The organism is Citrobacter sp. RHB35-C21 (assembly GCF_013816515.1).
In the GTDB taxonomy this organism is placed as follows: domain Bacteria; phylum Pseudomonadota; class Gammaproteobacteria; order Enterobacterales; family Enterobacteriaceae; genus Citrobacter; species Citrobacter braakii.
This window is the reverse complement of the sequence record NZ_CP057147.1, coordinates 1,438,362-1,496,032: the sequence shown is the minus strand read 5'-3', so window position 1 is coordinate 1,496,032 and position 57,671 is coordinate 1,438,362. Positions and strand designations below refer to the sequence as shown.

The window sequence follows — 57,671 nt, the reverse complement described above, 5'->3', positions numbered from 1 at the left end:
AACAGGCCCGGCGCGTACTGGAAACGACGATGCAAATGTACGACCAGTGGCATACGCAGCAGCCAAAGCTGGCCAATCCACAACTGGAAGCGTTGCTGCGCTGGGCGGCGATGCTGCATGAGGTTGGGCTGAACATCAACCACAGCGGTTTACATCGCCACTCGGCGTATATCCTCCAAAACAGCGATTTACCGGGTTTCAATCAGGAACAACAGCTGATGATGGCAACCCTGGTTCGATATCATCGCAAAGCGGTGAAACTGGATGATTTGCCCCGCTTTACGCTGTTCAAGAAAAAACAGTTTTTGCCGTTAATTCAGCTGTTGCGCCTGGGCGTGCTGCTGAATAATCAGCGACAGGCGACCACCACGCCACCGACGCTGACCCTAATTACCGACGACAACCACTGGACCTTACGCTTTCCGCATGACTGGTTTAGCCAGAATGCGCTGGTGCTGCTCGATCTGGAAAAAGAGCAGCAATACTGGGAAGCCGTTACCGGCTGGCGACTCAAAATTGAAGAAGAGAGTTCACCCGATATCGCCGCATAAGCTCTCAGCAGGTGCCAGTTCTTCTGGCACCTGTTCTTCCAGCATTTCATGCAACGGCTGCGGTTTACCAATCAGATACCCCTGCATGTAATCAATCCCCAGCGAAATTACCGCACTGCGTATTTCTTCGCTTTCGACGTACTCCGCGACCACCAGCATTCTTTTCATCCGCGCCAGATGGCAAATAGAGGCCACGATTTGATAGTCGAGGCTATTCGAAACGATGTTGCGAATAAAGCTGCCATCAATTTTCAGGATATCGGCATTCACATTCTTCAGCCGCGCATAGCTGGCATATCCGGTACCAAAATCATCAATCGCAATCTGACAGCCCAATGATTGCAGCTGCAGTAACGTTGCCTGCGCCTGTTCCGCATTGGTTAAGGCATTGCTTTCCGTTACTTCAAAAATCAGCTGCCACGGTTCAACTTTGTACTTAATCAGTAGCTGGTTGATGTCATGCGGAAGCCGGGCCCGGCATACCGATGTGGGAGATAAGTTAATAGCAAACCGACGGGCGGGCATTTTTTCCCGATTCTGCGCCATAAACTTCATCGTATTTTCAATCACCCACAGATCGATGCTGGATGACAATCCAAACTCATGCGCTACCGGTAAGAAGCTGTCAGGACCGATGGTTTCACCATCATCCCCCTCTAGCCGCAGCAGAATTTCATGATAAACATCGCCGCGCACGCCTGAAATCGGCTGCGCCATCAGGAAAAAGCGATGGTGCTCCAGCGCCAGTTGCAGACGATTCATCATCGCAACCTTATCTTTCAGGTCACGTTGCAGGTGCATCACGCCTCGGCGCTGCAAATTCTCTGGCGCATTGGTCGCAAGAGAAAGCTCGGCGATGGTGCTTAACTCCCCCAGTAACAAGTAGATGTGATTAACAGGAGAACGGACATAGCAAAAACTAATCCCCACCTGCGGCTGTAAAGGCATGCCATCCCAGATAAAACGAAACTGCTTGATATGCCTGTCCAGCGCTTCAATACGCTCCTGATGCGACTCGGTGTTAAAACGCAGAACTAAATCATTACCCGATAACTGATAGACATGCTCATCTTGTTTCAGCAATGGCTTTACCCACTGGGCAAGTTTTTGCTTGTACTGGATACGAAGCATAATGCCGTAATTTTTCACCAGCAGTTCCATACCCGGAACACTCAAAAAGCAAAGCACTGACCATGGCGCTTTTCTCAAATCCCGGTTCAAAGCGCGCAAATTCGGAATATGCACCATGGGGTCATAGAAGGCCAGACGATGAGAATGTCTGGCGACAATTCTCTGGCGCGTTGCCAGTACGGCAATAAAATTCACGATGAAGGAGAAAACCAGGTAACTCGATGAGGTAATGGCAAGCTGCACATCGTAACCCGAATACCAGGGCATATAGCGTTGATAATAATGAATTGCTGTAATGAGTACGAGCATCCATATTAACGAAATAAATTTATAACCGTAACGCATAGCTCCCCATAGCATGACGGGCAGCATCAGTGACAAGGTATAATTCGTGCTAAATATCGAGCTTTTCTCATCTAGCGGCATACACAACAATGTCATTAGTATGGTCAATATAATCAACCAGACCGCAAACTCTGTTTTGGTAACTTTGGTATCAAACTGCTGCTTTAATTGAGATAAATAGCCTCTGATATACAAAGGATTACGAATCGTGCGAATGATAAAGTAGCACAGTGGAACCCCAACCAGATTCCCGGCCAGCATGGCCTGATAGTTGATCAACGTGCCGGTATTAAGGGGCATAACGCCCACCATACCGGATTTGCTCTCATAGACGCCCACAAACGCGGCGAAATGGAAGAATAGCAGAAACAGCGTTGCCGGGCAGAAAACCTGCCAAAACATGTGCTGAAACATCAGGTGGGAGTCACCGTAAGAAACGTTATTCCGCCGGGGAGCAAAAACTTTATACCCTCCCCAACTAAGCACTATCGTAACTATAAAGTGCGAAATTATTGAGAGCATTTCAAATAACCCAACCTGCGGATATTTGTACCAGATGATGGAAATGATAATTCCTGGTAATGCCGCCCAGCCAAAAAACAACATCAGGCTAATCATCAGCGCTAAAGGCAGGTAGAAAAGAATTACGTTCCCGGTACTAATATGGGCATAGGTGTTAGCAGTGCTCAATATAGGCAACAGCAAGGAAGGCAAGATTAGAGGTAACGCCCACCATCTATCTCTAATACCAATATAATTTTTATTGAGTTTCATAGATGCTCAGTAGAATCCCGCACATCCTGCAGGGGGTATTCGGACAGGCATCCCACCTGACGTTAAAACGATAAAGTTAAATACATTAAAATGACTCATCAATTTTAGTTGTCAGCAAAGGGTGATGCTTGATACACATCAATAAATAAGTCCCTCATTAATCAATTATTACTCTTTTCATGGTTTTTTATCGTTATCTCATTATTAATGCAAATAATAATATTAATTTCCATAACATAAATAGATAAAACAACTGAAGCAATTTTACATAACGAAAAATTGACCATTCCCTCACAGTATGCCTTAATGTGACTATCGCCCTCAGTTGGGTACACTACAAGGAACCTTTTGTGAGCCAGGTTACCAGCCTACGCAAACGACACCGATTTAACAGTCGCATGATCCGGATCGTACTGCTTATCAGCTTTCTTTTCTTCTTCGGACGCTTCGTCTACTCCGCCATAGGTGCGTGGCACCACCACCAGAACAAAAAAGAATCTCAGCAGATCACCCTGCCGCAACAGGCATCTCCTGCACAAACTGACGTACGCTGATCGCTCGCGCCGAGCCGATGATACTACAGCATTAAGATTCCTTACCGGATGGCTAATCGCCTGACATTTAACCATCCGGTAAGGGATTTGAGTGATGAAACTTCACGCAGTCTTGCCCGCCCACACGTGCTGATATATCGGATAATCAACCGTGTTTTTCGCACAAATACACCATCTTTTAATCCCACTTCACCGCGCCATTCGCGCTGATTTTTTTACGTTCCAGTGTACTGGATATAAAAAAGATACACTGTGCTCAAATAGACGCTAATTAATATCGCCAGAAAATATCACTGACTAAAACATTCATATTTAGCATGAAATTAAATGCTTATCTGAATTGTTACCATTATTAAATTCCACAGGGTAATACCATGAGTACTTTTCATTATTTCCGTAAATAAGAAGCGGTGTTGAATGGATCGCAGACGTTAAGTGCGTGATTAACCCTACTACCGAGCAGGACAGTCGCATCGATAAAATTCGCGCAATAAAAAGCCCTCTGTAAACAGAGGGCTTTTACATACTACCGGTTCAGAAACCGCTAAACGGGAGGAATATTATTCCCACTCAATCGTAGCTGGCGGCTTACCGCTGATGTCATACACCACGCGGGAAATACCGTTAACTTCGTTGATAATGCGGTTAGAGACGCGGCCTAAGAAGTCATACGGCAGGTGCGCCCAGTGCGCGGTCATAAAGTCGATGGTTTCAACAGCACGCAGGGAAACAACCCAGTCGTACTTACGGCCATCGCCCATAACGCCTACGGAACGTACCGGCAGGAACACGGTGAACGCCTGGCTCACTTTGTTGTACAGGTCAGCGTTGTGCAGTTCCTCAATGAAGATAGCATCCGCACGGCGCAGCAGGTCGCAGTACTCTTTCTTCACTTCGCCCAGCACGCGTACGCCCAGACCCGGCCCCGGGAATGGGTGACGGTACAGCATGTCGTACGGCAGACCCAGCTCCAGACCAATCTTACGCACTTCGTCTTTGAACAGCTCACGCAGCGGTTCAACCAGCCCCATCTTCATCTCTTTCGGCAAACCGCCCACGTTGTGGTGAGATTTGATGACGTGCGCTTTACCGGTGGCAGAAGCCGCGGATTCGATCACGTCCGGATAGATGGTTCCCTGCGCCAGCCACTTAACGTCTTCCAGCTTCAGCGCTTCTTCGTCGAAGACTTCCACGAACACGCGGCCAATGATTTTACGTTTAGCTTCCGGATCGTTCTCGCCTTTCAGCGCGTCCAGGAAACGCTTTTCACCTTCAACATGAATGATGTTCAGGCCGAAATGGTCGCCGAACATATCCATCACCTGCTGAGCTTCGTTGAGACGCAGCAGACCGTTGTCGACGAACACACAGGTCAGGTTTTTGCCAATCGCACGGTGCAGCAGCATCGCGGTGACGGAGGAGTCAACGCCGCCGGAGAGGCCGAGGATCACTTTATCAGTGCCAACCTGCTCACGAATGCGGGCAACGGCGTCATCGATAATTTTTGCCGGGGTCCACAGCGCTTCACACTGGCAGATGTCGCGCACAAAGCGCTCCAGCATGCGCATCCCCTGACGGGTGTGGGTAACTTCCGGGTGGAACTGCACGCCGTAGAAACGTTTTTCCTCGTGCGCCATGATGGCGAACGGGCAGTTGTCGGTGCTGGCAACGGTCACGAAACCTTCCGGAATAGCGGTCACTTTGTCGCCGTGGCTCATCCACACGTCCAGCAGTGGTTTGCCGTCTGCGGTCAGAGAGTCTTCAATACCGCGGATCAGCGCGCTGTCGGTCTGAACTTCAACCTGCGCATAGCCGAATTCACGTTCGTTAGAACCTTCAACATGACCACCGAGCTGCATTGCCATAGTCTGCATGCCGTAGCACACGCCGAAAACTGGCACGCCCGCAGTGAAAACGAATTCCGGCGCACGCGGGCTGTTTTCTTCAGTGGTGCTTTCCGGACCACCGGAAAGAATGATACCGCTTGGGTTGAATTCGCGAATTTGTGCTTCCGTAACATCCCACGCCCACAGTTCACAATAGACGCCCAGTTCACGTACGCGACGAGCAACCAGCTGAGTGTACTGAGATCCGAAATCAAGGATGAGAATGCGATGTTTATGAATATTGTCTGTCATTGACGCTAATTCCGAGGCAAGTGAAACAAATTCGCCCGGCATATAGCCGGGCGCGGAAACTTATCAGGAGCCCATGCGATAGTTAGGGGACTCTTTGGTAATGGTCACATCGTGAACGTGACTTTCCTGAATACCCGCACCGCTGATACGTACAAACTCTGCTTTTGTTCGCAGCGCGTCGATAGTACCACAGCCGGTCAGACCCATACAGGAGCGCAGGCCACCCATCTGCTGGTGAATGATCTCTTTCAGGCGACCTTTATACGCAACGCGACCTTCGATACCTTCCGGGACCAGTTTGTCAGCGGCGTTATCGCTTTGGAAATAACGGTCGGAAGAACCTTTGGACATCGCGCCCAAAGAGCCCATACCACGGTATGATTTGTAAGAACGCCCCTGATACAGTTCGATTTCGCCCGGAGATTCTTCAGTCCCCGCCAGCATAGAGCCAACCATCACTGCAGAAGCACCCGCAGCGATCGCTTTTGCGATGTCGCCGGAAAAACGAATACCACCATCGGCAATAACCGGAATACCAGTGCCTTCCAGCGCTTCAACGGCGTCAGAAACGGCGGTGATCTGCGGTACACCTACGCCGGTAACGATACGGGTAGTACAGATGGAGCCTGGGCCAATACCGACTTTAACAGCGCTGCAGCCGGCTTCCGCCAGCGCGCGAGCGCCTGCACCAGTCGCAACGTTCCCCCCGATGATCTGCAGATCCGGGTATTTAGCACGAGTTTCACGGATACGCTGCAGTACGCCTTCTGAGTGACCGTGAGAGGAGTCAATCAGCAGAACATCCACGCCAGCAGCAACCAGCGCGTCAACACGCTCTTCGTTACCCGCACCTGCGCCTACAGCAGCCCCAACGCGCAGACGACCATGCTCGTCTTTACAGGCGTTAGGTTTACGTTCCGCTTTCTGGAAATCTTTAACGGTGATCATGCCGATCAGATGGAAGCTGTCGTCAACGACCAGCGCTTTCTCGACGCGTTTTTCGTGCATTTTGGCAAAGACAACATCGCGTGCTTCGCCTTCACGAACGGTCACCAGACGCTCTTTCGGCGTCATGTAGACGCTAACCGGCTGATTCAGATCAGTCACAAACCGTACGTCACGACCGGTGATGATGCCGACCAGTTCATTATCTTCAGTCACTACCGGGTAGCCTGCGAAACCGTTACGCTCGGTCAGTTCTTTTACTTCGCGCAGAGTGGTGGTTGGCAGTACGGTTTGTGGGTCGGTCACGACGCCAGATTCGTGTTTCTTCACGCGACGAACTTCTTCCGCCTGGCGCTCAATAGACATGTTTTTGTGGATAAAACCGATGCCGCCTTCCTGAGCCAGGGCAATTGCCAGGCGCGCTTCCGTCACGGTGTCCATTGCTGCGGAGAGCATAGGAATGTTCAGGCGAATGGTTTTCGTCAACTGGGTGCTGAGATCAGCAGTATTCGGCAGAACGGTAGAATGAGCGGGAACGAGGAGGACGTCGTCAAACGTCAGGGCTTCTTTTGCGATACGTAGCATGGGCAATATCTCACCTGGGAGGTTATTAAATATTGCCGCGGCATTATACAGAGCGTAACCGATTGCATCCACACTTTTTTGCAAAAAAACCTTGCGCTCCTCTGTGAGCATGTTACTTTCGACTGAATAACTTGCTGATTTAGAATTTGATCCCGCTCACATGTTATCCTCTCAGACCACCTCAATTTTTACCGTAAGCCGCCTGAATCAGACGGTTCGTTTGCTGCTTGAGCAGGAAATGGGACAAGTGTGGATCAGCGGTGAAATTTCGAATTTCACGCAGCCGTCCTCCGGTCACTGGTATTTCACGCTCAAAGATGACACCGCTCAGGTACGCTGCGCGATGTTTCGCAACAGCAATCGCCGGGTAACGTTCCGACCACAGCACGGTCAGCAGGTACTGGTACGCGCCAACATTACATTGTACGAGCCGCGCGGCGACTATCAGATAATTGTTGAAAGCATGCAGCCAGCGGGCGAAGGTTTGCTGCAGCAAAAATATGAGCAACTCAAGGCCAAACTGCAGGCTGAAGGGCTATTCGATCAGCAGTTCAAAAAAACGCTGCCTTCACCGGCCCACTGCGTCGGGGTAATCACCTCTAAAACCGGCGCCGCGCTGCACGATATCCTCCACGTCCTGAAGCGTCGCGACCCTTCCCTGCCCGTTATTATCTACCCGACCGCAGTCCAGGGCGATGATGCGCCAGGGCAGATCGTTCGGGCCATTGAACTGGCGAACGCGCGGGGCGAGTGCGATGTGCTGATCGTCGGGCGCGGCGGCGGCTCGCTGGAAGATTTGTGGAGCTTTAACGACGAACGTGTTGCACGGGCGATCTTTGCCAGCCGCATTCCAGTCGTCAGCGCCGTCGGCCATGAAACCGATGTCACTATTGCCGATTTTATTGCAGATTTACGGGCACCTACGCCGTCGGCGGCGGCAGAAATTGTCAGCCGTAATCAGCTTGAACTGCTGCGTCAAATACAGCATGGTCAGCAGCGTCTGGAGATGGCGATGGACTACTACCTCGCCAATCGTACTCGTCGATTTACCCAGCTTCATCACCGCTTGCAACAGCAGCATCCGCAACTGCGTCTGGCCCGTCAACAGACCGTGCTGGAACGACTGCGTCAGAGAATGAACTTCGCACTTGAGAATAAGATTAAACAGGCAAATCAGCGTCAGCAGCGCATGCTGCAGCGTCTGAATCAGCAAAACCCGCAGCCGCGTATTTACCGTGCGCAAACACGCATTCAGCAACTGGAATACCGCCTGGCGGAAAATATCCGTGCGCGTTTAAGCGAACAGCGCGAGCGTTTTGGCAACGCGGTTACCCATCTTGAGGCAGTCAGCCCACTGGCCACGCTGGCCCGCGGTTATAGCGTGACGACCGCAAAAGAGGGTGAAGTGCTGAAACAGACTAAACAGGTTACAGCAGGTGATGTGCTCACCACCCGCCTGTCTGACGGATGGGTGGAAAGCGAAGTGAGAGCTGTCACGAAGACAAAGAAAACACGCAGGAAAAAACAGGATTAAAGCGGCACAAACGCCACGCGTTTCTTCGAGATAAGGCCATGACCGTTCTGGCAGAAATAATCCACCGCACCACAGGCTTTAAGCACCTGCAGTGGCTGATTGCACTCCGGGCAGTGCGCTTCTAACTGAATATCTTTATTACAGTTATCACAGTGCGCCATACCGTTTTGCGGCTCCAGCTCTGCATTACAATCCGGGCAAATAATAGACATAGCGACTCCAGTACAGGGATCCATTACTGCGCTGAGTTTAACACGATGCGTTTAATGCCGCCCGCGTAACTGCTGCTGTAACGTTAACAGGCACTCCACTTCCTCCAGCCTGCGCTGCGTCGTGCGGCTCACTTCCTGTGGACTGCTTTCAAACAGACTTTGCGCGCCCAGAATATGCTCCGCCAGACAATGGGCATATACACTACCAGGCAGACTCCAGCGTTGTACAACATCACCGTCAATCAATTCGAGCACATCCTCGACACCACGGCGATCATGGCTAATGACACGACCATCGCGCAGACAAAGGCGCAAGCCTTTTTGTCCGCCAGCCGGCCCCGCGTATTTATTCAGCCAGATGTCCAGCGGAATGCCGCTAATCTGTCCCTGCAGATGCGCCTCTCCTTCTGCTGTGGTCAGGTCACCCTCTACAATATTTCGTCCCAGACGGTCTTTAGCGCTTTTCACCTGCAAGGTCATACTGTCATTACCGCCCAGGTAACGCACTGTTTCACGCAGCATTGCCAGTACATGTGTGCCAATGTCCAGAATCACACCGTCCGGATGACGAAGCTCACGGGTATCCGGCTCACCGGTGGCAAAGTTTAGCGCAATGGGTTCTCCAACAGCGTTAAACCCGCTCGGTTCCAGCAAAAAACCGTCGATTTTAACAATGTGTGAAAAGTTAGAGACAAGTGCCTGTTGCGGATTATCGCCCTGCCACTGCGCTCCGAGTTTGCCCAACGCCAGCTGCATTGCACCATTGCGTGCCATCCAATGGTCGAGTGCCAGCACGCGGTTGGCAGCATCCGGTTGAGTCAGCAGCGTTTTCAGTTTTTCAATTTGGGAAAGCGTGGCGACAATAGGCTTTTCGACCACAATACGAGCGATGGGAGCCGCCAGCGCCTGTTCAAGCACATCGAGGTGATGCAGGGATGCGGTGGTAATAAACAGGGTATCAAGCGGCATTGCAAGAAGTTCAGCGAGCAACGCACAGCGTGTCACGTCTGCGGGCTGCTTTGCGGATTGAACATCAAATCCCACACAGCGTAGTGCATCACCGAACATATTACGTAATGCGGGCAAGTATGCCGTTTCAACGACTGCACCAAGCCCAACAAATCCTAACAGCATGCTCTTACCTCGTTAATTGAATAGCCGGGACATAACGTCTGCCCCGGCACAATCGAGGTGTTATCAGGCGCTAGTTGCCGGTTTAGTTTGCGTATTTTCCAGCATGCGACGAATCGGAACAATGAGGATGATCAGTACCGCAGCACAGATCAGCAGCGCAATCGAGCAGCGTGCGAAGAGATCCGGCAGCATATCCAGTTGGTCAGCCTTCACATGACCGCCAATCAAACCTGCGGCCAGGTTGCCCAGCGCACTGGCGCAGAACCACAGGCCCATCATCTGCCCGCGCATTCTTTCCGGCGCCAGCAGCGTCATTGTCGCCAGACCGATCGGACTCAGGCACAGCTCGCCAAGCGTCAGCATCAGGATACTGCCCACCAGCCAGAATGGAGAAACGCCTGCCCCGCCGTTACTGAGAACGTTTTGCGCCGCCAGCATCATCAGACCAAAGCCTGCCGCCGCAAAGAGGATACCGATAACAAACTTGGTGATGCTACTCGGGCGAATGTTCATGCTTGCCAGCTTCGGCCATGCCCAGCTGAATACCGGTGCCAGCAGGATAATAAACAGCGCGTTTATCGACTGGAACCAGACCGCCGGGATTTCAAAATCACCGATCATACGGTTAGTGTAGTCGTTGGCGAACAGGTTGAACGAGGTTGGCTTCTGCTCAAACGCGGACCAGAAGAACGCGGCGGAAACCAGCAGGATAAAGCAGACCAGCAGTCTGGCGCGCTCTTTACGGTTCAGACCGGCAAAGATGAACAGGTAGATAAAGTAGAGCGCAACGGAGGCTGCAATCACGTACACCAGCATGCTGGCAACCGCGACCGGATTAATTACAATCACGCCCTGCGCTATCAGCGTAACGATAACCGCCGCACCGACGGCCAGCGCCAGCAGCCACGCGCCCACGCCGTTACGTTTCACTACCGGGCTATTCCAGGTGGAGTCGAGCCCCACTTCGCTGTCGTAGCGTTTCATCGATGGAACAGCAAATACACGGAAAATGATCAACGCCACCAACATCCCGATACCACCGATGCCAAAGCCCCAGTGCCAGCCGTGGGTTTTAATCAGCCAGCCGGAAATTAGCGGCGCGATAAACGACCCCATGTTGATGCCCATGTAGAACAGCGAGAAACCGCCGTCGCGACGCGCATCGCCTTTTTTATACAGCGTGCCAACCATGACCGAAATACAGGTCTTAAACAGACCGGAGCCGAGCACGATAAACATCAGACCAATAAAGAACAGGTTGTTCCCCATAATGGCGGAGAGCGCAATTGACAGATGGCCGAGGGCAATCAGGATGGAACCGTACCACACCGCTTTCTGTTGGCCGAGCCAGTTATCCGCCAGCCAGCCACCCGGCAGCGCAGCGAGGTACATCGTACCGGCAAAGATACCCACAATCGCCGAGGCATTTTCACGTGCCAGCCCCATGCCGCCGTCATAAACGGTAGCAGCCATAAACAGGATCAGTAACGGGCGAATGCCATAAAACGAGAAGCGCTCCCACATCTCTGTGAAGAACAGCGAGCCGAGCGGATAAGGATGGCCGAAGAAAGTTCGGCTTTCTTTTTGATTAACAGAGGATTGCATAATTCTCCCGAAAGTTATGTCGTCGTGTGTGTAAACACCGCGATGTACGCCAGCCAGTTACGTATCTGACCGATTTTTTACATGCGGCGAAAATTTATTTAACCATTTGATAACCTAAGGCTAGTTTTGTCTAGTACCAGCCCCCGGACTTTAAGATGAAAACTCGACAAATGTCTACTTTCTTAGATTTAAACTTGGTAAAAAATGAATAGTGATTGACATCGCACGGGCTGAGGCTGGCGATGGAACGTCGAAAAAAAAACCCGCGACAAGCACGGGTTTTTATCAGAATCAGCAACAGTTACTTGCTTTTTTTGATGTGTTTTATCAAACGCTTACGTTTACGCATCTGCGTCGGCGTCAGCGTATTACGCTTGTTCGCAAACGGGTTTTCCCCTTCTTTGAACTGAATGCGGATCGGCGTCCCCATCACATCCAAAGACTTACGGAAATAGTTCATCAGATAGCGCTTGTAGGAATCCGGCAGGTCTTTGACCTGGTTGCCGTGAATCACCACGATTGGTGGGTTATAACCACCGGCGTGGGCATATTTCAGCTTCACACGACGACCACGCACCAGCGGCGGCTGATGATCTTCTGCCGCCATAGTCATAATGCGCGTCAGCATCGCGGTGCTGACGCGACGGGTGGAGCTGTCATACGCTTCGCGGACCGATTCAAACAGATTACCCACGCCGCTGCCGTGCAGCGCAGAGATGAAGTGTACACGCGCAAAATCAATAAAGCCCAGACGGAAGTCCAACGTCTCTTTGACCTGCTCTTTCACTTCCTGCGTCAGGCCATCCCACTTGTTGACCACAATAACAAGTGAACGCCCACTATTGAGGATAAAGCCCAGCAGCGACAGGTCCTGATCGGAAATACCTTCGCGCGCGTCAATCACCAGCATCACCACGTTGGCATCTTCAATCGCCTGCAGCGTTTTGATAACTGAGAATTTTTCTACTGCTTCGGTAATTTTGCCGCGCTTACGCACGCCCGCGGTATCAATGAGCACATATTCGCGCTCATCGCGTTGCATCGGGATATAAATACTGTCACGCGTGGTCCCCGGCATGTCGTAAACCACTACGCGGTCTTCGCCGAGAATACGGTTAGTAAGCGTGGACTTACCTACGTTCGGGCGACCAACAATCGCCAGTTTGATCGGCAGATCCTGCGGGTTGAAGTCATCTTCAGGCTCTTCTTCGCCGTTCTCTTCGGCTTCCAGTTGCGCCCAATATTCTGCATCTTCATCCACCTCTTCCTGAGGAGCAACGTCATCCATCCACGGCAGCAGAACATGCTCCAGCAGGCTGAGAACGCCACGACCATGGGATGCCGCGATCGGATAAATTTCACCCAGACCCAGCGAGTAGAAATCGACGACCGCCTGATCAGGATCGAGTCCGTCAGTTTTGTTGGCTACCAGGAACGTCGGTTTCTGGCGCGAACGCAGATGTTTCGCAATGGCTTCATCCGCAGGCATCAGGCCAGCACGCGCATCTACCATGAACAGCACAACGTCTGCTTCTTCGATTGCCAACAGCGACTGTTCCGCCATGCGGGTTTCTACACCGTCTTCGGTGCCATCAATACCGCCGGTATCAATACAGATAAACTCGCGGCCTTCAATTTCCGCACGACCGTACTTACGGTCACGAGTCAGACCCGGGAAATCCGCAACCAGCGCATCTCGGGTGCGAGTTAGACGGTTAAATAACGTGGATTTGCCAACGTTAGGGCGCCCGACAAGCGCGACCACAGGTACCATGTTTAAAGCCTCATTTAATAAATCATCAGACAACGGGCACATTTTTTGCGCCGTTGTTAAAAACAGTAAAACGGCCCCTGCACCAGGAGCCGTTTTTCAAAGCGAGCGGCCGGGACGATTAACGCGTAATAGAGTACAGCGTACCGTCTTTCGCCTGGATCAGCAGTTTACCATCAGCAGAGACCGGCTCGGTCAGGAAACCAGAGCTGTCAACTTTCTGCTGGGCGACAAAGCGGCCATCGTCAACGTTAATCCAGTGCAGGTAGCCTTCGCTATCACCTACGACCAGATTGCCGTTATACAATACCGGGGACGTCAACAGACGGTGCAGCAGATCGCTTTGCGTCCACAGCGTCACACCGCCGTCGGTGGTCAGCGCCAGTACACGGTCGTTCTGGTCAACAAGGTAGATACGGTTACCGTCGACGATGAAATCATTCACTGAGCCCAGTTCACGTTTCCACATGATCTGACCGCTGCGCAGATCCAGCGCCGTCAGGTTACCATTATAAGCCAGCGCGTAGACAACGCCATTGACGATAACAGGCGTGGTATCAACGTCGCTCAGACGATCGATTTCCGTTGGACCTGTCGCCTGAGAAATACGCTGCTGCCAAATCATCTGGCCCTGCTGCATCAGCACGGCGCTTACGCGGCCGTTATCACCGCCAACGATAGCTGCGCCAAAGGCGGTCGCTGGGGCAGATTCACCGCGCAGAGACAGAGAAGGCATGTCGAGGTTAACGGTCCATTTGATGGCGCCGTCTGCTTCGTTCAGGGCCTGCAACTGACCGTTACTGGTGTGGATTAATACCACGCCATCGCTCACAACAGGACGAGACAGCGCTTCACCGGCAACTTTCGTCTGCCATGCGGTGGTACCATCGCTGGTGTTCAGCGCATAAACCTGCGCTTTTTCGCTGCCAATGTAAACATGGCCACCGGACACGGTTACACCGCCAGAAAGCTGTGCAGATGCGCGGGAGAACCAGCCGTCTTTCTCACCCAGATTAACAGACCAGACTTCTTTGCCGTCGTCCGCATTCAACGCCTTAACGACGCCGGCGCGATCGGCTGCATAGACAACGTTATCCGCCAGCGCAGGATGAAGATTGGAATAGAAATCGCCAATACCGTTACCTACAGAGGTGCTCCAGTCCGTAGACGGAGTAAACTGGTTTTCAACCACCGGTAATGGGGACATCTTAACGACATCTTCTTCGCCACTAAACAGTGAACAGCCGCTCAATAGGGTAACGGAAAGCAGCCCTGGCAGAAGTAATTTACGCAATTGCATCGGGTCCCTCTCAGATGGACAAATTATTGATTTTCATCTGCATCATTTCGCTCAGAGCAGGAGAGGCATCGCTTTTCACGCCCGCTTCCCATGCGCTACGCGCACCTTGTTTGTCGCCTTTGCTCAGCAATGCTTCACCGCGCAGGTCGGCAACAATGGCCGTCCACCCTTCACCTTTAATGGTGTCGAGTGTTTTCAGCGCGGTATCAGCCTGTTTAAGCTGAACCTGAACACGAGCCAGACGCAGGTTAATCACCGCTTTGAGATTCTCATCGCTGGTCGCTGCTAAGCCTTGTTGCAGCTGGCTTGCGGCTTTCTCAAGTTCATTTTGGTCAACAAACTGCTGCGCCAGTTCCAGTGAAGCTAACGCGCCGTAGGTATTTTTGTTTTCTGCGGCAAATTTCTCTGCAGCAGGAAGGCTATCCGGTTTACCCGCGCTAACCGCAGTCACCGTATTTTGATATGCCAGAGAAGCAGAGCGTGCGGACTCCGTCTGATGGCTGGTCCAGTAACGCCAGCCAACCAGCGCGCCAACCCCTAAAATGACCCCAACAGCCAGCGCTTTGCCGTTTTCAGCAAAGAAGCGTTTTACTGCATCAATCTGGTCGTTTTCGTTCTCGTAAATTTCCACGCTGTCCTTCTCCTTAGCCCAGTAGAGTGCGCAAATGCGCGGCAACGCTATCCTGCGCTACTGCCGTTTGCTCACCAGAGCGCAAATCCTTCACTACAACAGTACCGTCAGCCACTTCGGACTCGCCCAGTACCAGTGCAACGCGGGCGCCCCACTTGTCGGCGCGGGCGAACTGTTTCTTAAAGTTGCCGCCACCGTGGTTTGTCATCAGTTTCACACCAGGAACTTCATCGCGCAGACGTTCTGCAAGCCGCATTGCCACCGACTGCGTGTCCGCCCCCGAAGCGACCAGGTATATATCGACAACAGGATCTGCGTTAAATTCCGGATTAACTGCCTGAACTAACAAAACAAGTCGTTCCAGACCCATGGCAAAGCCTACGGCCGGCGTTGCGCGACCGCCAAGTTGCTCTACCAGACCGTCGTAACGCCCACCGGCACACACGGTACCCTGAGAGCCCAGGCTGCTGGTAACCCACTCAAATACGGTGCGGTTGTAATAATCAAGACCACGAACCAGACGCTGATTGACGGTGTAGGCAATACCTGCGGATTCCAGCAGTTTGCACAGGCCCGCAAAGTGCTCGCGAGAGTCGTCATCAAGATAGTCGCCCAGCGCAGGTGCGTCGTTGAGCAGCGCCTGTACTTCCGGGTTTTTGGAGTCGAGAACGCGCAGCGGGTTAGTGTACATACGGCGCTTGCAGTCTTCGTCCAGTTTCTCTTTGTGCTGTTCCAGGTAGGCGACCAGCGCATCACGGTAGTTAGCGCGGGCTTCAAGCGAACCAATTGAGTTCAGCTCAAGGCTGACATGCTGAGAAATACCCAGCGCGCGCCACCAGCGAGCGGTCAGCATAATCAGTTCAGCATCGATGTCCGGGCCTTGCAGGCCAAACACTTCGACACCCAACTGATGGAATTGACGATAGCGCCCTTTTTGCGGACGTTCGTGGCGGAACATCGGCCCGATATACCACAGACGCTGTTCCTGATTGTACAGGAGACCATGTTCGATGCCGGCGCGTACGCAGCCCGCAGTCCCTTCAGGACGCAACGTCAGGCTGTCGCCATTACGGTCCTCAAAGGTATACATCTCTTTTTCAACCACGTCGGTGACTTCACCGATCGCGCGTTTGAATAACGGGGTCTGCTCTACAATCGGCAAGCGGATTTCACTGTAACCGTAGCTACCGAGCACGTTTTTGAGAGTGCCTTCAATGCGCTGCCAGATGGCGGTTTCGCCAGGCAGATAATCGTTCATGCCGCGAATGGCTTGAATGTTTTTTGCCACGTTTATTCTCTTTATGAATATAAAAATGAACCCTCAGCGCTAACCCGAACAATGCGGGCGCCATGCGGGTTCAATCATACACGGGAAGCACACCGCTTCCCATCACGTTGTTATTTTTCAAGCTGCTGCACGTCAATACGACGCGCTTCGTCCAGGATACTCGCTTTGGCGCGAATGCGGGCTTCAAGCTGCGTAATCATATCGTCGTTATCGAGTCGATCCTTACGCACGCCGTCTTCATACAGACCGCTTTTCTTGTTACCACCCGTGACGCCCAGCGTAGAAACCAGCGCTTCGCCAGGACCGTTCACCACGCAGCCGATGATCGAAACATCCATTGGCGTAATGATATCTTCCAGACGTTGTTCCAGCGCGTTCACCGTACCGATAACGTCGAACTCCTGACGCGAGCAGGTTGGGCAGGCGATAAAGTTGATCCCGCGGGCACGAATGCGCAGCGATTTCAGGATATCGAAGCCAACTTTGATCTCTTCCACCGGATCCGCTGCCAGAGAGACACGCAGCGTATCGCCGATCCCTTCGGACAACAGCAATCCTAAACCGATCGCTGATTTTACCGCCCCGCTGCGTGCGCCACCGGCTTCGGTGATCCCCAAATGCAGCGGTTGATCGATCTGTTTCGCCAGCAGGCGATAGGATTCTACGGCGAGGAAAACGTCAGACGCTTTAACGCTGACTTTGAATTGATCGAAGTTCAGACGATCGAGGTGATCCACATGGCGCATAGCGGATTCCAGCAGCGCCTGCGGCGTCGGTTCACCGTATTTTTCCTGCAGATCTTTTTCCAGCGATCCGGCGTTGACGCCGATACGGATAGGAATATTTTTATCACGAGCGCAGTCCACTACCATGCGGATACGCTCTTCATTACCGATATTGCCTGGGTTGATACGCAGGCAATCGACGCCGTATTCCGCCACTTTCAGCGCGATACGATAGTCGAAGTGAATATCGGCAACCAGCGGGACATTAACCTGCTGTTTGATAAGCTTGAACGCTTCTGCGGCATCCATTGTCGGTACGGAGACACGAACAATATCTGCGCCGACGCGTTCCAGCGCTTTGATCTGATTAACCGTCGCTTCCACATCGGTGGTACGCGTATTGGTCATAGACTGTACGGCGATGGGCGCGCCATCGCCGATCGGCACGTTCCCAACGTAAATGCGTGTCGATTTTCTACGTTGAATTGGAGCCTGGTTATGCATTAAAAAATCTCCCGCATTGCCGTCTGTTACTGAGCCGGTGATTGTTCGGCATTAACGGTCAGACGCGCAACCTGGTTAGTTCTGATAAAACGACTCAGATCGACAGGTTTACCCTGGAACTGAATCTGCACTGCCGCCGGAGCGCCAATTTTCAGTTTGTACGGCGCCTGACCCGTCAGATTCAGATTGCCGTCCTTACGCTGCATACCACTGAACAGTTTTTTTCCGGTCGCATCGGTCACTTCCAGCCAGCAATCGGCGGTAAAGTTCATTACCAGTGCGTTAGGATCGGCGGCTGGGGTAGTGACACCCGCCTGGTCAGTCGGCAGCGGCGCCGCGGTCGCTGGCGCAGCAGTTGCGGTATCGACGTTAGCCTGAGAAGGTGCCACAACGGCATTCTGCTGCGCATCAGCGGCAGGTGCCGGGGTTGCAGCAACATCTGGCGTAGGCGCTGCGTCCGCCACCGCGCCATCGTCTGGAGCCGGGGTAGTATCCTGGCCCGCTGCGGCGCTGGTATCTAACGGTACGTTCTGCGCACCATCTTTACCGGCATTCAGCTCAGCGGAGGATTGATCGGCCATGGTGGTGATCTCTTCCTGCTGCGCTTTATGGTTCTGCCACCACCAGGCTCCCGTCAGTCCGACAACGACAAACAGCACCAGCCAGGTAAAGGTCATTAACCAGCCGTCGCGTTTTTTACGACGCTTACCGAGCGAGAAGCTCTGCATCGGTGCGACTTTGGCTGGGCGAATCGGAGCCTGTTTTTCCAGCCCTGGCAACAGTTCTTCTTCAGGAATATGCACCAGACGCGCATAAGAACGGATATACCCGCGCAGGAATGTTGAAGCGAGATCGGCTGGTGCCTTATCTTCTTCAATATCACGTACCGTGGAGACCTTCAGGCAAAGTCGCTCCGCGACTGCCTGCTGGCTGAATCCGAGTTGTTCACGGGCATTGCGCAGACGAACGCCGGTGGATAGTGCTTCATTTTTGTCGTGCGTGGCTTCAGTATTCATTCGCTACAGCTGCGTAAATTTGGGTTCTGATGCCGGCGAGCCACAATGCTCACCCACACCGCGAAACATCTGGTCAGTTAACCTTCGTCAGACAGTATAAAACGGTCAGACTATCAAAGACAAAACAACGTAAACCTGAGGGCTAAAGGCTTGTTGCGCCGTTACATACTGCCTTAAAGTCGACAAAAACGCACCGTTATTATTGACCTGACGACAACAACAAAAAACCTCATTTGGCTTACGTTGCACTACGGTACATGAATTATACCGTAGTGCACTCAACATCAAACGGTCTTGATATCGATAGCGTCGCCCTGCATACGCTTACGCAGAGTACGCTTGGTACGGTCGATAACGTCACCCGCCAGCTGACCGCAGGCTGCATCGATGTCATCGCCACGTGTTTTACGCACGATGGTAGTGAAACCATAGCTCATCAACACTTTGGAGAAACGATCGATACGGCTGTTAGAGCTACGGCCATATGGCGCGCCTGGGAACGGGTTCCACGGGATCAGGTTAATCTTACACGGCGTATCTTTCAGCAGCTCTGCCAACTGATGCGCGTGTTCAGTACCATCATTGATGTGATCTAACATCACATACTCAATGGTCACACGACCCTGGTTAGCGTTGGACTTCTCCAGATAACGACGAACCGCGCCAAGGAATGTTTCGATATTGTACTTTTTGTTGATAGGTACAATTTCGTCACGAATTTCATCGTTCGGCGCATGCAGAGAAATCGCCAGCGCGACATCAATCATATCGCCCAGCTTATCCAGCGCAGGGACAACGCCTGAGGTGGAGAGCGTGACGCGACGCTTTGACAGCCCAAAACCGAAGTCATCCAGCATGATTTCCATCGCTGGCACCACGTTGGTCAGGTTGAGCAGCGGCTCGCCCATCCCCATCATCACCACGTTAGTGATAGGACGCACGCCCGTTGCTTTCACCGCACCGACGATTTTCGCCGCACGCCAGACCTGACCAATGATTTCCGACACCCGCAGGTTACGGTTAAAGCCCTGTTGCGCCGTAGAGCAGAATTTACACTCTAATGCACAACCGACCTGTGAAGAAACACACAGGGTCGCGCGATCGTCTTCCGGGATATACACGGTTTCTACGCGCTGATCGCCAACCGCGATGGCCCATTTGATCGTACCGTCAGAAGAACGCTGCTCTTCCACCACTTCCGGGGCGCGAATTTCAGCCACTTCTTTCAGCTTGTTACGCAGCACCTTATTGATGTCAGTCATGTCATCAAAGTTGTCGCTGCAATAGTGGTACATCCACTTCATGACCTGATCGGCACGAAACGGTTTTTCACCCATATCTTTGAAGAATTCGCGCATTTGCTGACGGTTCAGATCCAGCAGGTTGATTTTTCCATTTTTATTTGGAACCGCAGGAATGACGACTTCAGAGGTGTTAACTAATTCAGACATAATTTTTTCCGGCCTCGTTGTTACACGTTGTGGCCCGTGGAGGGTTAAAAAGAAACGCCCCGGCAAGCGTTCTGCTCTTCCGGGGCGTTGCATTGTACAAAGTCTGGCGCAGGGATGCCACGTTTGCACGAAGCATTAGCGAAAATAATATGTAAATCGCTAATTCCTCTCCAAAGGATTTCGCATCGCAGGAAAGCGGCACGTTCGAGCCTCCCCGAAAGCATAGAAAACTATGCGATGTGAAAGACGCAGGAGATTAGCGCGTGCGCGGGCAAACCTCGCCTTCACCGAAGAAATAGGCGATTTCACGCGCGGCAGATTCAACGGAGTCGGAACCGTGAGTACCGTTCTCAGTGAAGCTATCAGCGTAGTCTGCACGCAGAGTACCCGCCAGCGCATTCGCCGGGTTGGTTGCACCCAGCAGATCACGGTGACGCTGCACGGCATTTTCGCTTTCCAGAACAGAAACAACGATCGGACCGGAGGTCATGAATTCAACCAGACCGTCAAAGAACGGCTTACCATCATGCTCAGCATAGAAGCCACGCGCCTGCTCAACGGTCAGGTGCAGCATTTTAGTACCGACAATTTTGAACCCTGCTGCTTCAAAGCGCGCAAAGATGCTCCCAATAACGTTTTTTGCCACCGCGTTTGGTTTGATGATGGAAAAAGTACGTTCAATAGCCATGATTACCTCTGAAAAAGATGTTTTGTTGTTGTTTACCTGGCGCGGATTATAAAGAGCATACCGGCAATTGACTATTGACGAAGATAACATTTCTTTAAAATAAGATGAATTTTAGCAACAAAAGTCACCTGGTGGTCTACTGCAACGAAAATCTCACCGTCGCCACCTGTCCGGCGTCATCCATCACCAGCAGTTGATAATCCCCTTTGGTCGCCAGCCGTAGCGTAAGACGGCGTCCGCGTTCATCCAGCCGTTCACCGTTAAGAAACCACCAGCGATCGCCAGTCCCACCGCTGGTTTGTACTGGCAATGAGGCCAGCGCAGAACCGGGTAAACGCTTCACGATCGCGCCATCACGAACCCCTGTCAACTGCAACGGCAGCGAAGCATCCTGCCCCAGCGGCGGACACGTGGCAGAAACCGGCGGTAATCTCGCCCCACGGCGCTCTGACTCCGGCAGCCATGGCTCCAGCGGTAAAGGCCAGACGATTAACGTTTGTTCGCGCGCCTGCGGGCAATCCGCCGCCACACGTTTGCCTTCATCATCCAGCCAGACGGGGAAACGAATGCCACTCACGCCCTCCTGTTCGGGCAATAACAACGTGGGCGGCTGGCTGCCGTCCAGCAGCCAGGTTGCCAGACGGCGTCGACAGTTACTGTCTCCGGGCGCAAGTGACTGCCCGCCCGGCCAGCACACTACGCCGCGGCTAACGGATTCAGGGCGCGGATCCTCCGGTTGATTTGCACCGCGAGAGAGCAAAAGATTGTTGACCTGATTGAGCAGCGGCACGGCGCTGGCAAAACCAAACTGGCCCACCACCGGCGTACCGTCGGGTCTACCGGTCCAGATACCCATCACATAACGGGCGTTAACGCCAATCGCCCACGCATCGCGATAGCCATAACTGGTACCCGTTTTCCACGCCAGCGGAACCACTCTGCTCAGCGCGTTATCCGGCAGCGGTTGCGCTTCGTCAGCCATAATGCGGCGAATAATCCACGCCGCGCCCACCGACATCAACGGACGCTCCAGCAGTGGATCGTCTGGCTGCAGGCGCAGTTTTCCCGCTTTTCCCTGACGGGCAAAGGCACTGTACGCCGCCGCCATGTCTTCCAGTCTGGCCCCTGCCCCGCCCAAAATCAGCGACAGATTCGGTGCGGCACCAGCGGGCAGATACAGCGGTAAGCCAACGTTACGTAACGATGCGGCAAAACGCTTCGGGCCATAGGCTTCAAGTACCTGCACGGCGGGTAAATTCAGCGAGCGCACCAGCGCTTCGCTCATACTCACCGGGCCATGAAAACCACTGTCAAAATTCCCTGGTCGATAATCTCCGGTTCGACGCGGCACATCCTGCAACAATGAAGCAGGATGAATTAATCCGTCATCCAGCGCCAGACCATAGATAAACGGCTTCAGCACCGAGCCCGGCGAGCGGATCGCATTCACCATATCCACATGGCCAAAGCGGGAGTCGTCATTCATATCTACCGACCCCACCCAGCCACGCACGCTCATATCAGTGTGATCGACCACAATCATCGCCAGCGAACTGCGCGCAGGTAAGCGGCCCTTCCAGTTTTGCGCCAGCTCTTCCAGTTGGCGCTGCAATCCGGCGTCAAGGGTGGTCACGATTTTATCGCTCCGGCTTTTTCCCAGCATCATGCGCGAGAATAACGGCGCTAACTGCGGCATTTGTCTGGGCGCCAGCCAGACCGGTTCTTCGCGTGACTCCTGCACCTGTCTGGCAGGCCAAACGCCCTGCGTCGCCATGCGCTCAAGCACTTTATTGCGCGCCGCTTCAGCGCGGTCCGGCCAGCGGTCCGGGCGCAGACGGCTCGGTGCCTGCGGCAACACGGCCAGCAGCGCGGCATCGGAATAACTCAACTGTGCGGGTGATTTACCAAGGTAGGCCCAGCTCGCCGCCCCCACGCCCTGCAGCGTGCCGCCAAACGGCGCACGGTTAAGATATAGCGTCAGGATGTCGCGCTTAGAAAGATGCCATTCCAGTTGCAATGCGCGCCAGAGCTGGCGGAACTTGCCGCCGAAAGTTCGCGGGTGGGGATCGAGCAATCGTGCGACCTGCATGGTGAGCGTACTGCCGCCTGAAACGACGCGACCTGAGGAGAGGTCCTGCCATGCCGCGCGCAGCACTGAAAACGGATTGACGCCGGGATGTTTCCAGAACCAGCGGTCTTCGTAGTTGATTAACGCCTCAAGGTAACGGGGGGACACCTCATCAATAGTCACCGGATAACGCCAGATGCCGTCCGCGTCGGCGAAGCGCCATAGCGGCGTACCATCGTAAGCCACCACGACACGTGCCGGATCGACTTCGTGAAGCGGCAGCGGCCAGATTTTATCTGCCGCCCAAACCACCGCTAACAGCAATAGCGCAACGGCTGCCAGCCAGAGCCAGCAGCCGCGTTTCCCCAACCCGCGCATCATTTACGGTCTGACAATCAAAAGCCCCTCTGTCGCACCGGTCGCGCGCCACTGCGGAACATACATTGACTCCACTTGCGGCACAGGAACCTGATAGGTCCCCGGCGTTACCGCCCGCGCCAGATAGACCAGCGTCACCGGCTGCCCTTCGTTGACCGCTACCGCGGCGACAAAGCGATCGTCACGGAACTCAACGTGCTGGATATCCGCCTGCTGCATCTGATTGAGCAAATTCGCTACCTCGCTGCCGCTGTCCTGCAGGCTGGCGCTGCCGTTGGCCAGATTCTGGTTTTCCAGCTCCAGGCCGGCTGGCAGTAAGTCAACCACCAGCGCATCCGGTACGTTCTGGCTGGCTTTTACCTCCAGCCAGACCAGTACCAGCTCACCGCTGCGCAGAGAATCCAGCGCTTTGCTGTTCCCGTCGAGTCCCAGGATCTGACGCTCAATGTGCAGGACGTTGCTGGCAGGCGTCGGCGAGGTTTGCGGGTAACCACTCACATCCAGACGCAGCCACAGCGGCAGATTACCGGTATTGGTGACGTTCAGCGTAGACAGCGCGTCAGCATCCAGATTACGCGTTTGTGATTTCTCCCCGGCTAACGCCTGTTCAGAGAGTGACGTTTGCGCCTGCCACGAGCCAGGCAAGTCCTGTAACGTACGCGCGGCAAGGAACAGCGCATTGTTTTCCTGAGTAGAGAGCCAGCGCTGCCCAAAGGCCTGTTCTGACAAGGTGTTCAGCAGCGTATTCTGCACTTCAGGTTTAAGCTTGTTCTCTTCCAACAATGCCAGCATCAGCGCGTTGTCACGTAGCTGACTGCCGTAATCCGCCATCCACTGCTGCGCATCGCGGCGTGGCGTATTCAACGCCAGCGTCAACGCTTGTTCACTGCGGTTGGCGTCGCCCATGTTTTTCAGCGCTATCCCCAGTTGCAACAGCGGTAAACCGGAAGCCGCCTGTGCACGACGCTCCCAGATCTCACGCAGCGCGCCGAGCGGGGCTTTCTGCTGACGAGCCAGCACCAGCGCGGCGTAGGCCTGTACAGCAAACCGGCTTGCTGATGCGTCGTCGGTATAGCGAATCGACATCATGCCCGGATCCTGCAAATAGCGCAGCAGCCGCTCGTTACCCCGGTTAATCACCTCTGCCGGAACGCTATAGCCCTGTTCATTCGCACGAACGAGGAAATCCATCACATACGCGGTCAGCCAGTACTCTTCCGACCCGTTCTTATCCCACAGCGCAAAACCGCCGTTATCACGCTGCATTTGCAGTAAACGAGAGATGCCAATCTCTACTGCCGCACGGCGTTTTTCATCACTGTCGCCCGCGATACCTAACGCCTTCAACTGCGCGGCATTAGTGTATAAGGATGGGAACAACCCGCTCGCCGTTTGCTCGAGGCAACCGTAAGGGTAAGCTTTCAGTTCACGGATATAGCGCGCCAGATTCAGCGGTGGCTTACCGCTGAACAGCAGTTGTCCCTGCATCGTCACAGGAGAGAAATTCGTCAGTTCTTCGCCCGGAATCTGCCAGGTTGCGCCCGGCTGAAGTGCGACGCCGTAATTAACAGTTTGCGCCGGGAACGCCGGTCGCACGCCAATTTTCCACTGTTTATGCTGAACAGGCAGCGTTTCACCCGGTAGATTCAGACCGCTAATTTGCGCCTGAATTTCGCCATCGCCAAAGCCCTCCCGCGCACGCACCGGAATAAACAGCGTAGTCCGTACGCCTGGCGCCAGATTCACCGGGGCGGGATCTTGCCCCATCAGCTCCAGTAAACCGCTGGCCGCGAGATTAATAATCAGCGTTTGCGGTTTGTCAGTCAGATTGGTCACGTCCAGCGTCAGGCGCGAGGTATCGCCCCCCGCCAGAAAGCGCGGCATGTTCAGTTCAGCAATTACCGGCGCGGCGACAATCACTTTGCTTTCGCTACTGCCAAAGTCATCCGCCGTCCAGGCTTGCGCCATTACCCGCAGCTCGCCGTTGAAATCACCAATTGGTAACGTCACCGTACCTTCGCCCTGCTCGTTAAGCGTCACCGGCAGCGCCTGTTGCGCCACGATATTGACGTGATTAACCGGTGGCTTGCCGCCGCGTTTTAACTCATCGCCATCACCACCAAAGCGCAGCGCCGCCAGACGTCCTTGCCCTTCGATCACCTGGCCGTAAATATCATAAATATCCGCGCCATAGCGTTTTTGCCCGAAAAACGCCTGCCACGGATCCGGCGTGGCGTAATCGGTAATGTTCAACACCCCGCTGTCAACGGCTGAGACCAGCACGTTAACCTGTTTTGGCACGTCGCCATTTTTAACGCTGGCTTTAATCTTGACGGTCAACGGCTGATTTGGACGCATTTTCGCCGGGCTTTCCAGCTCCAGCGCCAGACGACGGTTTTCATCGCCTAACGGCAAATGCAGTAAGCCGACTGCCCGTTTTGGCGTTGCCGAACGAGACTTGTCGCCAGGACGAACCACCAGCGCGCTGAGATACAAATCATGGCGATTCCAGGTTTTATCGACCGGGATGGAGATATCAAGACCATCCGTCGGTACGTCTATCTCTTGCCACCACAGCGGGCCTTCGCTGGACTCCACCATCGCGTAACCTTTGCCTGCAGCGGGTGCGGCAATGTGTAGCTTCATGGTATCGCCGGGACGATAGCCGGGTTTATCCAGTTTCAGGGTCACGCGATCGGGACGTACTGTCCCGCTGCCGTCGCTGTTATCCTGCCAGCTATAACCAGCCCAGAAGCGCACGCTGCTCACCGCATCATTCGGAGCTTTCACTTCCAGGCGATAGGCACCCCACTCGACCGGGAAGCTGACTTTACCGGTCTCATCGGCCTTAAGATCCAGGGTCTGCTCACCCTCAACCAGATCTTTTTGATCGAACTGCGATTGCCAGCCCTCGCCTTCAGACCAGTTCCAGTAATAATCACGGCGTTCACGAATCAAACGCACCTGTAAACCGGACACCGCTTTTTTCTCGCCTTGCGCATCGGCATACACAATATCAAAAGCGGCATTGCTGTTTTCATCAACGCCAGGCTGATTGACGGTGGTATCGGTGCGGTAGTCATAAACGGCTTTCGCCGCAAACTGCGGACGAATACCTGGCAGCGTATCCGCAGGCCAGATGGCTTGTTCAACCCGACGCGTCACCGGACGGCCACCCGACTCCAGCAGGCTGGCTTGCAGAATCACCTGTAACGGAGAATGCGTCTCCTGCCATTGGCTGTTGGTAGCCACTTCGCCGCGACCGTGGTCATCCAGCGTCAACTGAACCTCATCGAGGCTGCGAGAAAGATTTTCTTCGGCAATATTACCAAACTGGAACCCCGGTAATGCCTGCACCGCTTCCCGCAGCGGGCGCAGGAAAAGCTGCCCTTGCAGAGCATTGCCGTTGGCGGGCGCGCCGTACAGGTAGTAGCCCACCACCGAGAACTTCACTTCATCAGTTGGAGCCACCGGCATCTTATTGGCAGTGAGATTGAGCGCCATCCGCTCAGGCATGAAATCTTCGACGTGGAAATCCCACATCCGCGACTGGTTGTCGCCAGTATTGGCACGAATATGCCACATGCCGGTGGGCGCGCTGCTGTCCAGCGGCCAGCTAAAGCGATACAGACCGTTTTCCGGTTGGCTCACTACCGAGCGTAACACCTGTCCGTCGGGCTTAACGACCTCCAGCTTCACCGGCTGGTCAGGCAGCGTTTTGCCGTCGCTATCTCGCAGTAATCCGTTGAGGATCACCGTTTCGCCAGGGCGATAGAGGTCTCGGGGGCCAAACATAAAGAACTGCTTGCTGTATCCCGGCGCACCGGCAATATCAAATTCAGCCAGATCCAACGCCGGGAGCTTCAGGTCCAGCAGCGTAGTTTGCCCATCTTTGCGGGCCAGCAATAAGGCCGCGTCTTTATCGGTTTCCAGCTTGACGTGCCCCTGCGCGTCACTGGTAGCCTGCGCCAGCGTCTGCCCTTTTTCGTTGAGTAACGTGACCTCAATACCCTGCTGCGCAGCGCCGTTTTCCAGACTCTGCGTAAAGACATCCAGTTGATTGTGGTAACGGTGCGCAGAGACACCAATGTCACTGAGCGTAAACAGCGTAGCAGCATTGCTGTAGTTATAGTGTCCGGCCTGATTCATCACCGCAATGTAAACGCCTGCTTGCTGCAACGGCTTGATATCGCTCAGTGGCAGTAGCAGCTTCTCTCGGGTGTTACGCTCAGGATTGAGGTCAAAGCGTCCGGTATAAACCAGCTCCGCCATTTTCAGCAGATTGTCTGACTCCCAGTTTGACAACGAATTACGGTATTCCCACTGGCTGACAAACGCACCGAGCGACTCAGGCTTCACGCGAAAGAAGTTCACATCCACGCTATTAACGTTAAGGGCCATCACCGGTAACCCTTCAATCACTTTTCCCGGCAGCAGCGAGCCGCGACTAGCGAACCCTACGCTTGGCTGGACGTCGCGGGTGGTAATGTTTTTTTCATAATCGATAGCGAACGTCGCTTTATTCAGCGCCAGTAAATCACGCTCAATGGTAACCCCCAGTTCCCGATTAGGTTCGAGATGGCGTAAGCGTAGCTCTTTTAGATTTGGCGCCAGCTCCCAGGCACCATCCACTTTGCCGCTTTTTTTATCAACAACGTGCACTACGCGAGAAAAATCTTGTTCCGGATCGAGGGGAATGGAAAAGGTCAAAACGAGCGTTGCCGCGCCGTCGAGTTGGACCTCGGAGGCATCAAGCAGCGTCAGCGACTTGCCCTGGCTTTGCTGAATCAGCTTTTGTAATTGGGCCTTATCTTTTGCTGGCGCAGTCTGCGGTGCAGGCGCATCAGGCTTCGCAGCCGTCGGTGATTTTTCGTTATTATTATCGCACCCAACCAGTGCCAGCATCAGCATACAGGCCGCTACGCGTAAATGTTTCATTTTTCATCCCTGGCCGTAGTGGCCCGTTAGCTACGTAGAACAACTATTATGCGTCAGATTTTCGGCTGTGGAAGCCAGTAACTGTCCTACGTTGTCCTATTTTTTCGTGATTAATGTGGATTCGCCTGACAAATCAGCCTCTTTTACTTGTCGCATTGCCCTAAACATCCGACAATTTGCCAAAACCTGGTAAAAATGGAGATGCCTATGACCACCGCCTTTTTTGTCGCTGCCGACTGGCTTGCCGAACACATTGACGACCCGGAAATACAAATTCTTGATGCCCGGATGGCACCTCCAGGACAGGAAGATCGCGATGTTGGCGAGGAGTATCGCGCGGGCCATATTCCTGGCGCAGTCTTTTTTGATATTGAAGCGCTTTCCGACCATACGTCACCGCTACCGCATATGATGCCGCGACCGGAAGCCTTTGCCGTAGCGATGCGCGAATTGGGCGTTCATCAGGATAAACACCTGGTTGTCTACGATGACGGCAATCTGTTTTCCGCGCCACGCGCATGGTGGATGCTGCGGACATTTGGTGTCGAGAATGTCTCCATTCTGGCGGGCGGTCTGGCTGGCTGGCAGCGCGATGAGCTAATGCTCCAAGAAGGAAATGAGGATTTACCGGAAGGTGAATTTAACGTGGCATTTACGCCTGAAGCGGTTGTGCGCGTTACCGACGTACTGCTGGCCAGTCATGAAAAAACGGCGCAGATCGTCGATGCCCGACCGGCTGCGCGTTTTAATGCCGAAGTTGACGAGCCGCGTCCGGGCCTCAAGCGTGGCCATGTGCCTGGTGCGCTTAACGTACCGTGGACAGAGCTGGTTCGTGACGGTGAACTGAAAACTACCGACGAACTGGATGCTATTTTCTTCAGCCACGGCGTAAGCTTTGACTGCCCCATTATCGCCAGCTGCGGCTCAGGCGTCACGGCAGCGGTGGTTGTGCTGGCGCTTGCCACGCTGGGCGTTTCTAACGTCGCATTGTATGACGGCGCATGGAGCGAATGGGGCGCGCGTAACGATTTACCGGTAGAACCGGCTGAGACTCAATAAAATCTGATTTACTCATCTTTTTCACCCACAAAAAAACCGCTCAATGAGCGGTTTTTTTGTGCCAGTCCGGTTCGCGGCCTTTCCAGCAGGCTGTGCTGCTTTAGCAACGCAGGCTCATCGTAGCGAACTAATACTCCCTTTTGAGGGAGAAAAAGCCAACTGAGTTAGCGGCAAAATTATTCAGTGCGCGAGGTATTATCCTTCGTGGCGGCTTTCCTTCACTCAGATAATCCGGTTCTGTTTGAAATCGCGCAGGAAACCGCCCCAGCGGCGTTCGTAGAACGGTGCGATGTGCTCAGTGATAAAGTGACTCACGCCCTTCTCACCTTTCTTCACCTGGCAGATATCAATGGGTTCATCACCCGGCAACGTATCGGTCGCGACGCTACCCGCAGCATGGATGATCTCTTCAATATCACCTTCAGCTTCAATACCAATCAGCAGATTCGGCTGGGCTTTCGCACTTTCTTTGATTGAGCAGAGAAATGCGCGTTTTACCGGCTTAATGGTTTTAAACAGCGTGGTCAGTGAGTCAATCATCTGCGCCGGAGGTTCGGCGACTTCAGAAAGGATCAGCGATTCACCACCTTCCAGTACTTCCTGGGTGCTTAGCGGATTACCCTCTTCCCCCATCAGCAGGCTGATTTCACGCGGCATAAACTCTTTGCCGGTCGGCAGTTTAGCGTTGAGAAAGAGCGTTTCGCCAAGCGTCATTTCAAATAGCGTACGCACCGGCATAACGACAAATGCTTGCTCATCTTCAACCGCCTGTTGCAGGGCTTCCAGGGAGGTGAAGAACGGGATCACGGTCGTGCCGTCTTCTTTTTCCCAGTGTTGAAGGTCGAGGGCACTGTCTTCTACTACCGCCTCGCCTTCTGCGGCAGTACCCGGCACCCAGACGGTGGATTCCAGTAAAGTACGGAAAAATGCCGGACGATGCGCAGGCTCTGTCGCTGCTTGCTCCAGCAACGTTTCTAATTCATTTTTTGTTTCGGACATAAGTATCACAAATTGGATGAATACATGTAAGCCGGATAAGCGTAGCGCCATCCGGCAATACAGTCATGAATTATGCGGTCAGCAGATTCGCGATGGTGCGCACACCCAGACCGGTTGCGCCCGCAGACCACTGCTCAACCGGCGCTTTGCGATAGGTTGCAGAGCAATCGATGTGCAGCCAGCCTTGCTGGTAATTTTCCACGAAATGGGACAGGAAGCCCGCCGCGGTGCTTGCACCCGCTGGGTAGGCCGCACTGCCGGTATTGTTCAGCTCGGCAAAATTTGACGGAAGTTGGCTACGGTGGAACTCTGCCAACGGCAAACGCCAGAACGGCTCGTTTTCTTGCGCCGCACTTGCCAACAAACGCGCGGCCAGTTGGTCATCAAAGCTAAACAGCGCGTGGTAATCGTTGCCCAGTGCGGTTTTCGCCGCGCCGGTCAGCGTGGCAGCATCAATGATCAATTCAGGTTTTTGCGCGCTGGCATCGATCAGGCCATCGGCCAGTACCAGACGCCCTTCAGCATCGGTATTCATCACTTCAACTTTTTTACCGTTGCGATAGTGAATGATATCGCCAAGCTTAAAGGCGTTGCCGCTGATCAGGTTATCCGCGCAGCACAGATACAGCTTCACACGCTTGTTCAGGCCACGGGTGATGGCAAACGCCAGCGCGCCGGTGACCGTTGCCGCACCGCCCATATCGGACTTCATTGAGTCCATAAATGCGCTTTGCTTGATGCTGTATCCGCCGGAGTCAAAGGTAATTCCCTTGCCAACCAGGCAGGCATAAACTGGAGCTTCTTTGTCGCCAGTCGGGTTGTAATCCAGCGCCAGCAGCACAGGCGGGCGTTCAGAGCCTCGACCTACGGTATGCAGCCCCATGTAGTTCTGCTCGCGCAGATCTTCACCTTTGGTGATACGGTACGAGACGTTGTCGCAGGCCACGCCACACAGCAGGTCTACCGCGCGTTGCGCCAGCTGTTCCGGGCCCAGCTCTTCTGCAGGTGCGTTAATGGTATCGCGCACCCAGTCAATAATTTTCAGACGGTTATCCAGCTCTTTGCGCTGCGCCTCGTCCAGAGCGGCCCACTCAACTTTGCGGGTGCCTTTTGGTCCTTTGTAACCCTGCCAGAACGCCCAGCTACGTTCGGTATCCCAGCCTTCACCATCCAGTTGGACATGTTTAATACCCAGGCCGTCAATTTTACGCGCGGCGCGCTGGATAAGGCTGAGATCATCTTTTCCGTTCAGGTGCAGGGTAATACCGTCATTATTAATGCTGTATGTCGCCTTTTCACCCCAGCGAGCGTCAGCGGGTTGCGTGGAAAGCGTAATTTTCATGGCTTCTGTCATTTTATTTATCCTTATTTCGCGCATACAGGAAAACGGGCCACCCGTGGGCAGCCCGTTGACTTATTCGGCTTCGTCCAGCCAGACCAGTAAAATGGCCTCAAGGATTTTTTCGTTCGATGCCTGTGGATCATCATCGAACTCTTCCAGGTCACAGATCCATTGGTGCAGATCGGTGAAACGAACGGTTTTGGGATCGAGATCGGGGAACGCGTCGTACAGCGCCTCGCCGATTTCGCGGCTATCGGTCCACTTCAGTCCCATACTACCCTCTGTTAATGCTCACGTGCATGATTGATTGTGTAACGTGGGATTTCGACCACTAAATCGTCCTCGGTTACCCGTGCCTGACAGCTTAAACGGCTCTCCGGCTCCAGTCCCCAGGCTTTATCCAGCATGTCGTCTTCTTCTTCTGTGCTTTCCGGCAAAGAATCAAAACCTTCACGTACGATGCAGTGGCAGGTCGTGCAGGCACAGGATTTTTCACAGGCGTGTTCAATCTCGATACCGTTACGCAGGGCAACGTCGAGAATGGTTTCGCCGGTCTCAGCTTCCAGAACTGCGCCATCGGGACAGAGATCCTGATGAGGCAAAATAACAATCTTTGGCATATTAAACCTCGTCCACGGAATGGCCTTTCAGCGCGCTACGGACGGATTTGTCCATACGGCGAGCGGCGAATTCCTGGGTTTGTTTGTCTACGTTTTTAATGGCTTGTTCTATCGCGTCAACATCGTCACCCTGTGCTACCTCGCTCAAATGCGTAGCAGCGGTGTCGATAGCCTGACGTTCTGCGGCGCTTAACAGCGCGGCATCAGCGTTCAGCGCACCGGATAAACTCTCCAGTACGCGTGCCGCTTCGACTTTCTGTTCTGCCAGCATACGAGCTTTAACGTCCTGCTCGGCAAAACTCATCGAATCCTGAATCATGGAGGCGATTTCACTGTCGGTCAGACCGTAGGACGGTTTGACCTGAATCGAGGACTCAACGCCGGTGGATTTCTCCATAGCGGTGACGCTCAGCAGCCCATCAGCATCGACCTGGAAGGTCACGCGGATATGCGCGCCGCCTGCCGGCAACGCCGGGATACCGCGCAGCGCAAAACGCGCCAGTGAACGACAGTCCTGCACCAGCTCACGCTCGCCTTGCATCACGTGAATGGACATCGCGGTTTGGCCATCTTTAAACGTGGTGAAGTCCTGCGCACGCGCCACCGGGATAGTAGTGTTACGCGGGATCACTTTCTCCACCAGACCGCCCATGGTTTCCAGTCCCAGAGACAGCGGGATAACGTCCAGCAGCAGCATTTCGCTGTCCGGTTTATTCCCGACCAGAATATCCGCCTGGATTGCCGCACCGATAGCGACCACTTTGTCCGGGTCGATAGAGGTCAGCGGCGTACGGCCAAAGAATTCACCGACGCGTTCACGTACCAGCGGCACGCGCGTTGAACCACCGACCATTACCACTTCCAGCACATCCTGCGGCTCAACGCCCGCATCTTTCAGCGCACGGCGGCAGGCCAGCAGCGTACGTTTAACCAGTGCGGAAATGAGTTCATTAAAGGTTTCACGGGTGATTTCACCCTGCCATCCCGCCACGTTAACCGTCACAGAATCGGCGTCGCTGAGTGCGATTTTCGCTGCAATCGCGGCATCCAGCAGTTCGCGCTGTACGCGGTTATCGCTGCGATCGGCAACGCCCGCCTGCTCGCGAATGTAATCGGCCAGCAGATGGTCAAAATCGTCGCCGCCGAGCGCGGAATCACCGCCGGTCGCCAGCACTTCAAACACGCCGCGACTCAGGCGCAGAATAGAAATATCAAAAGTACCGCCGCCAAGGTCATAGACCGCGATCACGCCTTCCTGACCGGAATCCAGGCCATAAGCGATCGCCGCAGCGGTCGGTTCGTTCAGCAGACGCAATACGTGCAGGCCCGCCAGACGCGCGGCGTCTTTCGTCCCCTGACGCTGTGCATCGTCAAAGTAAGCCGGAACGGTGATCACTACGCCATCCAGTTCGCCGGACAACGATTCGGTTGCCCGCGCGGCCAGCGCTTTCAGAATGTCAGCGGATACGCGCACCGGATTAAGCAAACCGGCAGCGGTTTCAATCATCGGCAGGCCGTTTTCGCTCGCCTGGAATGAATAAGGCAGATGCGGGTAACGCGCCTGGATATCCGCCAGAGAGCGGCCCATCATGCGTTTTACCGAGCTGACGGTGTTTGCCGTATCCAGCGCAGCATTAGCGCGGGCATCGTAACCGACCGAGTAGCCCTGCTGCTGATAGTGAACCACTGACGGCAACAGGTGGCGACCTTCATGATCTGCCAGCGTTTCGGCCTGGCCGCTGCGTACGGTCGCAACCAGGGAGTTGGTGGTGCCTAAATCGATACCGACCGCCAGACGACGCTGGTGCGGCGCGGCGCTCAGACCAGGCTCACTAATTTGTAATAAGGCCATTTTCGCTTCCGGAAATTAAAAATCGAGCAGTTTTTCTTCGAGTTGTTCTGCACTGCTTCGCAGTTTATCGAGAAAACGCAGCTTACGCACGGTATCTGCCGCTGCGTCCCACGTCTCGCTATCCAGCTGTTCCACCATCAGTTGATGGCGAACGTTGTACATTTCGCTGACGCGTTGCATAAACGCATCCAGCCGTTGATTGTCTTTTGCCTGTTCAATCTCGTCCAGCTCTTCGCGCAGCTCCAGCTGTTCCATCAGAAACGCGGTATCGCGCACCGTGTGCTGCTCGCTGCGGATATCAAAGCCGTGTAAAGACAACAAGTATTCGGCGCGCATCAAAGGATGACGCAGCGTTTGCCAGGCCTGGTTGATAGTGGCGGACTGCGAAACCGCAGCAAGTTGTTCCGCCTGAGAACCGCTGGCGAATTTATCAGGATGATACTGACGTTGCAGATCCTGAAAACGTAGGCTCAGCGCCTGAGTATCGAGCTGATAACGGGCCGGTAAGCCAAAGAGGGTGAAGTAGTCCATAACATTCTCAGGGCATCGATTCTCTGTTGTTCGATGAGGCAAAACCAGAGAGTCAGGTAAAACAAACCCCACGCGCAGGCGACCACGGTGGGGTTATCAGTAAGCGCGTTACACGTGGAAGCTTTCGCCGCATCCACATTCGTCTTTCACGTTCGGGTTAGTGAACTTAAACCCTTCGTTCAGACCTTCTTTGACGAAGTCTAACTGCGTACCGTCGAGGAATTGCAGGCTCTTACCGTCGATCACGACTTTTACGCCTTTGTCTTCAAACACGGTATCTTCAGCCGCCGGCTCGTCAACAAATTCCAGTACATAAGCCATACCTGAGCAGCCGGAGGTTCTCACGCCCAGACGCAGACCAAACCCTTTACCGCGGTTTGCCAGGAAGGTATTTACACGCGCTGCTGCACTGTCGCTTAAGGTAATCGACATAATAAAACCTCAACTCTTAATTATTTTGCTTCACGTTTGCTTTTGTAATCCGCAATCGCGGCTTTAATCGCGTCTTCAGCCAGAATAGAGCAGTGAATTTTCACCGGTGGCAGTTCAAGCTCGTCGGCGATATCGGTATTTTTGATCGCCTGTGCTTCGTCCAGAGATTTCCCTTTTACCCATTCGGTAACCAGAGAGCTGGAGGCAATAGCGGAACCGCAGCCGTAAGTCTTGAAACGCGCGTCTTCAATGATACCCTCATTGTTGACTTTGATCTGCAACTTCATCACGTCGCCACAGGCCGGTGCACCCACCATGCCGCTGCCCACGTTCTCGTCGCTGTTGTCAAAAGAGCCCACGTTACGTGGATTCTCGTAATGATCGATTACTTTTTCGCTATAAGCCATGATGAATTCTCCTTATCGGTACCGATTAGTGATGTGACCATTCAATACTGTTCAAATCCACGCCCTGTTTGAACATTTCCCACAGCGGGGAAAGGTCGCGCAGGCGGCCGATGGAGTTGCGAACCAGATTGATGGCGTAGTCAATCTCTTCTTCGGTAGTAAAACGACCTAAAGAGAAACGAATTGAGCTGTGTGCCAGCTCGTCGGTCATCCCCAGCGCGCGCAGCACGTAGGATGGCTCCAGGCTTGCAGAGGTACATGCAGAACCGGAGGACACAGCCAGGTCTTTCAGCGCCATAATCAGCGACTCGCCTTCAACAAAGTTGAAGCTAACGTTGAGAATGTTCGGTGCGCCCTGCTCGAGGTCACCATTGAGGTACACCTCTTCCATATCTTTCACGCCGTTCCACAGACGGTTACGCAGAGTGCGCAGGCGCGCCATCTCGGTTTCCATCTCTTCTTTGGCGATACGGTAAGCTTCACCCATCCCGACTATCTGGTGCACAGGCAGCGTACCGGAACGCATACCGCGCTCGTGACCGCCGCCGTGCATCTGCGCTTCAATACGAATACGCGGTTTACGACGAACGTACAGCGCGCCGATACCTTTCGGGCCATAAATTTTGTGGCCGGAGAAGGACATCAGGTCAACTTTCAGTTGGCTCAGATCGATAGGCAGTTTGCCCACGCTCTGGGTCGCATCAACGTGATAGATGATGCCGCGGGCACGGCACATTTCGCCGATGGTTGCGATATCCTGTACCACGCCGATTTCGTTGTTAACGTGCATGATGGAGACCAGAATGGTGTCGTCACGCATTGCCGCTTCAAGTTCTTTCAGGTCGATAATGCCATTACGCTGCGGGGCGAGGTAGGTCACTTCAAACCCTTCGCGCTCCAGCTGACGGCAGGTGTCCAGCACGGCTTTGTGTTCGGTTTTGCTGGTGATGATGTGCTTGCCTTTTTTCTGGTAAAAGTTGGCTGCACCTTTAATCGCCAGGTTATCGGATTCCGTCGCACCGGAAGTAAAGACGATTTCACGCGGATCGGCACCGACCAGATCAGCGATCTGATTGCGGGCGATATCTACCGCCTCTTCAGCTTGCCAGCCGAAACGGTGTGAACGGGAAGCTGGGTTACCAAAGTTTCCGTCCAGGGTCAGACACTGCATCATTTTCTCGGCAACACGCGGGTCCACCGGCGTGGTTGCGGAGTAGTCGAGATAGATCGGTAATTTCATTGCTCTATAAACTCCGTACATCGCTTCAATGCAAGGAACCAGGCAACCGGCTGGATGTACGACCGAGTTAACGGGGCGTCTGGCACCCCGGCCTGATTCTGAAATACTTTTTACGCTTCATCTTTCTGGCTGCCTTGATGCAACCAGAAGATATTGCGTAATTTTTATTAGGCACGCAGTTTGACGTCGATAGCGTCTTGCGTGCGGGTGCTGCGTGGAGCGTCATGTGTGTGCTGGCGACCAGACACATCCAGGACTTCCTGATTATTCACCAGTTCGCCCAACGTAATGTTGTTGAGGAAACCGGTCAGACGATCGCTCAGATCGCGCCACAGCGCGTGGGTCAGGCATTTATCGCCGCCCTGACAACCGCCTTTGCCCTGGCAACGGGTCGCGTCTACAGACTCGTCAACAGCGCTAATCACTTCACCTACTGCGATGCTGCCGGCATCTTTACCCAGCAGATACCCGCCGCCTGGTCCACGTACGCTGGAAACCAGACCGTTTTTACGCAAACGGGAAAACAGCTGCTCCAGATATGACAGGGAAATTCCCTGACGTTCAGAAATATCAGCCAACGGTACCGGGCCCGTTTCGGAGTTGAGCGCAACGTCCAACATTGCGGTCACGGCATAACGCCCTTTTGATGTCAGTCTCATGTCTTACTTAGCCTCAAACTCGCCCCTGCCCGGGGTTTTTTATTGTAAAATGGGGGTATTGCATAGCAGGGGCAAGTCTGACATTCCCGACTAAATCAGTCAACTATTTACTTGACTAATTTAGTCAGGTATTTAACCTTCAGTGCCATTTTCATTTACCGGATGGCGCTTCGCTAATCCGGCCTGGAAATCGTGCAGCCATCCGGCATCAAGACGCTTACTTGCCTTTATTCTGCTGCTCTATAGAAGCTAAAATTCCGCGCAAAATGTTCAGCTCCTGGCTCTCAGGACGCGCACGAGTGAACAGACGGCGCAGCTTGTTCATCACCTGCCCCGGATGTCCTTCGCGGATAAACCCGGTCGACAGCAGCGTTTGTTCCAGATGACCGTAAAAACGCTCTAAATCATCGACCAGCGGATACTCAGCTTCTTCGTATCCTGCGGTCTTGTCGCTTTCCTGCGTTGCCAGCCAGGCCATGCGAACTTCATAAGAGATGACCTGCACCGCCATCGCCAGGTTGAGCGAGCTGTATTCCGGGTTCGCGGCAATGGCGACGTGATAATGGCACTTCTGCAGCTCTTCGTTGGTCAGGCCAACGCGTTCACGTCCAAACACCAGCGCCACCGGCGAGTTCGTTGCTTCAGAGACGCTTTTTAAACCGCATTCACGCGGATCCAGCATCGGCCACGGCAGCGTACGGGAGCGCGCGCTGGTACCCACCACCAGGCTGCACCCCGCCAGCGCTTCATCGAGAGTATCGACGATCTGCGCGCTGCCGATCACATCGCTGGCACCAGCCGCCAGGGCGATGGCCTGGGAGTCCGGTTTAACCAGTGGATTTACCAGCCACAGATTTGTTAAACCCATGGTTTTCATTGCGCGGGCCACAGAGCCCATGTTGCCAGTGTGAGAAGTTTCCACCAGCACGATTCGAATATTTTGCAGCATTGTATTTCTTCGGCTAAAGATTATTCGGACATATTATCATAAAACGAAGACATATTCCGAACTCGCTGCTATACTCTGCGCCGTTTTCCCGTTCTTTAACATCCAGTGAGAGAGACCGATGCATCCGATGCTGACCATCGCCGTGCGCGCAGCGCGCAAGGCGGGTAATGTAATTGCCAAACACTACGAAACGCCAGACTCTGTAGAAACCAGCCAGAAAGGCAGCAATGATTTCGTGACTAACGTCGATAAAGCCGCCGAAGCGATTATTATCGAAACAATTCGCAAATCTTACCCACAGCACACCATCATCACCGAAGAAAGCGGTGAGCATGTTGGTGAAGATCAGGATGTTCAATGGGTTATCGATCCACTGGATGGCACTACCAACTTCGTAAAACGTCTGCCGCACTTCGCGGTTTCCATCGCAGTACGCATTAAAGGCCGTACTGAAGTCGCCGTTGTTTACGATCCAATGCGTAACGAACTGTTCACCGCAACCCGCGGCCAGGGCGCACAGCTGAACGGCTACCGTCTGCGTGGCAGCACCGCACGCGATCTGGACGGCACCATCATCGCCACCGGTTTCCCGTTCAAAGCGAAACAGCACGCCGCGTCTTACATGAAAATTCTTGGCAAGATGTTTACCGAGTGCGCTGACTTCCGCCGCACAGGTTCTGCTGCGCTGGATCTGGCTTACGTTGCCGCTGCACGTGTTGACGGTTACTTCGAAATCGGTCTGAAACCATGGGATTTCGCCGCAGGTGAGCTGATTGCTCGTGAAGCAGGCGCACTGGTTTGCGACTTCACCGGCGGTCATAACTACATGGCGACTGGCAACATCGTTGCAGGTAATCCGCGCGTAGTGAAAGCCATGCTGGCTAACATGCGTGACGAACTGAGCGACGCGCTGAAGCGTTAATTCAGTACAGCCCGGTGGTGTCATGCTTACCGGGCTTACGTGTTGATACAGGCCGGATAAGGCGAAGCCGCCATCCGGCTTTGATTAAAACGGTCTAATCCCTCGCCCCACCGGCACCGCGCTCACCCACATCACTACCGCAGCAGCAATCAGCACCGCACCACCGGCTAATGCCAGCGTCGTCCAGCCAATCTGTCGCCACAGCACCGGCGCTTTATGTCCGCTAAGTCTCACCGCCAGCGAGCGGAAACTGTGTACCAGCAAAGCCAGTGACGTAATCGTCAAAGAGGTTCCGGCCGCCATCGCCAGCGCCGACGCCATGCCCCAGCTAAAAACGCCAACCACTTTGCTAAACAGTAAAACCATAATTGCCCCGGAGCATGGCCGCATTCCCATAGACAAAACGATCATCAGCCGGGCGCGCCAGTCATCACCGCTTTGCAGCTGTTCAGGATCAGGCAAATGCTGATGCCCACAGCCACAGCCCTCGTGATGCACATGGTGCGGCGTGAAGGCGATAAATTTCGGGCGACGCAGCAACTGGCGCAATTTCTTCAGCGCACGGACGCACAATAAAACGCCCAACACGCCAACCAGCGCATAACTCCCTTTCTCCAACCAGAAACTACTCATATGTAGCCGTCGTGCAGGCAACTGCAAAATGGTGAGCACCACAACCACCAGCCCGATGGCGACCAGTCCCTGTAATAAAGATGAGGCCAGCGTCAGGCCAATACTCGATCTCAGCTTCGAGGGATGCGTTGCCAGCCAGGTGGTAATGACGACTTTTCCATGTCCTGGTCCCAACGCATGCAGCACGCCATAGAGAAAACTAAACAGCAGCAGCGATCCCCCGGCCTGGGCCGGATTGGCGGCAACGGCTTTCAGCAAACCGCTCATCTGCTGGTTAACGTCGCGCTGCCAGACGACACTTTTCATCATCACCTGCGGCCAGGCCTGCCATAGCCACAGTATGCCGACTGCAGCCAGCAGTAAAAACACCGCCAGCGGCCATAGCGTGAGCCAGCGGCGTCTGGCGGCGCGTTGTTGATAAACTACGGACATTGCAGCGTCACCGTCTGTGCAAACTGTTTACCCAATTCCATATCCTCCGGCGGTGCGTCTTCTTTATCCAGCGACTGCGCAAAGCTCAGCATTTGTTCATTCGGCGTCGGCGTATGTACTGAAATACGGCATTGCTGACTTATGGCCTGCGCCAGCCTGGCATCGCTGTCTTTGTCATAGCTCATATCAACGTAGTAGGTGGGGTCGAAGGTTGAAATAGTATATTTTTGACCGCTCAGCGGCTGAGCTTCCGCCAGCGGCAACACGAACGTCAGCACTGCCTGATGTTCTTCACGCTCCATGCCATATTCCGTCGGCCTGTTTTTAAACTTTACCTTTTTCCCGTCGTGCCACACTTCGGTGAAATAGTGCTGCCCGAGGACGTTGGCCATCACTTCTGCCGCCAGTTTTTTCCAGATCTCATCACCAGGTTTGGCATTTCCCGCATCGTAAAGCAGATCTGCCGAGGTGATTTCATCCATCGTCCAGCGCATTTTTAGCGCGACGAACTGGTCATTCTCGCTCACTATCTCGGTTTTCAAATGGATAAAGCTGTGGGGATGCGCACCTGCGCCAAAGGACAGGATCGCGAGAAACAACGTCATAATGATACGTTTAACGCCTTGCATGAGTTCTCCACGAGAAAAATCTACACCGCCACAAATAATGATGCCGTGTTTGGCGAAAGTGTGCTGAGGATACCATTGAACGAAAAAATGTTGAGCCCCCTTTTCCGGTATCGATTCAGTTCTCAATTTCAACAATTTCTTCTTCAGCAACATCCTCTCAAATACCTTTTCGTCGCCACAACTTAAGTAAAATGATAACAATTTGTTAATTTATGGTTTCATTTTAATGTTTTATTAACACTGAGTTTAAATTCCTGAGTGTATTTCCGTTCAAATTTAACCAATATTTAACCATTTATTTTCCATAAAATTACAATAATGGGCATAGATCACATTCACCAAACTTGTAATTCATTCCCTCTTCCATTCGTTGTTAACTTCACGCCGTGACATGTCCTGCCCCCTACGAAAGGTACAACTATGAAATTCAAACTCGCATTACTCAGTGCAACCCTGGTTTCTGCATGCATGTTGTCCGGCACGTCCTTTGCGGCGGAAAAATATGAAATTGCTGTGGTTGCCAAAGTCACCGGGATTCCGTGGTTTAACCGGATGGAAACCGGTGTTAATGAAGCAGCAAAAAAACTGGATGTGAATGCTTACCAGACCGGGCCTTCCACGCCGGATCCGGCACAGCAGGTCAAAGTGATTGAAGATCTGATCGCCAAAAACGTCAACGCCATCATCGTGGTACCGAATGACGCCAAGGTCCTTGAGCCAGTACTGAAAAAAGCGCGCGATAAAGGCATTGTCGTTCTGACGCACGAATCCCCGGATGAGCAAATTGGCCAATGGGATATCGAAACCATCGATAGTGAAAAATACGCGCAGGCCAACGTCGATGAGTTAGCAAAAAACATGGGCGGCAAAGGGGGTTACGCCATCTATGTCGGTTCACTGACGGTGCCGCTGCATAACGCGTGGGCGGATTATGCAATTAAGTACCAGAAAGAAAAATATCCGGAAATGTTTGAGGTCACTTCACGTCTGCCGGTCGCGGAAAGCATCGATAAATCCTACGCCACGACGCTGGACCTGATGAAAACCTATCCACAGATGAAGGGCATTATCGGTTTCGGCTCGCTGGGTCCAATCGGGGCGGGTCAGGCTGTGCAGAAAAAACGCGCCAAAGATAAAATCGCCGTTGTCGGGATTGCAATGCCAGCACAGGCTGCACCTTACCTGATGCGCGGTGATATCAAAAAAGCGCTGCTGTGGGATCCAAAAGACGCGGGCTACGCGCTGGTAACGGTTGCCGATCAGCTGTTGCAGGGCAAAGAAGTTAACGCCGACCTGAGTATCGATGGTTTAGGGAAAGCCGATATCGACACGGAGAAGAAAGTGATCCGCTTTAACAAGATCCTCGAAGTCACCAAAGACAACGCACAATCACTTGGTTTCTAAGGCTTTAGCCAACACCAGGGAACCTTAACGCCGGCCGTCTGGCCGGCGCTATCAACCAAACTAACACTCAGCGTCCATCCGGGCGCTCGCAGGGGTATTGTCCATGGCAGACACCACCGCATTTATCACTCTTGAGAATATCAGCAAACAATTCCCGGGCGTGCTGGCGCTGGATAACGTGAATCTGACGCTGAGAAAAGGCGAAGTTCACTGTCTGGCGGGTCAAAACGGCTGTGGTAAAAGTACCATTATTAAAGTGATCTCCGGAGTTTATCATCCGGAAAAAGGCGCGCAGATTTTACTCGATGGCAAATTGTTCCATCACCTGACGCCGCAGCTCTCTTCCCATTATGGCATTCAGGTTATTTATCAGGACCTGTCGTTGTTCCCTAACTTTAGCGTCGCGGAGAATATCGCGGTCAACCGCTATCTGCCCGGTGGCGATATCTGGGTACGTCGTGGCGCCATGAAGCAGCAGGCGCTGGCAGCCATGAAGCGCATCGGTGTGAACATCGATCCCGATAAAAAGGTTGAAAAACTCTCGATTGCCGACCGACAACTGGTCGCCATTTGCCGGGCGATTGCCGCCGATGCGCGTCTGGTGATTATGGACGAGCCCACCGCCTCACTAACCCGTCAGGAGGTTAATGGCCTGCTACGGGTCGTTAACGAACTAAAAGCTGCCGGAATTTGTGTAGTGTTTGTCAGCCACCGTCTGGATGAAGTGATGGAAGTGGCTGACCGCATCAGCGTGATGCGCGATGGCAAACTGGTGGGCACTTATCCTGCCAGCGAACTCGACAGCCACGAGCTGGCTTTCCTGATGACCGGACAACGCTTCCACTATAGCCCGCTGCCGGAAAGACCCGCTATTGAGCAAGAGCCCCTGCTGGAGCTGCGCAACCTCAGCCGCAGAGGCAAATACCAAAACATTAATCTGTCGCTGCACGGCGGCGAGATTGTCTCCATTGTGGGCCTGCTGGGCGCCGGACGCACCGAACTTTGTCTGAGCCTGTTTGGCATGACGCACCCAGAAAGCGGTGAGATTCGCATTAACGGCCAGCCGGTCACTCTTCGCAATAACCATGATGCCATCAAACATGGGATCGGCTACGTCTCAGAAGATCGCCTGACGCAGGGGCTGATCATGGAGCAGTCGATCTACGACAACACCATCGTCACGGTGTTTGATCAACTGCATACTGGCAGCGGCCTGCTCGATCATCGTAAAGCGCAAAAACTGGTCGCCGACTTGATCCGCGAGCTGAATATCAAAGTGTCCGATCCACACCTGCCGGTTAAAACCCTTTCCGGCGGTAATGCCCAGCGTATCGCCATTGCCAAATGGGTGGCGACTAATCCCCGCATCCTGATCCTCGACTCCCCTACCGTAGGCGTAGATATCGCCAACAAAGAGGGTATTTACCAGATAGCCCGCGATCTGGCGGAACAGGGTATGGCGGTGCTGATGATTTGCGATGAAATCCCGGAAGCGTATTACAACAGCCACCGCGTGCTGGTGATGCGTCGCGGCAGGCTGGTGGCGGAATTTAATCCTCATCAGTGCCGTGAAGAGGAGATTGCTGAAGTGGTCGAGGTAATCAATGAATAAGATGCATCTCTCCCGTTTAATCGGGCAACATGAATTTTGGCTGGGCCTGCTGGTTGTGGCCCTTGCCGTTGGGCTGAGCATCAGCACCGATGAGTTCTTGTCTTTGGGGAACCTGACGGATGTGGCTACCAGCTATGCGATTCTCGGCATCCTTGCCTGCGGGCTGTTTGTGGTACTGATTTCCGGCGGGATCGACATCTCATTTCCGGCGATGACCGCGATAGCCCAGTATGCGATGGCCAGTTGGGTTATTGGCCACGGCGGCAACTTCGCGCTGGCGTTAATCATCGCGATTGCGGTGGGTCTGCTGCTGGGACTTATTAATGGCTTCCTGGTCTACTGGCTGCGCGTTCCGGCCATCATCATTACCATCGCCACGTTGAACGTTTACTACGGTCTGCTGGTGTACGCCACCAAAGGCACCTGGCTGTACGGCTTTCCGGACTGGTTTATGAACGGCATCAATTGGTTCTCGTTCACCGCGGCGGATGGCTACGACTACGGCTTGACACTGCCTCTGCTGTGCCTGGCGGCTGTGATCATCTTTACCGCCGTGCTGATGAACTATACCCGTCTTGGCCGTCAGGTTTACGCCATGGGCGGTAATCGTGATGCGGCTTCGCGCCTGGGGCTGAATCTGCTGAAGCTGCATTTCTACGTGTATGGCTACATGGGTATTCTGGCAGGCGTTGCCGCCGTGGTTCAGGCGCAAATCACCCAGTCAGTTGCGCCCAATTCGCTGCTCGGCTTTGAGTTGACGGTGCTGGCGGCGGTCGTGCTCGGCGGAACCAGCATGAGCGGCGGACGCGGCACATTAACCGGAACACTGCTCGGCGTGGTTCTGCTGGCCTTCTTACAAAATGGCCTGACGCTGCTCAGCGTCTCCTCTTACTGGCACACCGTGTTCAGCGGCGCCATTATCCTGGTCAGCATTAGCGCCACGGCCTGGAACGAAAAACGCAAACTGGCAAGGGAGCTTTGAGATGAAAACAATCGCCAGATTTTTACCCGGTGATGCCATCATTCGTCTGCAATGCGTCATTATTGTGGTCGTCGCCCTGGTCTTCTCGGCCCTGCTCGGCAGCCGTTTTTTCAGCGTCGCTAACTTCCAGTCGATTGGCTCGCAGCTTCCGATTCTTGGCATGCTGGCCCTCGGGATGGGTATGACCATGCTGACCGGCGGCATAAACCTGTCGATAATTGCAGGAGCGAATGCCTGCTCGCTGGTAATGGCGGCGATTATCGTCACCCATCCGGATAACCCGCTGTTTCTGGTGCTGGCGCTGATGGCAGGCGCTGCCGTGGCGGTCGCAATCGGTACGCTCAACGGCGCGCTGATTGCCTGGGTCGGGGTTTCGCCGATTCTCGCCACGCTCGGCACGATGACGCTTATCTCCGGGCTGAATATTCTGCTTTCCAATGGGACGGTGATTTCCGGTTTCCCGACCGCCATTCAATATCTTGGTAACGCCACGATTGCCGGTATTCCGGTAGCGCTGCTGCTCTTTTTCCTGGTGGCAATCCTGCTGTGGGTACTGCTGGAGCACACCACGCTTGGGCGCAGTCTGTATCTCGTGGGTTCCAATGAACAGGCTACCCGCTACAGCGGCGTAAATACCGTCCGGGTACAAATTTCCGTGTACGTGATTTCTGCCCTGCTCGGGTGGGTCGCCGCCATTCTGATGATGGCGAAATTCAACTCGGCAAAAGCCGGATACGGTGAGTCCTACCTGCTGGTCACCATCCTTGCCTCCGTCCTCGGCGGCATCAACCCGGATGGCGGTTTCGGGCGCATTATCGGCCTGGTACTGGCGCTGATTGTGCTGCAAATGCTGGAAAGCGGCCTTAACTTGCTGGGGGTCAGCAGCTATCTGACGATGGCGCTGTGGGGCGCGGTGCTGATCCTCTTTATCGCATTACAGAATCGTAAAGCCTGATTTCAGGAGAAAAAATTATGGCAAGTTACTTTATTGGTGTGGATGTCGGAACCGGAAGCGCCCGTGCCGGCGTGTTTGATCTCAACGGCAGAATGGTCGGCCAGGCCAGTCGGGCTATCGAGATTTACCGCCCGCAGGCCGATTTTGTTGAGCAGTCTTCCGATAACATCTGGCAGGCGGTGTGTAACGCGGTTCGCGATGCGATTAACCAGTCAGATATCAACCCAATCCAGGTGAAAGGTCTGGGCTTTGACGCTACCTGCTCACTGGTGGTGCTGGATAAAGAAGGTAAACCGCTGACCATCAGCCCGTCCGGGCGCAGCGAACAGAACATCATTGTGTGGATGGATCACCGCGCCATTACCCAGGCTGAACGCATTAACGCCCTGCATCATCGGGTGCTGGACTACGTTGGCGGCATTATCTCCCCGGAAATGCAAACGCCAAAGCTGCTGTGGCTGAAGCAGCATATGCCCAATACCTGGGCCAATGCGGGTTACTACTTTGATCTGCCCGATTTCCTGACCTGGCGCGCAACAGGCGATGACACACGCTCATTGTGTTCGACAGTGTGTAAATGGACCTATATGGGCCATGAAGACAAATGGGATGCCAGCTACTTCCGCCAGATTGGTCTGGAAGACTTGCTGGAACATGATGCTGCCAAAATTGGTCGCTACGTGAAAACCATGGGCGAACCGCTCGGTCACGGACTGTCCGCGCGCGCCGCCAGCGAAATGGGATTGATTCCGGGGACCGCGGTCAGCGTCTCGATAATCGATGCCCACGCCGGCACGCTCGGAACGCTCGGCGCAAGCGGAGTTTCCGGCGAGGTGGCGGATTTTGACCGTCGTGTCGCGCTAATTGGTGGCACCTCCACCGGACACATGGCGATTTCCAAAGAGCCGCGTTTTATCGGCGGCGTCTGGGGCCCTTACTACTCAGCCGTACTGCCGGAATACTGGCTCAATGAAGGCGGGCAGTCAGCAACCGGGGCGTTAATCGACCACGTTATTCAGTCGCACCCGTGTTACGAAACCCTGCTGACGCAGGCTAAGTCTCAGGGGCAAACCATTTATGAAGTGCTGAATGCGCTGCTGCGCAAAATGGCTGGTGAGCCGGAAGATATCGCCTTTTTGACCCGTGACATGCACATCCTGCCCTATTTCCACGGCAACCGCTCGCCGCGCGCTAACCCCACGCTAACGGGAGCAATCACCGGACTGAAGCTGTCCCGCACGCCGGAAGATATGGCGCTCCAGTACCTCGCAACCATCCAGGCCATTGCGCTGGGAACGCGCCATATCATTGAAACGATGAACCAAAGCGGCTACACCATCGATACAATCATGGCCAGCGGCGGCGGGACGAAAAACCCGATCTTCGTTCAGGAGCATGCCAACGCCACCGGTTGCGCCATGCTGCTGCCTGAAGAGAGCGAAGCCATGCTGCTGGGCGGCGCGATGATGGGGACTATCGCCGCAGGCGTGTTCGACACGTTCCCGGAAGCGATGTCGGCGATGAGCCGGATTGGTAAAACGGTCACCCCGCAGACCAATCGCATTAAGCAGTACTACGATCGCAAATATCGGGTATTCCACGAGATGTATCAGGATCATATGAAATACCGCCAACTGATGCAGGAGGACGCATGAGTAACTCCTGGTCTCAGGCCATCGGCGTATTTCAGCTCTATAGCGATGCCCTCGCAGGTCTGGGACAGCATCTGACTGAACCGGTCTGGCAGTCACTAATGGCGGAGCTGCGCGGTTGCCAGGGGAAAATCGTCGTCACTGGCGTCGGTACATCCGGTATTGCGGCGCGTAAAGTTGCGCACATGCTCGCCTGCGTGGAACGTCCGGCGATTTACCTCAACGCGACGGATGCGGCACATGGCGATCTCGGTTTTTTACGCGCCGACGATCTGGTCATTATGCTATCACGCGGGGGAAATTCGGATGAACTCACCCGACTGCTGCCCGGGCTGGCTGCGAGAAATGTGCCCATCCTGAGCGTGACTGAAAACGCCGACTCAGCCATTGCTAAAGCGTCGAGGCTGGTGATTTCCACCGGCGTCCAGCGTGAGGCCGACCCGTTGAACATGTTGGCCACCACCTCAATTTTACTGGTCCTGGCTATCTTTGACGCCGCCTGCGCCTGTCTGATGAGCGAAAGCGGTTACTCAAAAGAGACGCTATTGTCTGTACATCCCGGCGGTGATGTGGGATTAACGCTGAGCCGCGAGCAGTAACACCAGACCGCGCATTTCCACTCGTCTTCTCAACCCGTCACCCTCAGGCGGGTTTTTTTTATGTCTCAATAGAAGATAAAACAGTGAAAAAGCCAGTTAACGCGCTGCGTTCCACTCCTGCTATCTGTTCAGCACGTTAAAAATTCTGTGACGCTCTCCAGCATTCCTGGTGGAAAGCATTCCATTCTCCAAATCTATGAGCAAACTTTAGCTATTCTTATCAAACATACTTACGGGAGATCCTACAGATGATGTCAACGCTTGCTCCACCATCTGTACTTTCCGCTCCCCAGCGCCGTTGCCAGGTGCTGCTGACGCTTTTCCTGCCAGGGCAAATCGCTACAGCTCAAACCTTCAGTCGCCTAAATGGCGTTGATGATGCCACTGTTGAGGAAGATATTATTGGCGCAGGACTCGAAATCCAGCGCTATCACCGACTCGCGATTACCACCGCGCTGAATGGCGGCTATACGATCGAAGGGACCCCGCTAAATCAGCGCCTGTGTCTGTTGCAGTGGCTGCGCCGCGGTCTGCGGATCTGCCCGACTTTCATCGCCCAGCATTTCACACCCGCATTAAAAATGGCGCTGAAACAACAAGGTATCGCGCGTACGCTGTATGACGACACCAATCTGCATGCGCTCATTAATCTGTGCTCCCGGCGCTTGCAGAAGCCGTTTGAGTACCGTGACATCCAGTTCCTGCGCCTGTATTTACAGTATTGTCTGCTACAGCATCACGCGGGAGTCACCCCGGAATTTAATCCGCTCCAGCAACGCTGGGCGCAATCCTGCGCAGAGTATCCGCTCGCGGAGGAAATTGGCCGCCACTGGCAGCGCCACGTCATGCAGAGTGCGCCGCCGGGCGAATCGCTGTTTATGGCGTTGCTGTTCTCAATGCTCCGTATCCCCGACCCAGTGCGCGATAACCACCAGCAGGATCGTCGCCTGCGCCTTGCTATTGCACGGCTGGTGCTGCGTTTTCGCGAGTATGGCAATGTGCGCTTCAGCGATGAGCAAGGACTGAACGATCAGCTGTATATTCACCTTGCCCAGGCGCTTAACCGCAGCGTGTTTGCCATTGGCATTGATAACACGCTGCCGGAGGAGTTCAGCCGACTTTATCCCCGTCTGGTTCGTACTACCCGCGAGGCGATACATGGCTTCGAAGCGGAGTACGATGTGCAGTTTTCAGAAGAAGAGATTGGGCTGGTCGCCGTTATTTTCGGTGCCTGGCTGATGCAGGAGAAGGATTTGCACGAGAAGCAGATTATCCTGCTGACCGGCAACAATGAACAACTTGAAGCGCATATTGAGCAACAGCTGCGCGAACTGACGCTGCTGCCGCTCAACGTAAAACATATGCCGATGCAGGACTTTCAAAAACAGGGTACACCGCGCGGAGTCACGCTGATTATTACGCCGTATACCACGCCGCTGCCGCTGTTTTCTCCGCCGTTGATTCATGCGGATCTGGCACTTACGCCGCATCAGCAGCAGCAGATCCGCAAAATCCTCGAATCATAACGTTGCAGGCTGCGCCACCACCTTCGGGCGCAGAAAGATTGCCGGTAGCGCCACCAGCGCCATCACCCAGAATACGCCGTTGCCCAGATTCTGGTACAGGTAGCCTGCGAATACGGTCATGATGGCGATGCTGCCGCCCATCGCCACCGCAGAATACACCGCTTGCAGACGTATCACTTCGCTGCCCTGGCGCGTCGCGATATAGCGCATTGCCGCCAGGTGGCAGACGGTAAAGGTTCCGCAATGGAGGATTTGCACCACAATCAGCCACGGTAGCTCAGTGCTCCAGCCCATCAACCCCCAACGTGCCACGCCGCAAACAGCGGAAAGCAGCAGCAAATCGCGCGCGCTAAAGCGGCGGAACAGCTTGTGACTGAGCGCAAAAATAATCACTTCCGCCACCACGCCTAATGACCACAAATAGCCCACCGCCGAAGCGGAATATCCGGCAGACTGCCAGTAGATGGCGCTGAACCCGTAATAAGCGGCATGCGCACCTTGCAACAAACTCACACAGGCCAGAAAACGCCAGCTTTGGGTTATCAACGCACGCCAGGCGGGCCATCCCGCGCTCTCCTGCTGACGGTTTTCCCCCGCTGGCTGCACGCTCGGGCGGATCATCATCCCCAATAGCATCGACGCGATGCCAAGCGACAGCAGGACCAGGATCACCCGATAGTCAAACAGGCTCACCAGCTTGCCGGTCAGCGCGGAGCCAATCACAAAGGCAACGGATCCCCACAGCCTTACCCGACCGTAGTCCATGGTTATCTGTTTTTGCCAGGTGTTGGCCAGCGCGTCGGTCAACGGCACCAGCGGCGAGAAAAACAGGTTAAAGCCGACCATCACCACCATCAGCCACGCCACGTTGGTGCCCGCCCAGAAGGCCAGCGCAAACACCAGCGTCAACAGGGCCAGAATACGTAAAGCGGAGATCAGACGAGAGGGATCGCTTACGCGCGGCGCAATCAGCAAACTGCCGAGAAAACGGGCAATCAGCCCCGCGCCCAGCAGTAAACCGATGGTTTCCGGCGTCAGCCCCAGCCCTTCGAGCCAGACGCTCCAGAAAGGCAGAAAAATACCGTAGCTAAAGAAGTAGGTGAAATAACCGAGCGCCAGCCAGCGCGTGGAATGCAAAGCCATGGGTCCTCCCGTTTTAGAAGCCCTAGTCTAATGACACAAGCCGCATTCTGAAGAGTACTACTGTTCACATTTACCAGATAATTGTGACAAACATCACTTTTAACCAACACTGTTGGCTATCCGAATCCACAATCATTTACACCTGTACAATTTTACAGCAGAAGATGTAATGGGATGAGTAAACAGGAATGCAAGGAAGGGAAAAATTAGCTAAAAAACACGCAACTAAATATCAAGGGCTTAATATCATCACGAGTATAATACTTAGCAAAAACATTCGTTATTATAATATTTCACCCCTCACTAATTTAATATTATTTAATACAATGACAGTTAATTCGCTTATTTTTAATAAATATAATCTGAAAACATCACGCCTTAACTTGCTTATGCACGAATATCGAATACCATCGCCCCGCAATTAATTTTAACCTGTATGTTTTCATAAATTTAATTGTCAATAGGTTTATCGGATAAGAGGGAATTTAATGAACAAAATTACAAAATCTATAGCAGTTAGCCTGATAGCGCTTTCTGCGGGAAGCGCATGGGCGACAGATGGCACCATTGAATTTACGGGTGAAATTCTAACCAGCACCTGTGAGTTTTCTAATGGCGATGTCATCAACGTAGAACTGGGTCACTACGCCGCTGCTCAGTTTAAAAGCATTGGCGACCGTTCCCCGGCGATTCCGGTTGATATTCCGTTAAAAAATTGCCCAACCACCCCGTGGGAACACGTTGATGGTACAACGGACAACTCGTTCCAGGTGTGGCTGGAAACGCGTGCAGGCGGCACCGTGGCCAATCACGACGATCTGGTCGCCGTTAGCAGCCTGGATACCCCTGCAACCGGCGTGGGTATCCGTATCGACAGAGCCAGCGACGGCCAACAAATGTCGCTGAATAAGCTCACCACGCCGAAAGTTAGTTTTACCCCGGAAGCCGATGGCACCACTACCGTAGGGCTGCAAGCCTATTACGTCTCCACCGTTGATTCATCACTGATCACCCCTGGGGAAGCCAACGCCAGCGTGGATGTCACCATAGACTACCGCTAATTCCCGTACGTCGTCTCTTTTCTTCCAGCAAGGACGGAAAGAGACGTTTTCTGACGTCTGGTTAAGGATGACTGTGATGAAAAAACACACTATTCTCGTATTATCGATGCTGCTTGGCGGCTGGGTCAGCCAGTGCCTCGCGGGTGGAATTGTGCTAGAGAGAACTCGCGTCATCTACGATGCCGGGAAAAAAGAGGCCGCCCTGCCGGTGGCTAACCGTAGCGAAAACCTGCCCTATTTATTACAGTCGTGGGTCGATAATGCGCAAGGAACGGCGCGTGGTCCTTTTATTATTACGCCACCGCTATTTCGTCTGGATTCAGGCAGCGATTCATCACTACGAATAATTAAATCATCTGAAAACATCATTAATAACAAAGAATCACTTTTCTTTATTAACGTCCGCGCGATCCCGGCAAAAAGCCAGTCTGCCGACAGCGATAATAATATGCTGACCCTGGTATTTAAAACGCGTATCAAACTGTTCTATCGGCCAGCCAATTTAACGGGTAAACCTTACGATGCCTATAAATCTCTCGAATATAAATATAGCAATAATAAGTTAGACATCTATAACCCATCAGCTTATCACGTCGTCTTTGCCGGTATTGCGCTCGGGAAAACCGATCTCACCAGTAAAATCGACTATATCGCTCCCGGCGAGCATAAACAGATCGAGGTTCCCGCTTCTGCAGGGAAAACGGTGCAGTGGGCAGCCATTAACGACTACGGCGGGGCCACCAAAACGGAAACCCGAACGCTGCAATAGCCGTACCCCACGTTGACCACACGATAATAGCTCTCAAGGAATGACAAGCGAAATGGTGCAATTAACACCGCATTTATTAACCACGAAACGACTCTCTTTCTGGATACATTGCGCGATTGTCAGCGGATGCCTGAGCGCATGCCAGGCCTGGGCCAGCGATCTCTATTTTGACCCGGCGCTGCTGGAAACGGAGAAAAGTGGCCAGCGGGCAGTGGATCTCAACGTATTTTCTCAGAATAACGCCCAGATCCCTGGTGAGTACATTGTTGATATTTATATTAATAAAAAGAAAACGGTACAACGTACGCTGCCGTTCATCGCCGGTAAAGACCACCAGCTGATTCCTCAGTTCACCCTTGGGCAGCTACGTGAGCTGGGCTTTAAGATCGACAACCATCCGCAGCTTGCGGAGCAGGACAACCGTACGATAATTGCCGATCTGGCGCAGGCCATCCCCGGCAGCGTCTCTCAGTTCGACTTCAACCACAGCCGGCTGAATCTCAGCGTGCCGCAGATTGCATTGTACCGCGACGCCCGCGGCTATATTGACCCCTCCCGCTGGGACGACGGTATGCCGGTGCTGTTTACCAACTACGCCTTTAGCGGCTCGCAGAACCAATACGATAGCGATAACACCCAGCGCCAGTATCTGAATATGCAAAACGGCGCCAATATCGGCCCCTGGCGGCTGCGCAATTATTCCACCTGGACGCACAACGATAACGACACACGCTGGGAGAGCATTAATAGCTGGTTGCAGCGGGATATCAAAAGTCTGAAATCGCAGCTGGTAATGGGCGAGAGTGCAACGGAAGGCACGGTATTCACCAGCTATCAGTTTACCGGCGTGCGGCTGTACTCCGATGAAACCATGCTACCCAACAGCCAGCGCGGCTTTGCGCCGACTATTCGCGGTATCGCCAACTCCAGCGCTATCGTCACGGTACGGCAAAACGGCTACACCCTGTATCAAAGCAATGTCCCGGCCGGCGCTTTTGAAATCAACGACCTCTACCCCTCTTCCTTCAGCGGCGATTTAGACGTCACTATCGAAGAGGCCGACGGTAGCGTGCGGCACTTCGTCCAGCCGTTCTCCGCGCTACCGCAGATGCAGAGGCCGGGATATCTCAAATACAGCGCCACCGCCGGGCGCTTTCGCGCCGCCAGCTCGCAGGACAGCAACGAGCCGGAGTTCCTTGAAAGCACCGCCAGCTATGGCCTGAACAACGTGTTGACCCTGTACGGTGGCCTGAATGCCTCGCAGGATTATCGAGCGCTGGCGCTGGGTCTCGGCTCTACGCTCGGCGAACTTGGGGCGGTATCGATGGATGTCAGCCGTGCGGATACCCAGCTTGATAACGATGAAAACTATCACGGCTACAGCTGGCGTACCCAGTACATCAAAGATCTACCGGAAAGCGGCACCAGCGTGTCAGTAAGCTACTATCGCTACACCAGCAGCGGTTATTTCAACTTCTCCGACGCCAACCAGAAGGACATCAGCGCCGACGACCGCCTGCGCGATGAAGCTCAGTTCACCGTCAGCCAGTCGCTGTTTTCTGGTATCAGCTTCTACGCCTCCGGCTCGCAGCAGAAGTACTGGGATCGCGGGGGGCAGGATAAAAACCTGTCCATCGGTCTGAACGGCAATCTATGGGGCGTGAGCTATAACCTCAGCGGCCAGTTCACCGATTCGCAGGACAGCGACAACGATCGCACGCTGTCGCTCAGCCTGAGCGTACCGCTGGATCGCTGGCTGTCGCATGCGCGGGCAACCTGGCGCACCACCGATCAACGCGATCGCGCCACACAGCACGAAGTGGGTATCAACGGCTCGCTGCTGGAAGACCGTCGACTGAGCTATAGCCTCAAACAGCGGCAAAGCGAAGGCGGCGGTGGTGATAGCAGCAGCCTGTACGGCAGCTATCGCTCTGCCTATGGCACCATGAATGCGGGCTACGACTACAGCAGCGATAGCCAGCAGATGAGCTACGGCCTCTCCGGCGGTATTGTCGCCCATCCCCACGGCGTGACGCTGTCGCAGCCGCTGGGTAATGCCTTTGCGCTGATTGACGCCAACGGCGCGGCAGGTATCCGGGTGAAAAACTATCCGGGCATCGCCACCGACTATTTTGGCTATGCCATTATCCCCTATCTGACCGCGTATCAGGAGAACGCCATCTCTCTCGATACCACTATGATGCCGGATAATGTCGATGTGACCGAAACCGTGCGTACCGTGGTGCCTAATCGCGGTGCCGCCGTAACGGCGCACTTTATTGCCCAGACCGGCTACCGCGTGCTGTTGAAACTCACCGATGCGCGAGGGAATGCGCTGCCCTTCGGCGCAGTAGCCAGCAGCCAGACGCAGCAAAGCATCGTCGATGAAGGCGGCGTGCTGTATATCACCGGCGTGAACAATCAGCCGCAGAGGTGGTCCGTGCGCTGGGGCAATCAGCCTGATCAACAGTGCCAGTTTACCTTCAGCCTGCAGGAAGATGCCGCTCGCAGCGCCGCAATACATAATGGGAACGCACTATGTCAATAAAGAATTCGTGGATGAAAAATGGGATTGCCGCCGCGCTGCTGGCGCTATCTATCGCCCCGGTCTACGCTGCGAACGGGTCCTGCTTCGCAGAAGGTCGCTTTAACGCCGATGTTTCCAGCGACTGGACGCAAGCCCAGAACGTCGCCGGAACCTCGCTGGAGCTGCCGACACCGCTCTCAGGCGGTGCCTATCAAATTGATTGCGACTGTGGCGCGGGTAGCAAAGTGGCGCTGTTCTATACGGTCACCAGCGCGCTACCCGGAATCGGTCAACTCAGCGGCTTTTACCATCTGAATGATAATCTGGATATTAAAACCGAAGTTGACGATATTCCCGGCGCCACAGCCGTCTTACCGACAAACCGTGACCCATTGAGAGAAAGCGGCTCGTATGGGATAAGCAGCGAAAAAGACAGCGTGTGTACCGACGATCCGGCGGAGAATCGCGCCGCGCCGGTGACGATTGGCGCACGTACCCGTTTTACGCTGTACGTCACTAAACCCTTCTTAGGTGAACTGGTGATTCCAGATACCCAAATCGCCTCCGTACGGGCCGGATGGAGCACGACGACCTCCCCTCCGTTAATGAACAGCCTGGGAGATATCGCCGAGCTGCACATCCAGGGGAGCATTACCGTGCCTCAGGACTGTAAAATCAACCAGGGCGACGTCATTCAGGTCGATCTCGGTTATATCAACACCAGTCGTTTCACTACCCGTAATGAGATGCCGGACGGCTATACACCAGTCAATTTTGATATTGTCTACGACTGTGGCGATACATCAAGCATCAACAATGATATGGAAATGAGGATTGATGGCGATGATGTGCTTGATCAGTACACGTTAGTCGCCCGCCGCCGGGAGGCCGATAATATCCCGGACATCGGCGTGAGAATGGCTCGTATCGACGACACCCACCGCGATATCCCGTTCACAAATGGGTTAATCGCTATCCATTATTCCGGCCGGGGGATCATCAGCCTGGAGGCATGGCCGATCAATCTCCTCGGTGGAACGCCAGCCCCAGGTAAATTTAGCGGTACAGCCACGATTACCGTTCTCGTGAAATAGCGGTTACTCTATCCTCTGGCGTTGTGCCAGTTCGATGAATTGCTGCAGGGCGGGCTTTAGCTCGCCCTTCTTCCATGCCATCAACAATGCCAGCGTTGGCGCTTCACCGACGATTGACCGAAAAACCACCTGCCCGGTATTAAAATTATTCATATAACCGGGTATCAAAGTCACCCCCAGCCCCATGCCGACCAGATTCATGGTCACCAGAATATTGGTCGCTACCTGCACAATATTGGGCTGGCTTTCCTGCTGCTGAAACCAGTTTTTGACAATCATCGCTAGCGCCCCGGAATAAGCGGGATCGGTACTGACAAAATTTACGCCATGCAGCTGTTCTGCGGAGATCGCTTGCTCATTGGCTAACGGATGATTCACCGGTAACACCACGACCAGCGGCTCATGAATCAGCTCCAGATAATCCAGCTCCGGGCTGTACACCGGGTGACGCATTAAGCCCACGTCCAGTTCTCCGTTGAGGATCCTTTCTTCCTGTTCGGTGGTTATCAGGCTTACCAGCTCAATGTGTGTATCCGGTTGTTTTAAACGAAATAAGGGCAGCACCTTCGGGAGCAAATTCACCTCAGCGGAAGGGACAAAACCAATAGCGAAATGATTATCTTCCTGCCCCGTTTTACGGGCGCGAACTTTGGCATTTTCCGCCTGCTCAAGGATCGCCAGCGCATCCTGTAAAAAGCACTCCCCGGCCGCCGTCAGCGCAACTTTTCGCTTGTCCCGCACCAGTAACGGAACGCCCACGCAGGTTTCCAGATCGCGGATCTGGCTGCTTAACGACGGCTGAGAGGTATGCAGCTTTTCTGCCGCCCGGGTGAAATTCAGCGCCTGCGCCACCGCCACAAAATAGCGTAAGTGCCTCAGTTCCATGCCCTTCTCCTTGTTATCGAAAAAATGTCTCAACTGGTAGAAATTTACTATTTCACAGATTGATAACTAACCAGCAACATCCTTATGGCACAAAAATAGAAGGTCAATACATCTTATCTTTCAGGATTAAAAAATATGACCACACCCTCAAATTTAGACATCTACCAACTGATCGACACGCAAAACGGTCGTGTAACCCCACGGATTTATACTGACCCAGAAATTTACCAACTGGAGCTGGAACGCATCTTCGGGCGCTGCTGGCTATTTCTCGCCCATGAAAGCCAAATCCCCAAAGCCGGTGATTTTTTTAACACCTACATGGGCGAGGATGCGGTCGTGGTGGTTCGCCAGAAAGACGGCAGCATCAAAGCGTTTCTCAACCAGTGCCGCCACCGGGCGATGCGCGTCAGCTACGCCGACTGCGGGAACACTCGCGCCTTTACCTGTCCGTATCACGGCTGGTCGTACGGTATCAATGGCGAGCTGA

48 protein-coding genes (2 of these 48 cut by a window edge) are annotated in these 57,671 nt (G+C 53.9%); 17 read left to right on the top strand and 31 right to left on the bottom strand.

The window, feature by feature from the left end; translation table 11 throughout:
* A protein-coding gene (ppx, locus tag HVZ39_RS07220) for an exopolyphosphatase (protein WP_016153985.1) crosses the window boundary here: on the top strand, positions 1-551 show its end. Its footprint begins 991 nt before the window's first position; 551 of the gene's 1,542 nt are visible here — the last part of the coding sequence; its start codon lies beyond the left edge, outside the window; the stop codon is at positions 549-551.
* On the opposite strand, the gene HVZ39_RS07215 is transcribed toward ppx, so the two are convergent.
* Positions 531-2,801: a sensor domain-containing phosphodiesterase gene (locus HVZ39_RS07215; protein ID WP_181633411.1), complete on the bottom strand. Its 2,271-nt coding sequence runs from the start codon at positions 2,799-2,801 to the stop codon at positions 531-533. The two genes, ppx and HVZ39_RS07215, sit on opposite strands and share 21 nt — an antisense overlap.
* 350 nt (positions 2,802-3,151) lie before the next feature.
* Between HVZ39_RS07215 and HVZ39_RS07210 the strand changes: the two genes are divergently transcribed.
* Positions 3,152-3,355 (top strand): YfgG family protein, encoded by a 204-nt coding sequence (locus HVZ39_RS07210; RefSeq protein ID WP_047416419.1) that lies wholly within the window; start codon positions 3,152-3,154, stop codon positions 3,353-3,355.
* 560 nt (positions 3,356-3,915) lie between these two features.
* On the opposite strand, the gene guaA is transcribed toward HVZ39_RS07210, so the two are convergent.
* Both guaA and guaB read right to left on the bottom strand, forming a co-directional pair.
* Positions 3,916-5,493, bottom strand: coding sequence for a glutamine-hydrolyzing GMP synthase (gene guaA / locus HVZ39_RS07205; RefSeq protein WP_181633410.1), 1,578 nt, complete (start codon positions 5,491-5,493; stop codon positions 3,916-3,918).
* 63 nt (positions 5,494-5,556) lie between these two features.
* On the bottom strand, positions 5,557-7,023 hold the full coding sequence (guaB, locus tag HVZ39_RS07200) for an IMP dehydrogenase (RefSeq protein ID WP_181633409.1): 1,467 nt from the start codon (positions 7,021-7,023) through the stop codon (positions 5,557-5,559).
* Between the two features lie 160 nt (positions 7,024-7,183).
* Here guaB and xseA point away from each other — a divergent pair, with 160 nt between their 5' ends.
* Positions 7,184-8,557 carry an exodeoxyribonuclease VII large subunit gene (xseA, locus tag HVZ39_RS07195; RefSeq protein ID WP_080860045.1) on the top strand — a complete coding sequence of 458 codons (1,374 nt, stop codon included), beginning with the start codon at positions 7,184-7,186 and terminating at the stop codon, positions 8,555-8,557.
* Here xseA and HVZ39_RS07190 read toward each other — a convergent pair.
* The 13 genes from HVZ39_RS07190 to HVZ39_RS07130 form a co-directional block, all read right to left on the bottom strand.
* Positions 8,554-8,769 carry a zinc ribbon domain-containing protein gene (locus HVZ39_RS07190; RefSeq protein WP_019077377.1) on the bottom strand — a complete coding sequence of 72 codons (216 nt, stop codon included), beginning with the start codon at positions 8,767-8,769 and terminating at the stop codon, positions 8,554-8,556. The genes xseA and HVZ39_RS07190 overlap by 4 nt on opposite strands.
* Before the next feature lie 51 nt (positions 8,770-8,820).
* Complete coding sequence (locus HVZ39_RS07185) at positions 8,821-9,903, bottom strand: Gfo/Idh/MocA family oxidoreductase (protein WP_181633408.1); 1,083 nt, start codon at positions 9,901-9,903, stop codon at positions 8,821-8,823.
* A gap of 63 nt (positions 9,904-9,966) precedes the next feature.
* Positions 9,967-11,508, bottom strand: coding sequence for a peptide MFS transporter (locus tag HVZ39_RS07180; protein ID WP_016157127.1), 1,542 nt, complete (start codon positions 11,506-11,508; stop codon positions 9,967-9,969).
* A gap of 301 nt (positions 11,509-11,809) precedes the next feature.
* Positions 11,810-13,282, bottom strand: coding sequence for a ribosome biogenesis GTPase Der (der, locus tag HVZ39_RS07175; RefSeq protein WP_016153996.1), 1,473 nt, complete (start codon positions 13,280-13,282; stop codon positions 11,810-11,812).
* Between the two features lie 118 nt (positions 13,283-13,400).
* Complete coding sequence (bamB, locus tag HVZ39_RS07170) at positions 13,401-14,579, bottom strand: outer membrane protein assembly factor BamB (protein ID WP_016153997.1); 1,179 nt, start codon at positions 14,577-14,579, stop codon at positions 13,401-13,403.
* Between the two features lie 10 nt (positions 14,580-14,589).
* The gene (locus HVZ39_RS07165) at positions 14,590-15,210 is read right to left on the bottom strand and encodes a YfgM family protein (RefSeq protein WP_016157128.1); all 621 of its coding nucleotides are present in this window, start codon (positions 15,208-15,210) and stop codon (positions 14,590-14,592) included.
* 13 nt (positions 15,211-15,223) lie between these two features.
* Positions 15,224-16,498, bottom strand: coding sequence for a histidine--tRNA ligase (gene hisS / locus HVZ39_RS07160; protein WP_016153999.1), 1,275 nt, complete (start codon positions 16,496-16,498; stop codon positions 15,224-15,226).
* A 110-nt stretch (positions 16,499-16,608) separates the two neighbouring features.
* On the bottom strand, positions 16,609-17,727 hold the full coding sequence (ispG, locus tag HVZ39_RS07155) for a flavodoxin-dependent (E)-4-hydroxy-3-methylbut-2-enyl-diphosphate synthase (protein ID WP_016154000.1): 1,119 nt from the start codon (positions 17,725-17,727) through the stop codon (positions 16,609-16,611).
* Between the two features lie 26 nt (positions 17,728-17,753).
* Positions 17,754-18,743, bottom strand: coding sequence for a cytoskeleton protein RodZ (rodZ, locus tag HVZ39_RS07150; RefSeq protein ID WP_016154001.1), 990 nt, complete (start codon positions 18,741-18,743; stop codon positions 17,754-17,756).
* Between the two features lie 284 nt (positions 18,744-19,027).
* Positions 19,028-20,194 carry a bifunctional tRNA (adenosine(37)-C2)-methyltransferase TrmG/ribosomal RNA large subunit methyltransferase RlmN gene (locus HVZ39_RS07145; RefSeq protein WP_016154002.1) on the bottom strand — a complete coding sequence of 389 codons (1,167 nt, stop codon included), beginning with the start codon at positions 20,192-20,194 and terminating at the stop codon, positions 19,028-19,030.
* Positions 20,195-20,450: 256 nt separating this feature from the next.
* Positions 20,451-20,882, bottom strand: a complete 432-nt coding sequence (ndk, locus tag HVZ39_RS07140) for a nucleoside-diphosphate kinase (protein ID WP_003037710.1) — start codon at positions 20,880-20,882, stop codon at positions 20,451-20,453.
* A 136-nt stretch (positions 20,883-21,018) separates the two neighbouring features.
* Positions 21,019-23,331, bottom strand: coding sequence for a peptidoglycan glycosyltransferase PbpC (gene pbpC / locus HVZ39_RS07135; RefSeq protein ID WP_181633407.1), 2,313 nt, complete (start codon positions 23,329-23,331; stop codon positions 21,019-21,021).
* On the bottom strand, positions 23,332-28,266 hold the full coding sequence (locus HVZ39_RS07130; protein ID WP_181633406.1) for an alpha-2-macroglobulin: 4,935 nt from the start codon (positions 28,264-28,266) through the stop codon (positions 23,332-23,334).
* A gap of 207 nt (positions 28,267-28,473) precedes the next feature.
* Here HVZ39_RS07130 and sseA point away from each other — a divergent pair, with 207 nt between their 5' ends.
* Positions 28,474-29,325: a 3-mercaptopyruvate sulfurtransferase gene (gene sseA, locus HVZ39_RS07125; protein WP_181633405.1), complete on the top strand. Its 852-nt coding sequence runs from the start codon at positions 28,474-28,476 to the stop codon at positions 29,323-29,325.
* Positions 29,326-29,547: 222 nt separating this feature from the next.
* Here sseA and sseB read toward each other — a convergent pair whose 3' ends face one another.
* From sseB to trmJ, 11 genes are all read right to left on the bottom strand, one after another.
* Positions 29,548-30,324 (bottom strand): enhanced serine sensitivity protein SseB, encoded by a 777-nt coding sequence (gene sseB, locus HVZ39_RS07120; RefSeq protein ID WP_181633404.1) that lies wholly within the window; start codon positions 30,322-30,324, stop codon positions 29,548-29,550.
* 70 nt (positions 30,325-30,394) lie between these two features.
* Complete coding sequence (gene pepB / locus HVZ39_RS07115) at positions 30,395-31,678, bottom strand: aminopeptidase PepB (protein ID WP_016157137.1); 1,284 nt, start codon at positions 31,676-31,678, stop codon at positions 30,395-30,397.
* 60 nt (positions 31,679-31,738) lie between these two features.
* The gene (gene iscX, locus HVZ39_RS07110) at positions 31,739-31,939 is read right to left on the bottom strand and encodes a Fe-S cluster assembly protein IscX (RefSeq protein ID WP_003037694.1); all 201 of its coding nucleotides are present in this window, start codon (positions 31,937-31,939) and stop codon (positions 31,739-31,741) included.
* Between the two features lie 11 nt (positions 31,940-31,950).
* Positions 31,951-32,286: an ISC system 2Fe-2S type ferredoxin gene (gene fdx / locus HVZ39_RS07105; protein WP_003037690.1), complete on the bottom strand. Its 336-nt coding sequence runs from the start codon at positions 32,284-32,286 to the stop codon at positions 31,951-31,953.
* A 1-nt stretch (position 32,287) separates the two neighbouring features.
* On the bottom strand, positions 32,288-34,138 hold the full coding sequence (gene hscA / locus HVZ39_RS07100) for a Fe-S protein assembly chaperone HscA (protein ID WP_181633403.1): 1,851 nt from the start codon (positions 34,136-34,138) through the stop codon (positions 32,288-32,290).
* A gap of 15 nt (positions 34,139-34,153) precedes the next feature.
* Positions 34,154-34,669 (bottom strand): co-chaperone HscB, encoded by a 516-nt coding sequence (gene hscB, locus HVZ39_RS07095; protein WP_016154008.1) that lies wholly within the window; start codon positions 34,667-34,669, stop codon positions 34,154-34,156.
* Positions 34,670-34,777: 108 nt separating this feature from the next.
* A complete protein-coding gene (gene iscA / locus HVZ39_RS07090; protein WP_003835203.1) occupies positions 34,778-35,101 on the bottom strand; it encodes an iron-sulfur cluster assembly protein IscA in 324 nt (107 codons plus the stop codon).
* 20 nt (positions 35,102-35,121) lie between these two features.
* Positions 35,122-35,508 (bottom strand): Fe-S cluster assembly scaffold IscU, encoded by a 387-nt coding sequence (gene iscU, locus HVZ39_RS07085; protein WP_002913991.1) that lies wholly within the window; start codon positions 35,506-35,508, stop codon positions 35,122-35,124.
* 25 nt (positions 35,509-35,533) lie between these two features.
* A complete protein-coding gene (iscS, locus tag HVZ39_RS07080) occupies positions 35,534-36,748 on the bottom strand; it encodes a cysteine desulfurase (protein ID WP_016154009.1) in 1,215 nt (404 codons plus the stop codon).
* Between the two features lie 167 nt (positions 36,749-36,915).
* Positions 36,916-37,407 (bottom strand): Fe-S cluster assembly transcriptional regulator IscR, encoded by a 492-nt coding sequence (iscR, locus tag HVZ39_RS07075; RefSeq protein ID WP_005120405.1) that lies wholly within the window; start codon positions 37,405-37,407, stop codon positions 36,916-36,918.
* A gap of 217 nt (positions 37,408-37,624) precedes the next feature.
* The gene (gene trmJ / locus HVZ39_RS07070) at positions 37,625-38,356 is read right to left on the bottom strand and encodes a tRNA (cytosine(32)/uridine(32)-2'-O)-methyltransferase TrmJ (RefSeq protein WP_181633402.1); all 732 of its coding nucleotides are present in this window, start codon (positions 38,354-38,356) and stop codon (positions 37,625-37,627) included.
* 118 nt (positions 38,357-38,474) lie between these two features.
* On the opposite strand from trmJ, the gene suhB reads away from it, so the two are divergent.
* Positions 38,475-39,278, top strand: a complete 804-nt coding sequence (gene suhB, locus HVZ39_RS07065; RefSeq protein WP_046275219.1) for an inositol-1-monophosphatase — start codon at positions 38,475-38,477, stop codon at positions 39,276-39,278.
* A gap of 84 nt (positions 39,279-39,362) precedes the next feature.
* Here suhB and HVZ39_RS07060 read toward each other — a convergent pair whose 3' ends face one another.
* Together HVZ39_RS07060 and HVZ39_RS07055 are read right to left on the bottom strand one after the other, a co-directional pair.
* A complete protein-coding gene (locus HVZ39_RS07060) occupies positions 39,363-40,343 on the bottom strand; it encodes a nickel/cobalt transporter (RefSeq protein WP_094168724.1) in 981 nt (326 codons plus the stop codon).
* Complete coding sequence (locus HVZ39_RS07055; RefSeq protein WP_016157142.1) at positions 40,334-40,972, bottom strand: DUF1007 family protein; 639 nt, start codon at positions 40,970-40,972, stop codon at positions 40,334-40,336. Before HVZ39_RS07055 ends, HVZ39_RS07060 begins: the two co-directional genes overlap by 10 nt.
* A 420-nt stretch (positions 40,973-41,392) precedes the next feature.
* On the opposite strand from HVZ39_RS07055, the gene HVZ39_RS07050 reads away from it, so the two are divergent.
* From HVZ39_RS07050 to csiE, 7 genes are all read left to right on the top strand, one after another.
* Positions 41,393-42,376, top strand: coding sequence for an autoinducer 2 ABC transporter substrate-binding protein (locus HVZ39_RS07050; protein WP_003037665.1), 984 nt, complete (start codon positions 41,393-41,395; stop codon positions 42,374-42,376).
* Positions 42,377-42,479: 103 nt separating this feature from the next.
* Complete coding sequence (locus HVZ39_RS07045; RefSeq protein ID WP_016154014.1) at positions 42,480-43,988, top strand: sugar ABC transporter ATP-binding protein; 1,509 nt, start codon at positions 42,480-42,482, stop codon at positions 43,986-43,988.
* A complete protein-coding gene (locus HVZ39_RS07040; protein ID WP_008785467.1) occupies positions 43,981-44,970 on the top strand; it encodes an ABC transporter permease in 990 nt (329 codons plus the stop codon). The genes HVZ39_RS07045 and HVZ39_RS07040 overlap by 8 nt, the downstream gene beginning before the upstream one ends.
* 1 nt (position 44,971) lies before the next feature.
* Positions 44,972-45,925, top strand: coding sequence for an ABC transporter permease (locus HVZ39_RS07035; RefSeq protein ID WP_047416445.1), 954 nt, complete (start codon positions 44,972-44,974; stop codon positions 45,923-45,925).
* 17 nt (positions 45,926-45,942) lie between these two features.
* Positions 45,943-47,580 (top strand): FGGY-family carbohydrate kinase, encoded by a 1,638-nt coding sequence (locus HVZ39_RS07030; protein ID WP_003847100.1) that lies wholly within the window; start codon positions 45,943-45,945, stop codon positions 47,578-47,580.
* Positions 47,577-48,176, top strand: coding sequence for an SIS domain-containing protein (locus HVZ39_RS07025; RefSeq protein ID WP_047416447.1), 600 nt, complete (start codon positions 47,577-47,579; stop codon positions 48,174-48,176). Before HVZ39_RS07030 ends, HVZ39_RS07025 begins: the two co-directional genes overlap by 4 nt.
* Before the next feature lie 248 nt (positions 48,177-48,424).
* Positions 48,425-49,702, top strand: coding sequence for a stationary phase inducible protein CsiE (csiE, locus tag HVZ39_RS07020; RefSeq protein ID WP_131379778.1), 1,278 nt, complete (start codon positions 48,425-48,427; stop codon positions 49,700-49,702).
* On the opposite strand, the gene HVZ39_RS07015 is transcribed toward csiE, so the two are convergent.
* Positions 49,697-50,845 carry a 3-phenylpropionate MFS transporter gene (locus HVZ39_RS07015; protein ID WP_181633401.1) on the bottom strand — a complete coding sequence of 383 codons (1,149 nt, stop codon included), beginning with the start codon at positions 50,843-50,845 and terminating at the stop codon, positions 49,697-49,699. The genes csiE and HVZ39_RS07015 overlap by 6 nt on opposite strands.
* Before the next feature lie 488 nt (positions 50,846-51,333).
* On the opposite strand from HVZ39_RS07015, the gene HVZ39_RS07010 reads away from it, so the two are divergent.
* The 4 genes from HVZ39_RS07010 (at position 51,334) to HVZ39_RS06995 (ending at position 56,296) form a co-directional block, all read left to right on the top strand.
* Positions 51,334-51,906: a fimbrial protein gene (locus tag HVZ39_RS07010; RefSeq protein ID WP_181633400.1), complete on the top strand. Its 573-nt coding sequence runs from the start codon at positions 51,334-51,336 to the stop codon at positions 51,904-51,906.
* 76 nt (positions 51,907-51,982) lie between these two features.
* Positions 51,983-52,675 (top strand): molecular chaperone, encoded by a 693-nt coding sequence (locus tag HVZ39_RS07005; protein ID WP_016154019.1) that lies wholly within the window; start codon positions 51,983-51,985, stop codon positions 52,673-52,675.
* A 52-nt stretch (positions 52,676-52,727) separates the two neighbouring features.
* A complete protein-coding gene (locus HVZ39_RS07000) occupies positions 52,728-55,223 on the top strand; it encodes a fimbria/pilus outer membrane usher protein (RefSeq protein ID WP_181633399.1) in 2,496 nt (831 codons plus the stop codon).
* Positions 55,214-56,296, top strand: a complete 1,083-nt coding sequence (locus tag HVZ39_RS06995; protein WP_181633398.1) for a fimbrial protein — start codon at positions 55,214-55,216, stop codon at positions 56,294-56,296. The genes HVZ39_RS07000 and HVZ39_RS06995 overlap by 10 nt, the downstream gene beginning before the upstream one ends.
* A gap of 3 nt (positions 56,297-56,299) precedes the next feature.
* Here the strand turns inward: HVZ39_RS06995 and hcaR are convergent, their stop codons facing one another.
* Positions 56,300-57,181, bottom strand: a complete 882-nt coding sequence (gene hcaR / locus HVZ39_RS06990; RefSeq protein WP_016157149.1) for a DNA-binding transcriptional regulator HcaR — start codon at positions 57,179-57,181, stop codon at positions 56,300-56,302.
* Between the two features lie 135 nt (positions 57,182-57,316).
* Between hcaR and hcaE the strand changes: the two genes are divergently transcribed.
* Positions 57,317-57,671, top strand: the 5' end (the start) of a protein-coding gene (gene hcaE, locus HVZ39_RS06985; protein ID WP_047358252.1) for a 3-phenylpropionate/cinnamic acid dioxygenase subunit alpha. Its footprint extends 1,007 nt past the window's final position; only the first 355 of its 1,362 coding nucleotides appear in the window; the start codon lies at positions 57,317-57,319; its stop codon lies beyond the right edge, outside the window.

Bases quoted from the DNA above. Each gene is read 5' to 3' on its own strand.
- HVZ39_RS07215 (WP_181633411.1), bottom strand. From the start codon at position 2,801: ATGAAACTCAATAAAAATTATATTGGTATTAGAGATAGATGGTGGGCG.
- guaA (WP_181633410.1), bottom strand. From the start codon at position 5,493: ATGACAGACAATATTCATAAACATCGCATTCTCATCCTTGATTTCGGA.
- guaB (WP_181633409.1), bottom strand. From the start codon at position 7,023: ATGCTACGTATCGCAAAAGAAGCCCTGACGTTTGACGACGTCCTCCTC.
- xseA (WP_080860045.1), top strand. From the start codon at position 7,184: ATGTTATCCTCTCAGACCACCTCAATTTTTACCGTAAGCCGCCTGAAT.
- HVZ39_RS07190 (WP_019077377.1), bottom strand. From the start codon at position 8,769: ATGTCTATTATTTGCCCGGATTGTAATGCAGAGCTGGAGCCGCAAAAC.
- HVZ39_RS07185 (WP_181633408.1), bottom strand. From the start codon at position 9,903: ATGCTGTTAGGATTTGTTGGGCTTGGTGCAGTCGTTGAAACGGCATAC.
- HVZ39_RS07180 (WP_016157127.1), bottom strand. From the start codon at position 11,508: ATGCAATCCTCTGTTAATCAAAAAGAAAGCCGAACTTTCTTCGGCCAT.
- der (WP_016153996.1), bottom strand. From the start codon at position 13,282: ATGGTACCTGTGGTCGCGCTTGTCGGGCGCCCTAACGTTGGCAAATCC.
- bamB (WP_016153997.1), bottom strand. From the start codon at position 14,579: ATGCAATTGCGTAAATTACTTCTGCCAGGGCTGCTTTCCGTTACCCTA.
- ispG (WP_016154000.1), bottom strand. From the start codon at position 17,727: ATGCATAACCAGGCTCCAATTCAACGTAGAAAATCGACACGCATTTAC.
- rodZ (WP_016154001.1), bottom strand. From the start codon at position 18,743: ATGAATACTGAAGCCACGCACGACAAAAATGAAGCACTATCCACCGGC.
- HVZ39_RS07145 (WP_016154002.1), bottom strand. From the start codon at position 20,194: ATGTCTGAATTAGTTAACACCTCTGAAGTCGTCATTCCTGCGGTTCCA.
- ndk (WP_003037710.1), bottom strand. From the start codon at position 20,882: ATGGCTATTGAACGTACTTTTTCCATCATCAAACCAAACGCGGTGGCA.
- pbpC (WP_181633407.1), bottom strand. From the start codon at position 23,331: ATGATGCGCGGGTTGGGGAAACGCGGCTGCTGGCTCTGGCTGGCAGCC.
- HVZ39_RS07130 (WP_181633406.1), bottom strand. From the start codon at position 28,266: ATGAAACATTTACGCGTAGCGGCCTGTATGCTGATGCTGGCACTGGTT.
- sseA (WP_181633405.1), top strand. From the start codon at position 28,474: ATGACCACCGCCTTTTTTGTCGCTGCCGACTGGCTTGCCGAACACATT.
- sseB (WP_181633404.1), bottom strand. From the start codon at position 30,324: ATGTCCGAAACAAAAAATGAATTAGAAACGTTGCTGGAGCAAGCAGCG.
- pepB (WP_016157137.1), bottom strand. From the start codon at position 31,678: ATGACAGAAGCCATGAAAATTACGCTTTCCACGCAACCCGCTGACGCT.
- iscX (WP_003037694.1), bottom strand. From the start codon at position 31,939: ATGGGACTGAAGTGGACCGATAGCCGCGAAATCGGCGAGGCGCTGTAC.
- fdx (WP_003037690.1), bottom strand. From the start codon at position 32,286: ATGCCAAAGATTGTTATTTTGCCTCATCAGGATCTCTGTCCCGATGGC.
- hscA (WP_181633403.1), bottom strand. From the start codon at position 34,138: ATGGCCTTATTACAAATTAGTGAGCCTGGTCTGAGCGCCGCGCCGCAC.
- hscB (WP_016154008.1), bottom strand. From the start codon at position 34,669: ATGGACTACTTCACCCTCTTTGGCTTACCGGCCCGTTATCAGCTCGAT.
- iscA (WP_003835203.1), bottom strand. From the start codon at position 35,101: ATGTCGATTACCTTAAGCGACAGTGCAGCAGCGCGTGTAAATACCTTC.
- iscU (WP_002913991.1), bottom strand. From the start codon at position 35,508: ATGGCTTATAGCGAAAAAGTAATCGATCATTACGAGAATCCACGTAAC.
- iscS (WP_016154009.1), bottom strand. From the start codon at position 36,748: ATGAAATTACCGATCTATCTCGACTACTCCGCAACCACGCCGGTGGAC.
- iscR (WP_005120405.1), bottom strand. From the start codon at position 37,407: ATGAGACTGACATCAAAAGGGCGTTATGCCGTGACCGCAATGTTGGAC.
- trmJ (WP_181633402.1), bottom strand. From the start codon at position 38,356: ATGCTGCAAAATATTCGAATCGTGCTGGTGGAAACTTCTCACACTGGC.
- suhB (WP_046275219.1), top strand. From the start codon at position 38,475: ATGCATCCGATGCTGACCATCGCCGTGCGCGCAGCGCGCAAGGCGGGT.
- HVZ39_RS07060 (WP_094168724.1), bottom strand. From the start codon at position 40,343: ATGTCCGTAGTTTATCAACAACGCGCCGCCAGACGCCGCTGGCTCACG.
- HVZ39_RS07055 (WP_016157142.1), bottom strand. From the start codon at position 40,972: ATGCAAGGCGTTAAACGTATCATTATGACGTTGTTTCTCGCGATCCTG.
- HVZ39_RS07050 (WP_003037665.1), top strand. From the start codon at position 41,393: ATGAAATTCAAACTCGCATTACTCAGTGCAACCCTGGTTTCTGCATGC.
- HVZ39_RS07045 (WP_016154014.1), top strand. From the start codon at position 42,480: ATGGCAGACACCACCGCATTTATCACTCTTGAGAATATCAGCAAACAA.
- HVZ39_RS07040 (WP_008785467.1), top strand. From the start codon at position 43,981: ATGAATAAGATGCATCTCTCCCGTTTAATCGGGCAACATGAATTTTGG.
- HVZ39_RS07035 (WP_047416445.1), top strand. From the start codon at position 44,972: ATGAAAACAATCGCCAGATTTTTACCCGGTGATGCCATCATTCGTCTG.
- HVZ39_RS07030 (WP_003847100.1), top strand. From the start codon at position 45,943: ATGGCAAGTTACTTTATTGGTGTGGATGTCGGAACCGGAAGCGCCCGT.
- HVZ39_RS07025 (WP_047416447.1), top strand. From the start codon at position 47,577: ATGAGTAACTCCTGGTCTCAGGCCATCGGCGTATTTCAGCTCTATAGC.
- csiE (WP_131379778.1), top strand. From the start codon at position 48,425: ATGATGTCAACGCTTGCTCCACCATCTGTACTTTCCGCTCCCCAGCGC.
- HVZ39_RS07015 (WP_181633401.1), bottom strand. From the start codon at position 50,845: ATGGCTTTGCATTCCACGCGCTGGCTGGCGCTCGGTTATTTCACCTAC.
- HVZ39_RS07010 (WP_181633400.1), top strand. From the start codon at position 51,334: ATGAACAAAATTACAAAATCTATAGCAGTTAGCCTGATAGCGCTTTCT.
- HVZ39_RS07005 (WP_016154019.1), top strand. From the start codon at position 51,983: ATGAAAAAACACACTATTCTCGTATTATCGATGCTGCTTGGCGGCTGG.
- HVZ39_RS07000 (WP_181633399.1), top strand. From the start codon at position 52,728: ATGGTGCAATTAACACCGCATTTATTAACCACGAAACGACTCTCTTTC.
- HVZ39_RS06995 (WP_181633398.1), top strand. From the start codon at position 55,214: ATGTCAATAAAGAATTCGTGGATGAAAAATGGGATTGCCGCCGCGCTG.
- hcaR (WP_016157149.1), bottom strand. From the start codon at position 57,181: ATGGAACTGAGGCACTTACGCTATTTTGTGGCGGTGGCGCAGGCGCTG.